The 44,414-nt window shown below is 66.1% G+C and carries 34 protein-coding genes (1 of these 34 running past the window's edge); 10 read left to right on the forward strand and 24 right to left on the reverse strand.

Going from position 1 to position 44,414, the window contains the following annotated elements:
- The 12 genes from CRT23_RS19325 to CRT23_RS19380 all read right to left on the reverse strand — a co-directional run.
- On the reverse strand, positions 1-1,583 hold the 5' portion of the coding sequence (locus tag CRT23_RS19325) for a DEAD/DEAH box helicase (RefSeq protein ID WP_103711196.1). Its footprint begins 1,396 nt before the window's first position; only the first 1,583 of its 2,979 coding nucleotides appear in the window; its start codon is at positions 1,581-1,583; its stop codon lies off the left edge, out of view.
- A complete protein-coding gene (locus tag CRT23_RS19330; RefSeq protein WP_103711198.1) occupies positions 1,580-2,977 on the reverse strand; it encodes an EH signature domain-containing protein in 1,398 nt (465 codons plus the stop codon). The genes CRT23_RS19325 and CRT23_RS19330 overlap by 4 nt, the downstream gene beginning before the upstream one ends.
- Before the next feature lie 10 nt (positions 2,978-2,987).
- The gene (locus CRT23_RS19335; RefSeq protein WP_103711200.1) at positions 2,988-3,845 is read right to left on the reverse strand and encodes an OmpA family protein; all 858 of its coding nucleotides are present in this window, start codon (positions 3,843-3,845) and stop codon (positions 2,988-2,990) included.
- Positions 3,846-3,866: 21 nt separating this feature from the next.
- Complete coding sequence (gene zorA / locus CRT23_RS19340) at positions 3,867-6,368, reverse strand: anti-phage ZorAB system protein ZorA (protein ID WP_146056427.1); 2,502 nt, start codon at positions 6,366-6,368, stop codon at positions 3,867-3,869.
- Positions 6,369-8,022: 1,654 nt separating this feature from the next.
- Positions 8,023-8,712, reverse strand: a complete 690-nt coding sequence (locus tag CRT23_RS19345) for a type 1 glutamine amidotransferase domain-containing protein (RefSeq protein WP_103711204.1) — start codon at positions 8,710-8,712, stop codon at positions 8,023-8,025.
- A 96-nt stretch (positions 8,713-8,808) separates the two neighbouring features.
- Positions 8,809-11,508 carry an excinuclease ABC subunit UvrA gene (locus CRT23_RS19350; RefSeq protein ID WP_103711205.1) on the reverse strand — a complete coding sequence of 900 codons (2,700 nt, stop codon included), beginning with the start codon at positions 11,506-11,508 and terminating at the stop codon, positions 8,809-8,811.
- Positions 11,509-12,282: 774 nt separating this feature from the next.
- A complete protein-coding gene (locus CRT23_RS19355) occupies positions 12,283-13,122 on the reverse strand; it encodes an aldo/keto reductase (RefSeq protein ID WP_103711207.1) in 840 nt (279 codons plus the stop codon).
- Positions 13,123-13,181: 59 nt separating this feature from the next.
- Positions 13,182-13,757, reverse strand: a complete 576-nt coding sequence (locus tag CRT23_RS19360) for a type 1 glutamine amidotransferase domain-containing protein (RefSeq protein WP_103711209.1) — start codon at positions 13,755-13,757, stop codon at positions 13,182-13,184.
- Between the two features lie 199 nt (positions 13,758-13,956).
- A complete protein-coding gene (locus CRT23_RS19365) occupies positions 13,957-14,259 on the reverse strand; it encodes an antibiotic biosynthesis monooxygenase (RefSeq protein ID WP_103711211.1) in 303 nt (100 codons plus the stop codon).
- 406 nt (positions 14,260-14,665) lie between these two features.
- Positions 14,666-15,763, reverse strand: a complete 1,098-nt coding sequence (locus CRT23_RS19370) for a hypothetical protein (protein ID WP_103711213.1) — start codon at positions 15,761-15,763, stop codon at positions 14,666-14,668.
- A gap of 22 nt (positions 15,764-15,785) precedes the next feature.
- A complete protein-coding gene (locus tag CRT23_RS19375; RefSeq protein ID WP_103711272.1) occupies positions 15,786-16,391 on the reverse strand; it encodes a cyclase dehydrase in 606 nt (201 codons plus the stop codon).
- Positions 16,392-16,460: 69 nt separating this feature from the next.
- Positions 16,461-17,633 (reverse strand): zinc-dependent alcohol dehydrogenase, encoded by a 1,173-nt coding sequence (locus CRT23_RS19380; RefSeq protein WP_103711215.1) that lies wholly within the window; start codon positions 17,631-17,633, stop codon positions 16,461-16,463.
- Between the two features lie 354 nt (positions 17,634-17,987).
- On the opposite strand from CRT23_RS19380, the gene CRT23_RS19385 reads away from it, so the two are divergent.
- The gene (locus CRT23_RS19385) at positions 17,988-20,198 is read left to right on the forward strand and encodes a PAS domain S-box protein (RefSeq protein ID WP_181017389.1); all 2,211 of its coding nucleotides are present in this window, start codon (positions 17,988-17,990) and stop codon (positions 20,196-20,198) included.
- A gap of 1,227 nt (positions 20,199-21,425) precedes the next feature.
- On the opposite strand, the gene CRT23_RS19390 is transcribed toward CRT23_RS19385, so the two are convergent.
- Both CRT23_RS19390 and CRT23_RS19395 read right to left on the reverse strand, forming a co-directional pair.
- Positions 21,426-22,565, reverse strand: coding sequence for a hypothetical protein (locus CRT23_RS19390; RefSeq protein WP_103711219.1), 1,140 nt, complete (start codon positions 22,563-22,565; stop codon positions 21,426-21,428).
- Between the two features lie 298 nt (positions 22,566-22,863).
- On the reverse strand, positions 22,864-23,343 hold the full coding sequence (locus tag CRT23_RS19395) for an ArdC family protein (RefSeq protein ID WP_245436381.1): 480 nt from the start codon (positions 23,341-23,343) through the stop codon (positions 22,864-22,866).
- A gap of 173 nt (positions 23,344-23,516) precedes the next feature.
- Between CRT23_RS19395 and CRT23_RS27880 the strand changes: the two genes are divergently transcribed.
- Positions 23,517-24,116, forward strand: coding sequence for a hypothetical protein (locus tag CRT23_RS27880; RefSeq protein WP_146056428.1), 600 nt, complete (start codon positions 23,517-23,519; stop codon positions 24,114-24,116).
- 361 nt (positions 24,117-24,477) lie between these two features.
- Complete coding sequence (locus tag CRT23_RS19400) at positions 24,478-25,506, forward strand: hypothetical protein (protein ID WP_103711221.1); 1,029 nt, start codon at positions 24,478-24,480, stop codon at positions 25,504-25,506.
- A 681-nt stretch (positions 25,507-26,187) separates the two neighbouring features.
- On the opposite strand, the gene CRT23_RS29230 is transcribed toward CRT23_RS19400, so the two are convergent.
- Positions 26,188-26,352: a hypothetical protein gene (locus CRT23_RS29230; RefSeq protein WP_245436383.1), complete on the reverse strand. Its 165-nt coding sequence runs from the start codon at positions 26,350-26,352 to the stop codon at positions 26,188-26,190.
- Positions 26,353-27,127: 775 nt separating this feature from the next.
- Positions 27,128-28,339, reverse strand: coding sequence for a hypothetical protein (locus CRT23_RS19410; protein ID WP_103711223.1), 1,212 nt, complete (start codon positions 28,337-28,339; stop codon positions 27,128-27,130).
- Between the two features lie 1,023 nt (positions 28,340-29,362).
- On the opposite strand from CRT23_RS19410, the gene CRT23_RS19420 reads away from it, so the two are divergent.
- Positions 29,363-30,430, forward strand: coding sequence for a hypothetical protein (locus tag CRT23_RS19420; RefSeq protein WP_146056429.1), 1,068 nt, complete (start codon positions 29,363-29,365; stop codon positions 30,428-30,430).
- A 32-nt stretch (positions 30,431-30,462) separates the two neighbouring features.
- Here the strand turns inward: CRT23_RS19420 and CRT23_RS19425 are convergent, their stop codons facing one another.
- A complete protein-coding gene (locus CRT23_RS19425) occupies positions 30,463-30,687 on the reverse strand; it encodes a hypothetical protein (protein WP_103711228.1) in 225 nt (74 codons plus the stop codon).
- A complete protein-coding gene (locus CRT23_RS19430) occupies positions 30,653-30,949 on the reverse strand; it encodes a hypothetical protein (RefSeq protein WP_103711230.1) in 297 nt (98 codons plus the stop codon). The genes CRT23_RS19425 and CRT23_RS19430 overlap by 35 nt, the downstream gene beginning before the upstream one ends.
- 251 nt (positions 30,950-31,200) lie before the next feature.
- Here CRT23_RS19430 and CRT23_RS19435 point away from each other — a divergent pair, with 251 nt between their 5' ends.
- The 6 genes from CRT23_RS19435 (at position 31,201) to CRT23_RS19460 (ending at position 38,835) form a co-directional block, all read left to right on the forward strand.
- A complete protein-coding gene (locus CRT23_RS19435) occupies positions 31,201-31,974 on the forward strand; it encodes a sigma factor-like helix-turn-helix DNA-binding protein (protein WP_103711232.1) in 774 nt (257 codons plus the stop codon).
- Complete coding sequence (locus CRT23_RS19440; RefSeq protein WP_103711234.1) at positions 31,971-32,606, forward strand: hypothetical protein; 636 nt, start codon at positions 31,971-31,973, stop codon at positions 32,604-32,606. The genes CRT23_RS19435 and CRT23_RS19440 overlap by 4 nt, the downstream gene beginning before the upstream one ends.
- Positions 32,593-36,024, forward strand: coding sequence for a UvrD-helicase domain-containing protein (locus tag CRT23_RS19445; protein WP_103711236.1), 3,432 nt, complete (start codon positions 32,593-32,595; stop codon positions 36,022-36,024). Before CRT23_RS19440 ends, CRT23_RS19445 begins: the two co-directional genes overlap by 14 nt.
- A gap of 150 nt (positions 36,025-36,174) precedes the next feature.
- Positions 36,175-37,056, forward strand: coding sequence for a multiubiquitin domain-containing protein (locus CRT23_RS19450; protein ID WP_103711238.1), 882 nt, complete (start codon positions 36,175-36,177; stop codon positions 37,054-37,056).
- A gap of 1 nt (position 37,057) precedes the next feature.
- Positions 37,058-38,458, forward strand: coding sequence for a ThiF family adenylyltransferase (locus CRT23_RS19455; RefSeq protein ID WP_103711240.1), 1,401 nt, complete (start codon positions 37,058-37,060; stop codon positions 38,456-38,458).
- 5 nt (positions 38,459-38,463) lie between these two features.
- Positions 38,464-38,835, forward strand: coding sequence for a DUF6527 family protein (locus CRT23_RS19460; RefSeq protein ID WP_103711276.1), 372 nt, complete (start codon positions 38,464-38,466; stop codon positions 38,833-38,835).
- A 775-nt stretch (positions 38,836-39,610) separates the two neighbouring features.
- On the opposite strand, the gene CRT23_RS19465 is transcribed toward CRT23_RS19460, so the two are convergent.
- The 6 genes from CRT23_RS19465 to CRT23_RS19490 all read right to left on the reverse strand — a co-directional run bounded on the left by CRT23_RS19465 (position 39,611) and on the right by CRT23_RS19490 (position 44,270).
- Positions 39,611-40,315: a hypothetical protein gene (locus tag CRT23_RS19465; protein ID WP_103711242.1), complete on the reverse strand. Its 705-nt coding sequence runs from the start codon at positions 40,313-40,315 to the stop codon at positions 39,611-39,613.
- Between the two features lie 17 nt (positions 40,316-40,332).
- A complete protein-coding gene (locus tag CRT23_RS19470; protein WP_245436385.1) occupies positions 40,333-40,785 on the reverse strand; it encodes a hypothetical protein in 453 nt (150 codons plus the stop codon).
- A 14-nt stretch (positions 40,786-40,799) separates the two neighbouring features.
- Positions 40,800-41,282 carry a hypothetical protein gene (locus CRT23_RS19475; RefSeq protein ID WP_103711244.1) on the reverse strand — a complete coding sequence of 161 codons (483 nt, stop codon included), beginning with the start codon at positions 41,280-41,282 and terminating at the stop codon, positions 40,800-40,802.
- 78 nt (positions 41,283-41,360) lie between these two features.
- A complete protein-coding gene (locus CRT23_RS19480) occupies positions 41,361-41,777 on the reverse strand; it encodes a hypothetical protein (RefSeq protein WP_146056430.1) in 417 nt (138 codons plus the stop codon).
- A gap of 169 nt (positions 41,778-41,946) precedes the next feature.
- Positions 41,947-43,023, reverse strand: a complete 1,077-nt coding sequence (locus tag CRT23_RS19485) for a hypothetical protein (protein WP_103711248.1) — start codon at positions 43,021-43,023, stop codon at positions 41,947-41,949.
- Positions 43,020-44,270: an MBL fold metallo-hydrolase gene (locus CRT23_RS19490; protein WP_103711250.1), complete on the reverse strand. Its 1,251-nt coding sequence runs from the start codon at positions 44,268-44,270 to the stop codon at positions 43,020-43,022. The genes CRT23_RS19485 and CRT23_RS19490 overlap by 4 nt, the downstream gene beginning before the upstream one ends.
- Positions 44,271-44,414: the final 144 nt, after the last annotated feature.

Consider the following 44,414-nt stretch of genomic DNA (forward strand, 5'->3'; position numbering starts at 1 on the left):
CTCAGCGCCTGAAACGTCTTTCCCAGACCCATGTCGTCAGCGAGCAAAATGCCGGGCCAGCCCGCCCGCCAGCTCGCGATGAGCCAGTTAAAGCCGGCGGTTTGATGGGGCTTGAACCGGGTCGCGCCCATCCGATCCGGCGGCGGGTCCGGGGGAATGACAGCCATCCGCGGGCGGAGCGGCTGCTCGTACTCGACGCCCTCGTAGTTCGTCTTGATCAAAAGAACTTGCTTGTCGGCAGGCGCATCGATCAAGTCCTTCTCGGGTGCGGCGCTCAGTTCTGGAGCTGCGGCATCCGATACGGCATCCGGAACACCGGGCCCGCGCAGGAAGGCTTCAGCGGCCTGGATGGGCACAGGCGCGCCTTGCAGAATGATCTCCGCCCGACCGGAAGCACGAGCGGCTTCGATAGCTCTGCCAAGGTCCCGCCGTTCCTCTTCGGACAGATCAGGTCCAGCCACTGCCTGGCCCTGCGCGTCGCGCCAGCCTCCCTCCGGCAACCAAGTGTGGGCGCGCTTGGTCAGCCAGGGCAGCTTCGGCCGTTCCCAAATGCCGAGCTCGAGCACGCGGCTCGAGTAATGTGCCGTCTCGACGAAAAGGCTGGTCTGCCCCTCGTCCGCACGGTCTCCGAGCGCCTCGGCAAGAGCCGCGCGGGGGTTGCGCACGAAGGCGCGCCGCTCATGCGGTGAGGCCCGCCGCTTCGCTTTGACCACGTCGAGCAGCGGCTTGAGGTAGGGGTCGATCAGAACGAAGCGGTTGCGCCCGACCACGTAGGCGTCCCGGGTGCTGCCCGGCTCGCCAACCGCGCGGCGCAGGAACGCGCGCTGATCCTCCGGCGGAAGCAGCGGCTCGGCGCCGCCCGAGTCAATTAACTCATCGGGCATCGCGATGGGATCAGGAGCATCGTCCGCCAGCGACGGCGCCTGCTCACGAGCCATCAGGACGGGGTCGAAGTCGATGCCCGTCGCCGTCTCGCGCACGTCAAGTGCGAATGCTCCGGCTTGGTAGAAGGTGAGGCTCTGCGTGTAGGCGTCGGCCGCCACATCGGTCCCAAGCGCCCCGCGGAGCGCCTGCTGCACCGGCATCCAGGCCTGGACCCGGTCCTCGACAGGTTGACCGTGCGTTGCGTTGTATCCGTCCGCTGCTACGACGAGCGCCAGAAGCGCCGCGGACAGACGAACTTCCGTGCTGCTGTAGCGTAGCACGAGGCCGAGGCGAGTCGGCTGAATTGCGCGCTCGCGCGCGTCGCGCCAGTCGCAGCGGATCTGTCCGTCGGTCGTCTCGACCCGACCCTCAAAGGTGAGGCTTAAGCTGACCTGGCCGAGGTCAGGGAGACAGAGACGACGCGCTTCATCGGGTGACAGAGCCGCCGCGTCCGCGTGCGAGAGCCGGACGCTACCCGTCTCGGCTTCGGCGCGCCCCTGGCTGACGAGCGCGTCGAGCGTTCGGGCAGTTCCACGCAAGGCAGGCGATTGGTGCCATTCCGATCGCGGAATGAGCCGCGCGCGCCCGAGTAGGCGACGCTCCAAAGCCTCGATCCGAACCCCGTTTGGTTCGATGTCCGACCGAAACTGTGCGCTCATGAGAGATCGACTGCGAATTCATTCTGGCTGAGGCGCTGACCTGTCAACGCTCCAATGCGCCCGGCGACTCGGTGCTGCCAGACGTAGTTGTCGGAGCCGCCGTGACCGTAGATGTCGTGCGCCGTAAGGCTGCGCTCGGACCGGTCGTAGGGCACCGGACGGCGGACGTCGTCCGTCGAGTATTGGCGGGCATTCAGATCGCGCGGACGGCTCGGATCATCGCCCGGCCAGATGTTGCAATAGCCGTGATGGCTCCAGTCCGCGACGATGCAGCGGCCAAGATCCATCAGCAGCACGGCGTGGCCGGCGAGAACCTGCTTGCCGCCGCCCTTGATGAAGCGACCGAAGGCGATGTCCTGCCCAAACGCCCGGCGCGCCTCGCGGGCGCCGTCCTCGCCGAACACCACCCAGGCGTTTAGTATCAGGTCGCGCTTGTGATACGCTCCCCAGAACGCTCGCCGATAACGCCATGAGCCCTCGGGGGCGATCGTGTCGACCACGTCGAAGAATTGGCGCAGGGCAACTTCCGTGAGCCACCTCTTCACGATGCCGGCGGCCGCCTCCATGCCGATCCAGTTTCCAGCTTTGACGCGTGGATCGCCGAAGCGTGGCGTGAGAAAGCTCAGAAGCAGGTCTTGTTCGCTCTTGCTCGGCATCCGGTCCCGGTAGGGCATCACCAGGGCGTTCACCATCTCGGCGCGGTAGGCTTGATAGAGCACCTCGCCACGTGGGTTGAGGCACCACGCTTTGACGATCTCGAGCCGCTCTGCCGCCGAGGTCACCGGTCGCTCGGCGAGCGCCGTGAGGCCGGCCTTGTAGGCGGCCTCCGCGAGACCGGAGCCGGCCGCGACCGCGCCGAGCCCGTGACGGCCGAGCAGATGCGGCACCGTGCAGCTCTGCGCGAGAGCGGCCTCAGCTAGGCGGCGCACGCCCCCCGGCTCGAACAGGCGGTGGTCGCGCTGCAGGCTCGCCCAGGGCTCTCCCGCGATGCTGGCATGGGCCGCGAGCGCCGTGCCGACGCGCTGCATCTCTTCTCGAGCCGGCGAGTAATCGATCAGGTAAGTCGAGGCGAGACGGCGGTAGACTGCCCGGCGGTCCGGCCGCGCGGCCTGCGCGAGCAACATCTGCAGGGCGACCACATGGGTGGCGAGCGGCGGCTCAGTGCGCCAGAGGCACCAGGGCGCATGGCGCCAGTCGAGCGCCGCGGGCGCCTCGCCGTGGTCGAAGGCCGCCACGATCCGTTCCGCGATCCGGTCGAGGTCGAGCGGCGGCTTCTCCGCGGCCCCCGCGCTCCGCTCGGCCAGATCGCGAGAGACCGCGGCCATCCGCGGGGTGGCGGGGAGCGGGCGAGTGGCGCCGAGGGCGAGACCCTGGAGGGCAGACCGGAAACTCACCGCGTTTCCCTCACGGTGCCTTCGGACGACTGAGCTGCGCGATCTCCGTCTTCATCCCGCCGACGAGCGCCTGGATCTCCCGTAGACCAATCTCGTTCTCGACCTCCATGACGAAGCGCAAATCGATGCGGCGGTTGCGGGAGTAGGCGAGGAGATTGCGCTCCGAATCGATGCCGCGGGTGGAGGCGTAGCCTGACACCGAGAGGATCTCACTCCCACGGCGGTTGAGGATTTTACGCAGGTCCGGCGAGGCGACAATCAGCTCGCGGAAGGTGTTGACCGCACGCTTGGTCGAGAGATCCCAGTTGTTGGCATCGATCCCGGTGCTGTCGGTATGGCCTTCGATAAAGACTGTCTCGACGAAGGAACGGGTGCGACTCGGGCAGGTGTCCGGTTCGGCGTTAAGGCAGGGGCTGTAGACCGGCAGGATGCGGGCGAGGACGCGTGCGACTTTGCCGACGTTCTCGCGGGCCCGGCCGATTAAGTCGGCGTTGTTGATCGGGAACAGGATTGCGTCTTCGGACAGGCGCAGCACGCCGTTCGCCTCGTCGATCTTGACGTCGAGGCCCTCGCGGCTGAGGGCGTCGCGCAGATCGTGTAGCAGCTGCGTGCGCATGCTCGCCGCCTCCCGGATCTCGGCCAGACGCTGACTGACGCGCTGCTCGAGAGCCTCGAGCTTGCGCCCAACCTCCTCCGCGACGCTGATCTTGTCCTCTTGCCGATCAGCCTGCTTCTGAAAGTTTAGGGCAAATGACATCAGCATGATGATGAAGATGAACAGCACCCCCACCATCATATCAGTCATAGAGATGAAATAGTTCTCTTCTTCGGCATCGGTGTGCGCACCAGCTTCGGTCTCAATCATCATGCGTGCCGGTCCTCGGATCGTTCACTCGGCCGCCGCGAGATGAATCGGTCGCGCGAGGCCCGCGAGCGCGGTACCAAGCTCCTGGTTGCTGTGCGCGAGCTCGTCGATCATGGTCGCGAGCTTATCGGTTGTCGTGCTGAGATGTCGGTCGATCTCGGTGACGAAGTCACCGATGCGATCCTGCTGCTGCTTCACCTGCTCGGCGAAGCGCGCCACTGCCCGTCCGAGCTCGTCATCCACGTGCGCGAAGCGCTGCTCGTAAGCCTCGATCGATTGGCCGGCGCGATCGAGATGTCCCTGAAGGCGCTCCGCGAGGGCTGTCGCTGCTTCCTGCCCGGTGCGCAGGGCATCGGCCGACTCCCGCACCGACCCGGCCATTGTCTCGGCCGCGCTTGCGATCCGCTCGGAGGTTTGAACGAGCGGCTGGCTCGCACCCTGGATGCTGTGGGCAACTTGGCCGAACACGTCCGCGGTCTCCCGAGAGCGGGCGCTGACGCCCTCGACGTGGCGGACCTGACCGGCAAACGCGGTCTCGACGGTGCGCAGCGTGCCCGACAGCGTTTCGACCGAGCCGCGCATTTCGGCGACGATCCCGCTGATCGTCGCGCGCATCGCCTCGGCTGCTTCACGGGCGGCTTGAACCGCGCCGGCCGCCGCCGCCGTGCTGGCACGCGCGCTGTCCTCCGCTTGAGCGGCGGCGTTCCTCTGAAGGGTCGCGACCGTCTCGCTGAAGGCGGAGAGCTGCGCGTGAAGCTGGGCCGTCATCTGGCCCATGGCCTGCTCGGCCTGCGCGGCTGCCCCCGTTACTGAGCTTGCCACTTGCGTGACCGTACCTTGCATCGTTCGAGCGGCGTCTTGCGCCGACTGGGTTGCGCTGGCTGAGGCGGCCGCGCTCGTCTCGCGCGCGATCCGCGCGCTCTCCTCTGCCTGGCTCGCGACTGTCCGCTGCAGATTGCTGACGACGTCGACCAGCGATGCCATCTGCGTGTCCATCCGCGCGGCCATTTGAGCCATGACCTGCTCGGCCTGAGCCGCGGATCCGGCTACTGACGCGCTGACTTCACCCACTGCACCGCGCATGGCCTCTGCGGCGTCCCGGGCCGCGCGGCTCGTCGCGCTCGTCGCGCTCTCGCTTGCGGCTTGGGCCGAGCGCGCGCTGCCTTCGACCTGCGCCGCCAGCGTCTTCTGAAACTCCGAGACCATACCCCCAAAGGCTCCGGTCTGCGTCTCGAGCTTCTCGAGAACGCGGCCCATCGACTCCTCGAGAATGCCCGCCGCGCCGCGGGTTGAGGCCGCGAGGTTCTCCTCGACCTGCCGATTGGCCATCTCGAAGGTAGCGCGCAGCTGCTGAGCCACATCCTCCAGGAGTGCCCGGCTGGTGTCCGCGGACGCGCCTAGATTGGCGCCGGCCTGACTGATCAGGCGGTCGAGATTGCCAGCTGCTTCGGACAGCTGGCGCGAGAAATCCTGTCCGGAACCAGCGAGATTGCGCTGAACCCCCTCGAGCGCGCTCTGCATCGCGTTAAGCGTGCCGGCGAGCTGCTTGAGTTCAGCGCCCGCACTGCCTTGCAGGTTGTCCTGGAACCGCTGCAGCATCTCATCGAGGCCGTTCTGGCTCGTGTGAGTTAGCTGTCCGACAGCGTGGTTCAAGCTTTCGGTCATGGGCTGCACGGCCGCTGCCATCGCGGCCTGGATCCCGGGCGTGACGCTGTCGCCGAGGCGCGCGAAGAAGCGCTCACTGTTGATCTCCTTCAATTGATCGCGCTGCGCCTCCAATATCGTCTTCGTCTCAGCCGCGATCGCTTGCGGTGGATAGAAGAGAAGGCGATCCTCCAGATCGCGGCACAGGGCGTCGAAGCCTGCTTCTATCCAGATCACGTAGCTCTTGAACAATAGTGCGAGGACCAGGGAAGAGCCGAGCCCTGCGATCGAGGTGCCGAACTTGAAGGTCGCCGCCGACAGAAGCTCGTTAAGCGAGCGGGTCATCTCCTCGGCCGAGCCAGCACCCGTGCTGCCTGCCGCCTTGTTGAGCGCGAACACTAACCCGATGAAGGTAAGCAGGAGTCCCAGGCCGACGAAATAGCCCGGCACCGAGCTAATCATCTTCAAACCGTAGAGGCGCTCGCGGGCCACCCCGATGTTGATGAAGCTCTGCGGCCGCATGGTGTTTCGGACCGCGCGCGGCTCCAGTACCAGGGTCTCGGCGAACTCACTCCAGGCGGACCCAATCAAGGCATTGCGCTCGAGACGATCGCGTAGCGTGTCATAACCTTCTGCCACTGAACGGGTGTCGCCTGCCCGGCGCAGCACGCGCCGCGCCGCAGCAAGGGACAGGCGGATGAGAAGAACATGCGCGACGAAGAAGGTGATCGCGAGGGCGCAGGCGATCTGCACGACGAGGGAGGCCAGTGCGAAAGCAAACGCGCGATCACTGACGCGCTCGTAACTCCCCTGGCTCATCTCGTGAAAGACGTCGGCGATGATCGCTGCATTCGCGAACGGTATGACGCGCGACAGGAGCATGCCAGAGGTCGTGGCCAGCCCAAGGAAGAGAATCGCACGGACGAGCCCGTGCCAAACGATCGGACGCGCGAAAACGGCGTACACAGAGACCTCCGACCAGCATCGAGCGGCGCCTCGTAAGGGTCCCGCGCTAACCGTTACACAGCTGAAGTGGAAGGGTGGCAATCCGGTGTTATGGCCATGCGTTATTCTCGGTCAAATTGTGGCAGATTTGCACCAGATTAGCGGCCTTCAACCGCGCCACAGGGTGATCTCGCCGGTGAGGCCGATCAGTTGGGGCATCACAGGAACTATATGGCTCTGGAAAGCGAAGCCTAGGACGCTGAGTATTTAAGTACTGATCGGCCTGTGCTGCCCTGGCTTAAGGAGCACTGCGCGTTCTGGAACTCCGGCGGGTTACTGTGGGCTCGATGCTGACGGGGCCTACAAGGGAAGCTGCTGTCTCCGGTCCCAGTTCGCCGTCCACGAGCCCCCAAATAAAGGCCGACAAGCTATTTGGATGGCAGTGGCGACGTAGGCGTGCAGGTTGAGCGTAGGCATGAAGGGCGAGGCTCCGGGGCCACCGCGGTTTCGGCGGCTCGGTCGGGATTTCCCGGAATGGCAGGCGGCGTTCACCAGGGTCTGTGGGGCTGGTGCGTGTGGCTGCGGGAAGGTGATGGCCGGGGGCAGCGAAGGGGGGCACCGCCTTGGCCCATGTCCGTTCGAAGGCCCGCGCTGTCTCTGTCTGCCTGCTCGTTCTGGATCTTGGTGGGCGTTTGAGGGAGGCCGGCTTGCCTTTAGGGCAAGGCTTTGCCGGTGAGGGCAAAGCATCGCATCATCCTGAAGGAAGTGGATCTTGGAGCCACGCCGTCGGTCGACCGGCGGATCGAAGTGCAACCTTGTGACAGGCAGGCCGGGGCTGCGCGATCGGCCTTTACGCACCGCTTCCCGTCAGCTCGGACGGCCAGCGCCGACGGACCCCTCCGCTCGATCCGCGGGGCGTTGGAGTCGTCGAGGAGGGTTGGGGCTACCCGTCTACCTCCATCCTGCGGTCTCAAAATATCTGGGACCGCTTGCAACCGATGCCCTTCGGTGGATTCTCCGGCTGGTTCCCATCACGCCTGGCTAGCGGTTGAGGCTCGGAGGCTCATAGGGAGCGTGGCTCTTACCCTAAGCCATGTAAAAGCTGCGCCCCATATCCGGTGGTCGGAGGAGCGTTTCGGAGACCCCGGCCAATGGTTATGCGCTAGAAGTTCCAGCCCTCATTGGGACTTAAAAGCGTCCGCTTTCGGTCAGTCCGATGAGCTGACTTGTATGACCGAATTGGGTGGAGAGCAGTCTGGCTGCTTTTGAGCAGCGATGCCACGAAAACGGACCTCAGCTCGCACCGAGAAAGTCGATGGCGTTGCGCCCATCTTGGGCGTTCGGTAATCAAGAGCACGGTCAGGTCCCTCGAGGATCGACGTCGGGATCTTTTCCATGCTTACCGAAGGGACTTAGATTTCAGCGTCCAGCGCCTCGACTTCAGCGTCGAGAGGTTTCGAAACTGGCAAGGCAGGTGTGCGACTCATCCGACCGTAGGTCCCTGCTTTCCCGAAGCATCCGGCAAGCGCCCCCCCCCCTGGGACTCGCAAAGGACTGCGAAAGCTCTTCACAAGTCGATCGCCCCAGTGGTTCATCGATTGTCGAGATACGCCTTCATGCGCTCGGCCGTCGGTCCGGACGAGGCCGGGTTCTGGCCGGTGATGAGCAGCCCGTCCCCGTCCCCGACCACGTACGGCTCCCAGTCGCCCGCCTTGGAGAACACGCCGCCCGCCCGCTTGAGCTCGTCTTCGACGAGGAAGGGAACGATGGCGGTCAGGCCCACGGCCTCCTCCTCGGTGTTCGTGAAGCCGGTGACGGCCTTGCCGGCGACGAGCGGCTTGCCGTCGGGCGCCTTGGCATGACGCAGGACGCCGGGGGCGTGGCAGACCAGGGCGACGGGCTTGCCAGCTCGGAGCGTCGTCTCGATCAGCCGGATCGAGGCGGGGTCCTCGGCCAGATCCCATAGGGGGCCATGCCCGCCGGGATAGAACACCGCGTCGAAACCCTCGTGGGTGACGCCGTCGAGGCGGCCTGTGTTCGACAAGGCGGCGCTGGCTGCGCCGTCCGCCTCGAAGCGTCGGGTCAGGTCGTTCTGGGCGTCCGGCTCGCTGCTCTTAGGATCGAGCGGCGGGCGGCCGCCCGCGGGCGAGACCAGCACCACCTCCGCACCGGCATCCTTGAACACGTAGTAGGGCGCGGCCAACTCCTCCAGCCAGAAGCCGGTCTTGCGCCCGGTGTCGCCGAGTCGGTCGTGCGAGGTCAGCACCATCAGGATCTTCATCGCCGGTCTCCGGGGTCGGTCTGAGGTCTATCGTTCTGGATGCCGTCATCGACTTTGGCGCTGATCAAGCGCAGATTCCGTATCGACGACGGGTCGTCAGGGACGCTGCGGGAGCGCGCCCCCGCCTTCGTAGGCATCAAGCTCTTCCCGGAGATAGGGTGCCGTGCGGCTCGCCCGCGCCTCAGCGACCACTTCGGGACGGCCGGCCGCGACGACAATGCCACCCAGGTTTCCGGCGCCGGGCCCCACGTCGATGACGTGATCGGCCCCCGCGACGACGCGCATGTCGTGCTCGACCATGACGACCGTGTTGCCCGCATCGACCAGGCCGTCGAGTTGGAGCATCAGGCGATCCACGTCGGTCGGGTGCAGCCCGGTCGTCGGCTCGTCGAGGACGTAGAGGGTGCCACCGCGCTGGCCCCGCTGCAGCTCGGTCGCGAGCTTGATGCGCTGGGCCTCGCCGCCGGAAAGTTCGGTCGCTGGCTGGCCGAGGCGCAGGTAGCCGAGGCCGAGATCGCGTAGCACGGCGAGCGGGCGCAGCACGGATGGCTCGTCCGCGAAGGCCGCGCAGGCGCGCTCGACGGTGAGCCCGAGCACGTCCGCGATCGTCAGTCCGTTCCACGTCACCTCCAGGGTCGCGGGCGCATAGCGGGACCCATGGCAGGTCGGGCAGGGGGCGTAGACGCTCGGCATGAACAGGAGTTCGACGCTGACGAACCCTTCGCCCTCGCAGGCCGGGCAGCGGCCCTTGGCGACGTTGAAGGAGAAGCGGCCGGCGTCGTAGCGGCGGCGGCGCGCCTCGGGAGTGGCGGCGAACAGCTTGCGAACGGCGTCGAACAGGCCGGTATAGGTCGCGAGGTTCGAGCGGGGCGTGCGCCCGATCGGCTTCTGGTCGACCTGGACCAAACGCCGGACCCCTTCCATGCCGCCGACGATGCGCCCTTCCGTCGGGCCCGGCGCGTCGTCGAGGGGATCCTCCGGCTCGTCGTTGGTTTCGACGGGCCGTCCGAGGCGGTCGCCGACGAGGTCCAGCAGGGCTTGGGCGACGAGGCTCGACTTGCCGGAGCCCGAGATGCCCGTGACGGCGGTAAGACATCCGAGCGGGAACGCGGCCGAGACCCCGCGCAGGTTGTTGCGGACGATCCCCTCCAGGCGCAGCCAACCCGAGGGCTCGCGCCGCGCACGCCGCGGCGGCTCGACCAACCCGAACAGGTGCAGGCGCGTGAGCGACGCCGCCACTTCGCGAAGACCTTCCGGCGGGCCGCTGTAGAGCACGGTGCCGCCGTGCTCGCCCGCCGCCGGGCCGACATCGACCAGCCAGTCGGCGCGGCGCATCGTGCCGATGTCGTGCTCGACGACGAAGAGCGAATTCCCCGCGGTGAGCAGGCCCGCCAGCGCTTCGTGCATGGCGTCGCCGTCGGCGGGGTGCAGCCCGGCCGTGGGCTCGTCGAGCACGTAGGCCACGCCGAAGAGCTGCGAACGGAGCTGGGTGGCGAGGCGCAGGCGCTGCAGCTCGCCCGACGACAGGGTCGTGGTGACCCGGTCCAGCGACAGGTAGCCGAGACCCAGTTCCGCCAGCGTCCCGATCCGCTCGATGAGATCGGCGGCGAGGCGCTGGGCGGCGAGGCGCTTCTCGATGGAGAGGTTCGGCGTCGCACGCACGTCCGGCGCCCCCGCATGGGCCGACGTGCCCGCAGCGGCGCGCCGGGCGCGATCCCGCTGGCCCGCTTCGCGGTCGAGGGTCTCCTGGGCGGCATCCTTGCCGGGGCGGTCGTCGGGTAGCCGGTCCTCGGCCGCCGGCTGCATCGCCTCGGCGAGCTGGGAGAGCGTCATGCGCGACAGCTCGCCGATGTCCAGCCCGGCGAAGGTGACCGAGAGCGCCTCGGGTTTCAGGCGCTTGCCGTGGCAGGCGGGGCAGTCCTCGCCGACGAGGTAGCGCGCGGCGCGGCGGCGCATGAGGGCGCTCTGCGAGTTGGTGAAGGTGCCGAGCACGTGGCGGCGGGCGCTCGTGAACGTGCCCATGTAGCTCGGTTCCAGGCGACGCCGGCGGGCTGCCTGCGTCTGCTCCGGGGAGAGTCCGGCATAGACCGGCTCCTGCGGCTGGTCGTCGGTGAACAGAATCCAGTCCCGAACTGCCCGTGGCAGATCCTTCCAGGGCGTGTCGACATCGACCCCCCGGCTGACCAAGATGTCGCGCAGGTTCTGCCCGCCCCAGGCCTGCGGCCAGGCCGCGACGGCCCGCTCGCGGATCGTCAGCGAAGGGTCGGGCACCATGGACGTTTCCGTGGCGTGGTAGACCCTTCCGAGCCCGCCGCAGGACGGGCAGGCGCCCTGGGGCGTGTTGGGCGAGAAGTCCTCCGCGTAGAGCATCGGCTGGCCCGGCGGGTAGGTGCCGGCCCGCGAGTACATCATCCGCACGAGGCTCGACAGGGTGGTGACGCTGCCCACCGAGGAGCGGGCGCTGGGCGTGCCGCGCTGCTGCTGCAGGGCGACGGCGGGGGGCAGCCCCTCGATGGCGTCGACGTCGGGCACCCCGACCTGATCGATCATCCGCCGGGCGTAGGGAGCGACCGACTCGAAGTAGCGTCGCTGGGCCTCGGCATAGAGGGTGCCGAAGGCGAGCGAGGACTTGCCGGACCCGGAGATGCCGGTGAACACCACGAGGGCATCGCGCGGCAGCTCCAGGTCGACGTCGCGCAGGTTGTGCTCGCGGGCGCCCCTCACCGTGACGTAGCCCGGCCGTCCCGCGCCGGATCGAGCGATCCTCACCGGTTCTCTCGGCTTCGGCTGGTCCATGGTACATCCTTTCGACGCATCAGTTCTCGCAGGGCACCGGGCGTTGCCGCGCCGACGAGGAGTTCAGGAGCGCGGGAACCACGCGCCAGTCGATTGCTCGGAATGCATGCAGGCGGTTCAAACGAAATCCGCAGTTTTCATCCTCGGGAAGCGGGTAAGTTTTACCGGATGGTGATTTTTTGGACATTCAGGATACGGCCGAAGGAGCGTTTGCACGGCTTGGGTCGGAAAAGATCCCGAACAGTCGGCAGGAAACAGCCCCGGCAGCACAACCACATTGCCAGTGAGCGACAAACGTCTGTGGTCGGCCGTCTTGGGCGACGCTTGGAGGGCCGCGTTTTGATGGCCGCTGTATGCGGCGCGAAATTGCTCGCGCCGACGATAGAGAAGGCTGCCGCCGCCGGGGTAGACGGCGGCACAAGGTCCGTGGGCGTCTCACCGCTGCTGGCCCGGACGCCGGTGCCGCGTTCGGGCTGCATGATCAATCCAGCGTCGGACGCGAGGAGCCCCGATCGCGTCAAGACCAGCAGCAGAGGGATTGCCGGCCCGTGGAAGGCCAACACCATCGGCTCGTAGCGTCCGGCCGGTGGATCTCGGAACAGCCGCCACGTCAGCCGCGTGCGCTTGGGGGTGAGGATTCCCGTTCCGATACGGGCGTGAATCCCCTCAGGAATACGTCGAGGAGGACGGTCAGCATCACGACCGCGCCGAACACTCGCTCCGAGGCGCGCATCGCGATCCATTCCCTCCGCCTGCAGCGGATTTTCATGGGCCCTACAGCATGGGAAGCCGGCGCGGCCGGGAGCCGAGCGGGAATGCCGCGTCGATCCGGGCAAGTTCGGCTTCCGTCGGCTGCAGCGCGGCGGCGGCCGCGTTGTCGGCGACGTGCTCGGGGCTGGACGCCTTGGGGATCGTGAGCAACGACGGTCGCCGCACCAGGAAGCGGAGCGCCACTTGACGCGCGGTCGCGCCGTGGCTCGACGCGATCTCCCCCAAGACGCGGTACCCCGACGTGTCCGGGCCGGGAAAGCTGCCATGGCCGAATGGGCTGTAAGCGACCGTGGCGATCCCGTGCTCCTCACACCACGGCAGTACCGCGTGCTCGATGGCACGCTCCTGGAGGTGATAGAGGACCTGATTGCAGGCGATCCGGCCCTCGCCCCCGGCTTTCCAAGCGGCATCGAGGTCGGGCACGTCGAAGTTACTCACCCCCCAGGACAGGATCTTGCCCTGCTCGCGAAGCCGCTCGAAGCCGGCGAAGGTGTCCTCCAGTGGGTGCGGACCGGGCCAGTGCAGGAGGTAACAATCCAGCCTGTCGGTGCGCAGGCGCGCGAGCGAGCGCTCACAGGCCGCCACGGTCCCCGCGCGCGTCGCGTTGCTGGGGAGGACCTTGGACACAAGGAAGACCTCCTCGCGCCGTTCGGCGATAGCCTCGCCGACTACGGTCTCGGCGTCGCCGTACATCTCGCCCGTGTCGATGTGGGTCATGCCGAGGTCGAGACCCCGCCGCAGGGTCGCGACAGCGGTGGGTCGGTGCGCGTCGTCAATGTACCAGGTTCCCTGGCCGATCACCGCAATCTCGCGTGGCACAGGACCGAACGGACGCCGCTCCATGCTCTTCGGTCCCGACGGAGAAGGCGTTTGCTGCGCAGCGTCGACGGCGGCTTTCGGTTTCATTGGGCGGCTGCCTGTCGCGACGGTCCGCGTGCGCTCGCGAACAGCTTGATCACCTCCGGGTTGAAGGCCGGGATGTCGTCGGGTTTGCGACTCGTGACCAAGCCCTGATCGACGACAACCTCCTCATCCACCCACTCCGCCTGGGCGTTCTTGAGGTCGGTCTTCAGCGACGGCCAGGAGGTCAGGCGCCGTCCGCGTGCGGCCCCCGCCTCGATGATGGTCCAGGGGCCATGGCAGATCGAGGCCACGGGCTTGCGGGCGTCGAAGAAGGCCTTCACGAATGCGACCGCCTCGGGCAGCACGCGCAGCATGTCGGGGTTGATGACGCCACCCGGCAGCAGGAGCGCGTCAAAGTCCTCGGACCGGGCGCTGTCGAGGGGCATGTCCACCGGGAAGGTGCCGCCCCAATCCGTGAAGTTCCAGGCCTTCACCCGACCGTCCTTGGGCGACACGAGCCGGGTCTCGGCGCCCGCCTCGTCGAGGGCTTTGCGCGGCTCGGTCATCTCGATCTGCTCGAAGCCGTCCGTCACCAGGATCGCGACCTTCAGGTCGTTGAGGATTCCAGAAGTCATGTTCCTCTCTCCGTTCGACAAGGATTGGGTTCGGGACGCCCCTCACCGCCCGCTCGGACGCCGCGGCCCGCTCGAGGAGAGGGCGGGCCCTTTGAGGCGACGCCGGACTTGGACGGCTGAACGCTCAAATCGTCGTTCCTGCGGCCAGCATGAGCGCGTTCCCGGCGTCGGCCTGCGATCCATGGGGCACCGGCCCGCGCTACCGGGGAAGCTTCGAGGCGAGCACGTCGAATTCCTGGATCGACGGCGGCTCGGAGAACAGTTCGGACGCCTGTGCCTCCAGCGCCTGCGCGACGCCGCCGGAAAGATGGGCCTGCCGGCCCGCCTCGTCGGGGAAGGCGTCAAAAATTCCGAAGGTCGACAGTCCGATCCGAACGGCGAACCAGACTGTCGTCGCCGGCTCCTGCTCGACAATCGAAAGGCCGCCGCGCAGAAAACTTTCCACGTCGGCCTCTCTTCCGGGCTTCGCTTCCAGTCGTACGAAAAGCGCTTTGGTCACCATGGTGGGCTTCCTTGGATGGTGAGGATTGGTCGTTCCAGCCCCGAGCATTGGATGGATCTCCCAACTTGAAGCCGCGGCTTCTATGAGAAGCGTGTCATGCATTCCGCGATTGTATGATCCGGTAGAGTCCTAAGGTGTTGTCCGCAGCCCGACGCGAATATTCCTCAAGCTCAGCCAATTGCTCTACGTCGCAGGAACAGCGATGGCCTGCCGACGTTCGAAACCGGCAACGAAGCTTGAGGGCGACCCGTCTTCAGGGATCAAGACGCTGGGCCAAAGTCAGCTCTTCCGGTGCAATTTCTCGGCGGCGGAGCAGCGGCTCTCGAGAGCGCGTTCGACGAAGCCGACAGACCAGCGACAGCGAGCGCGTGCGGGCGCCGTTTTCGATACGCTCGGACGAAGCGTTTCAGGGGTGCGGCTCCCTCCCGGGTCTGAACTCTTCAATGTGGTAGGCCATCGCAGGGGCCAGTCGTGCGATGTGTGGCTGCCACCATGCCCGCAACGCGACATAGGTCTCTGGATCCGGCCCATCCGGTGGCGGCTCGACGCCGGCTTCCGAAAGCCGCCCGACGGCCGCTGCGTAGCGGGTACGCCATGCCTCGCGCTCGGTACAGTTTGCGTCGGCGGGCGCTGGCAGATCTCCGGGCAGGAACGTCGTTTCAAGCGTGACGACAAGCAGCATGGCGACGTGCCAGACCGCATCAACAGCGGCGCTCTCCTTGAGCCATGCGGCCTGACGATCTACAATTCCGCTTCGGATCAGCGACACCGTGTCGAGCGCGATGAACGCCTGCGCCGAGACGGAATAGAAGGGCTGTCGGAACCGGAAGTAGAACAGCACCGGATAGAAATGATGCGCCTCCTTCATTTCGGCGAGGGACCCGGCGACATCGGCCAGGTGGGTGTATCCGGAACTGAACTGTCCTCCGGGCCCGAGACGTGCCAGGAGTTCGGCCGCATCCGAGGTCTCAGCCGCCAGCAGATGCAGCTTCAGGCCGAGGGCATTGCGCTGCCGAAGCGCGCTGTAGACCTGCATCACGTAGGTCAGGACCAGCGACGTCACCGACATCCCGATGAGCGAGTTCACGAGGTAGAGGACCCGGTAGGCTGCCGTGGCCGGTTTGAAGTCGCTCGCCCCCACGATCGCGATGCTGCTGCCGCCCGCGTACAGGGCGGTCACGAAGTCGGCCGGGGTTTCGCCCCCGCTCGCCCGAATGGCCGTTCCCAATGCCGGGTGGATGATGAGGCCGGCTCCGAGGGTCAGCCCCATCGACCAGAAGAGAACGTAGACGATGAGGATGACCGGGCCGCAGGCGGAGAGTACCGCACCCCGCCGCCCTGCGAAGAGATCGCCGGCACGGCGGAAGATCGCCCAGATGAGATGGGCCACCCGGTCCGCGAACAAGCCCGTTCCGATGCGTGCGTAGAGGACGGTCAGGAAGACGTCGGCGAGGACGAGCCCCATCACGAGCGCGCCCGACACCTGCTCGAGAACAGGGAGCATGTGGCCTACCATTCCGTTGCGTTCAGGCGTTGGCCAATGTCCAGGGACGCATCGCCTCCGGGCCGATGATGTCGGACGGTGGCGTGACGTCGCGAGCCGCTCCCCGCATCGCCTCGGCAGGACGCTGAAATCCGCTGCGGCGGCGGTAGTCCCTTTTGACCTTCTCGGATGGAGCGAGGGGTGCCTTCGCGAGATTCTGCGCGCAGATCACGTCGACGGCGGTGACGCTCCCCAGAGCCAGAAGTGCCAGCAGCACGTTGTGCTTGCGGGGATTGGGGTCCTCAAGCCCGGGCAGAACCGTGGCGATGTCGAGCGCGTCCCCCGCGACGCGTGCCGAGATCCAGGGGGTCGGATCGCCTGAGCCCAAGATCCCAGCTCCTTGGACGAGTTCGCGCACGCCATAGGCCCGGATGACCGGGGCCGAGCGCGGCATTCCGAGCCAGCGCGCAATGGAACCGCCATAAGCGAGTTCGGTGAGACCGAGACCGATCGAGAACCAGCCGAGACCTTGGGCGAGCGCCCGGGTTCCGGGATCTGGCCTACGGCGCAGGTTCGAGGCGAGATAGCTCTGCAAAGGCGTCTGCGCGGGGGGGCGGCTCCGGTCGCGTGGGTACGGGGACTCGGACATGCTGGCTTCCTCGGTGGACACGGGGGCGAAGCGGCAGACGCGCCGCAGCACGGCGCGCTGCGGCGCCATTCAGGGCCGCAGTACGACCTTGATGCAGTTGTCCTTCTTGTCGCGGAAGGTCTTGTACATCTCCGGCCCTTGTTCGAGCCCCGCCCGGTGGGTGATGACGAAGGAGGGGTCGATCTGCCCGTCGGCGATGCGCTTCACGAGGTCGTCGGTCCAGCGGTTCACGTGAGTCTGGCCGGTGCGGACGGTGAGGCCTTTGTTCATCAGCGCACCCATCGGCATCTTGTCGACGAGGCCGCCATAGACGCCGGGGATCGAGAGGATGCCGGCGGGACGGCAGACATAGATCATCTCCCGCAGAACGCTGGCACGGTCGCTCTCCAGCATCACCGCCTGCTTGACGCGGTCGTAGACCTGTTCGAGCGCGCGCGGTGAATGGGCCTCCATGCCGACGGCATCGATGCACTTCTCCGGCCCCTTGCCGCCGGTCAACTCGTTGAGGCGCTCGACCACGCTCTCCTGGGCATTGTCGATGGTGATTGCTCCGCCCGCCCGAGCCATCTCCAGGCGCTCAGACACGCTGTCGATGCATACCACCTGCTTTGCGCCGAGGAGGATCGCCGAGCGGATCGTCATCTGACCGACCGGGCCGGCGCCCCAGATCGCCACCGTGTCGGTCGGCTGGATGTCGGCCTGCACCGCCGCCTGCCAGCCGGTGGGAAAGATGTCGCCGAGGAACAGAACCTGCTCGTCGCTGAGCTCCTGCGGCACCTTGATATGGGTCTTGTCGGCGAAGGGCACGCGGACGTACTCGGCCTGGCCGCCCTGGTAGCCGCCGGTGAGGTGGGTGTAGCCGAAAAGGCCTGCCGTGGTGTGCCCGAAGGCCTTTTCGGCCAAGTGCTTGTTGCGGTTCGAGCGTTCGCAGACCGAGAAGAAGCCGCGCTTGCACTGGTCACACTGGCCGCAGATGATCGTGAACGGAATCACCACCCGCTCGCCCTTCCGGAGGGCGCCGTTCACGCCCTTCCCCGTTTCGACCACCTCGCCCATGAACTCGTGGCCCATGACGTCGCCCTTCTCCATGCCGGGCATGACGTGGTCGTAGAGGTGCAGGTCCGAGCCGCAGATCGCACAAGCGGTGACTTTGATAATCGCGTCCCGGTCGTCCTGGATCTCGGGATCCGGAACCGTATCGCATCGAATGTCTTGCGTGCCGTGCCAGACCAGAGCTCTCATGGTGATCTCCTCGGAAGCGTCGGTGACGATTCATCCCCGTCGCCCGAGCGGCGAGCTATCCGGATGATCCCTAGGGAGGTTCCCGAGTCGCGGCTCGTGGAGCAGCCTCACCCGGACTGGCCGGGCCTACCTGTTGCGGCTACGGGCCGTAGCCCCGGGGACAGGCACGACACCATCGACGATGTTGTGCCGGCGCTGAAATTTTCATCGCTGCCAGTCGCGTATTCGCCTATCGCGAGAAAGCAGAAGACGTGCGATACGTATGGGTACTGAAGGAAAATTTTGAACATCAGCCCGTTGTGACTTAGGAGGGCGGATGTCATGTCGAGTCGGTCACGATCAGAAGCTCGGCCGATGGCGACCCGCGACTTCGCCGTCGAACGAGCGCTTCGCGCTCAAAGCCCCCTGCTCGCATCGATCCTGGACACCCTGCCCCTCGGCGTCGGCATCTATGACCATCACGGGCATCTCGTTCATTCCAATGCGCTCATGCACCCTTACGTCGGGCTGATCGGGCAGGCGTCGCGCGATCCGACTCTGATGGATCGCTGGCGGGGGTACGAGAGCGATGACGGGCCGATCACGCCCGATCGCTACCCGGGCAACCGGGCCTTGCGCGGCGAGACGGTCCTGCCGGGAGTCGACTTCCTCCACATCGAGCAGGACGGACTGGAACGCTGGCTTCGTGTCGGCGCAGCGCCCGTCCGCGGCGAAGGCGAAGCGATCGTCGTCGTCCAGGACATCGACGATCTCAAGCGGGCCACGCAGCGAGTCGACGCCGCATCGGCGGAACTGGCGAGCCAGTCCCGCTTCCTCGAGGCAAGGCTCTCCTCGATTCCCGATTTCGTCTACGTCTTCGATCCCGAAAAACGCTTCGCCTACGCGAATGCGGCCATGCTGGCCCTTTTCGGCCTGTCCTCCGACGAGATGCTGGGTAGAACCTTCGCGGACCTCGACTACCCACCGGAGCTGGCCGATGAACTCGATGGCCACATCGACCGCGTCCTGAACGACGGCGTCACGACGCAGGGCGAAGTCTACTACCGGAGCCCGACGGGCTCCGGCGCCTACTTCGACTTCCACTGGGGGCCCATCCGCGCCGATGACGGCTCGGTCGAGTTGGTCGTTGGCGTTTCCCGAGACACGAGCGAGCGGCGCGCCATGGAGGAGAAGCTCAGGCGGAGCGAGGCTCGCCTCAGGGCCGCAACCGAACTCGTAGGTCTCGGCATCTACTCATGGGACCCGGTCACCGGCGTCCTCAACTGGGACGCGCGCGTGCGCGAGATGTGGGGCGTGCCCCCTGACGCGCCGGTCGACGTCGGCGTCTTCGAGGCGGGAATCCACCCGGAGGACCTCGCGCGGGTCCATGACGCCATCGCGGCCTGTGTCGATCCGGCCGGGGACGGGAGCTACAACATCGAATATCGGCTGATGAGACGCGACAGCGGCGAAATCCGGCATGTCGCGACGTCCGGTCGGACGACCTTCGCGGACGGACGCGCCGTCGGGTTCATCGGCGCCGTGAACGACGTCACGGAGCAACGCCGTGCCGAAAGGTTTGTCCGTGAGAGCGAGGCGCAGTTCCGCAGCTTCGCGGAGCATAGCCGAAGCCTTCTCTGGATCGGCGATCCGGAAGCCGGTCAGATCGTCTATCGAAGTGCCGCCTTCGAGCGGATCTGGGGCGTGCCGTGCGCGGAAGGGCCGACCGCGTTCAGTGAATGGATCAAAGATGTCCACCCCGCCGATCGGCAGCAGGTCGAACGGTCGCTCGGGCTTGTCCGAGCCGGTGAGGCGGTGCAGTTCGAGTACCGGATCATCCGTCCCGGGGACGGCGCGATCCGCTGGCTGCGCGAGACCAGCTTTCCGATCCGGGACGAGAACGGTACAGTCCATCGATTGGGCGGGATCACTGCCGATCTGTCGAACCAGGACGAGCATCAACTCTACATCGTCAGCACGAAAGTCGGTGAGGCGCGACGGCTCGCGAACCTGGTTCGGAGCCTCGAATATCGTGTCCGAACCTTCGACAGCGCATCTGCTTTCCTCGACATGGCCCCGGTCCTCACGCCCGGTTGCGTGCTCGTCGACGTCCGGCAGTCGAGGAATGAATGCCTTGTGATCCCGCGGGAACTGAAGGCGCGTTCCATCGCGTTGACGACCATCGCGCTCGGTTCGCCCACGGCAGATGTCGCCTCGGCGGTCGCCGCCATGAAGGCTGGCGCCATCGACTTCGTGCGCCTGAGCGATGAGGATGCACCCCAATCCGCGCTGCTGATCGCGATCTCCGAGTGTCACAGTGACGCCCGGCCGACGACATCCGATGAGAGCGCTGCGGCGCGGTTGGCGCGGTTGACGCCTCGAGAACGCCAGGTCCTCGTCGGCCTCGTCGACGGTGGAACCAACAAGACGATCGGCCAGCACCTCGGTATCAGCCCCCGCACGGTGGAACTGCACCGCGCCCAAGTCATGAACCGCCTCAACGCGGCCAGCCTGACGGACCTGCTCCAGACCGCGCTGGCCGCAGGGATCGTGCCGTCGGGCTGCGTCGGTCGCGATCAGCAATAGCCTACCTAGGATCGTTCCGATCCTGTTCGGCCTGCCTTGGCAGCCCCAGGGGGAAGAAGCTTCTGAGAGCATTTTCGCTCAGCCGATGGCGATCGCATGTGCCCCGGCAGGCAGATTCGACGATTGCAATCGCGAGCTGACGTCGTGTCTCCGCCGCGAAGCGATCGGCCGCGCAAGTGAGGTTTGCAGCGAGCATCGAGGTCCAAGCCAGATCGAACCCTTCGCACATCGCTTTGACAATATCGGGAGTGAAGACCGCAGCGTTGGGGTCCATTCGTTCGCGGTGCGAGCCCTCCCAAATCCCCGGTGTCCAACCAGCCGAAGACCGCCGATGTATACTGCCCTTCATTCGTGCCTCCCCTGATCAGTCAAGAAGGCACTCTGCCAAGGCAAACGCTACCCGGCAGCTCTCTAAGGGAAGCTACATACGGCAGAGGTGGCGGCTCCTTCTTCGGCAACCCGGCGGCGAACAGGTGTCCAGGGACAACGAGGGAGAGCGAGGCCGCCGTGTCTTTGAAAAGGCATCATCTGCCGTAGGCATGCGCTGCTCATCGGCTCAGACGTGTTCCCCCGGCTGTCGTGTCCATCGCTTATGGCGCACGATCGCCGACATGCTCCGCGTGCATCGAAAGAGTTTCAGAACCGCTCGAAGCGAAAGCGGCCTTGCCAGACAAACTCGCTTCGATGAGACGCCATTCCGAGCCGGAACGCCGGTATCAGCCAGCGGCAGCGGATCAGAGGTGTCTCGCCATATGTCCGCTTCTGCACATCGCATCGGGGAACGCGAACGACTGCGTTGGGTCGGTTGCGGAACGTCCGCTTCGAGCTCTTTTTTGCCCCTTTGGTCTCACTCAACCTGCCGACGAGTTGCCGCCATATTGCCGACTTCTAAGTGGGGCTGAGCTACAGCTCGTTGGCGCTGGTAAAGGGCGAATGTGGGCAGAAGTATTTGGTCGAGTGCTCCATAGTTTTAAACACTTGGCTGCGTCCAATTTCGCGGGAATTGTGAGATGTCGCCTTTGGGTCTTGGGCGCTTGGTCGTCCAGCTGTTGGGTAGGAGAAAAGCACCAGCCCCCGTACTCATTGGCAATGAAGGGGCGAAGTTTCAGGCGGTGATACGGTCAGGATGGTTGGTTTGGTTGCGCTGACAGCGCTTGATCTCAGCCTGGCGGACGTGATGTGCCTGGGCTGAGACCATGCTGCTGTGATGAAGATGGAAGCGGCGGTTTAGGCGGTACGGGCGCGTCGCTGTGCCGTTCGGTCAGCGAAAGCGGCGGCAGTGAACAAGTTGTTGGCCGCGGTTGGGACGTCGTTGAGGTGGAGTTCGCCGTCCACGAGCCACCAGTCGGTGTACCGGCGGTGTAGCGCGCAAGCGTGCTCGGGGAGCCCAGCCGTCGCTAGGGCTGCAATCGTCCGTTCCAGCGTCAGGGGAATAAAGGGGATGCGGCCGGTCGAGGCTGAGTGCAGGTGGCGGGCGTAGGTCGTGGCCGCGGCTTGGGCGAGATAGTTGTGGCTCGGCGCGATTAAGGCAACGATGGCCTGGTCCGCTAGGCCTTGGTCGAGGATCGAGGCGGCGAGGCAGTGCTGCCGGAAGAGCTGTTGGCAGGGATTGGAGACAAGGCCGGGGTCGGCTGCGTCGATGAATAGGTCGGTTGTCAGGGCAAGGGTCGCGTATCGTTCGTTGAGACGCGGGGATGGTTCGTAGGCGCTCTCGCTGTATTTCACCTCGATGCCGATGAAGACGCGCTCTCCTGTGGCTGAGCGGCCGCGGATGGCAAGGTCGAAGGCAGTGCCATCGGCGGTGAATCGGGCGTCGCCGCGGCCTGGACTGTGCTCGAAGAGAAGGTCTGTCACTTCGGCCATGGCCCCTGGCAGGAGGTCGGCGATGAAGCCGGTAGCAAGGTCGAGGTCGCGGGCGAGCAAGCCGAATAGGTTGAACGTCAGGGGTTGAGACGAAAGCAGGTTCGTCTTGAGCCGGTCCACATCATAGACAGCTCCTGGTTCGCGGTAGTGCAGGGCCTGCGCCACGACTGGGATGATGCGGGGATGAAGGAAGTTCGCGCCGTCCCCGCCGGCAGACATGCTGATGCGTGAGCCTAAGCGTCGGCGTCGGCTAGTGGTGTTGTCGGGGTAGTGGCCGATGGCGAGGTCATGGTCCTCGCGCCACAGTGCTTGAAGGAAGCGGGCCGCTGCCTTGAAACGGTGATCAGCGGAGACGAAGACATGGTGCTGGCGGCGCTGACGCTCGGGGATGAGCGGTACCCAAGGCAGTGTTCCGAGGTTGCTGGGATCGAGTAGTGCCAGGTCAGCAGATGAAGCAGCGAAGTCGCTGGCCGCGGGCAACGGTATGAGGGCATTGGTGGCCATAATGAAGTCCTGACATGCGGCCGCGGTTTGCGGTCGAGTCAGGGTTCCCGTCTGAGATGAAGAACTGAACGGGATTAGGTCGACGGCAAGAGCTTAGTGGAAGCGACGAAGGTCAGTATGGCCGTGCAGGCAGAGGACGCTCGTCGGCCACGTCCGCGGGATGGGAGCGTACGATCACGTCGTACTCGTCGCTGTAGCTGTGGCCGTCCGCAGCGTACAGGCAGGCCTGGTCTGCGCTGCAATACCCGCCGCGCTGGCTGGTTGGCCTTGGGGTAGTCTGCAACGTGCAGGGGGGTTGTCATTTTATAGTCGCTGAGGAAGCCCGTGCACACTCGATTGAGCTGTCACCATTCGCAGCGATGCGTTGGTAAGTCGCGCAGCGCGCGTCGGCGTAGCCGTTGGACTGCGCCGCGCACCAAAGCGCCAGGACGTTGATGCCGCGGTAGCGTCGGCCGGTGAGGGCGTTATGCGGCATTGGGTCGGCGCCGTGCCAGGGTGGCGTCCAGGACGCGGGGTCGACGGTCTCGAGGTGAGAAAGGATGGCAGCGGCGACGCGGGCGTGCAGGTCGGTGGGCCTGTCAAAAGGCCTTAGTGCCCATCTTTGACATGGGCGATTCGGTGGGTTTCCCGGCTCGATCTGTTGACCATACAGCGGATCTTGAATCAATTTGGTGCCGCCGCGATTGCCAACGGCGATATCGCCCCCTATTTCATGAAGTGCTGTTAAGCGTTCCTGGCAAGCCAGGTATGCCGACTTGAAAGAGGTTTGCCGTCTCACAGGGGCGGACTATCCCTTGTTGGGCCTGCCCTTAGACTAGGTGCCCCGGGATAGGTCGGTCGCTCGTCTCAGATCTTTAGAGACCACGCGTCGTAAGCGTGTTGGTCAACGTACGCCGATCATAGGGTTGATACCCTCGTTGACGGCGTGGTGACTAATGTCTGGAGCTGAAAATGAGTGATGTGTTCAAGAAAAATAGTGCGTCTTCCATTGGTGAGACGCATATAGAAGACATGCTAACCGCTTCCGTTGTGCCGAATACACCAGCCGAATCTTGTCAGGTTGTTGGCGAATTTGCCGTGCACTGCGCTGATACGACCGAGCCGTTGGGCGGTATTGACGGCGAGGGGAAAATCTCCGAGGCCGACGTTGGTGGAATATCGTGCCGCCGTTTCGATGAGATGATTCGCGAGGCGCAGCTCGGCAAAATCGAGGCGGTTGAGGATCGGTCTGATCGGGCAGACCTGATTGCACGGTTCGCCTTACCAGGAGCCTGCGAGAGGTCGCGTAAGCTGATCCTTTCGGTGGAGGGAGCGAGCGTCATGGGGTGTGCGGTACAGGCACTCCTGAATGGGCCAATTCGTACAGCGCCCGCGGCTCTCGCCCCCTTGGTCAGGGAAGTTCATAGTCAGCTGGAGGCCGCATATCCGGCGCACCGTCGGCGTAGGTCCCGGCCGGCTGCGGATCGGCAGTCTTTATACACAAGCTTGACGAAGCTTGCTGAGGAGCTTTGCACGCAAGCCAGCGGAAAGCTGAATTCAGAGGCGGCCTGACGGTACAGCAGTTGAGCAAGCGCGTATAGGGAGCGGCGGTTCCGTATCTCGCCTTTCTCGTCACGCAAGAGCACGCTTGGCCGCGCCTTCCCATAAGGCGCGGTCTTGTTGTTCCATTGGTCCGACATGGGTTGCTGCCCTGTTTCAGTAATGTCTCTGACGAAACAGTCTGAGGCGCAGTACCGGATGTCGCGATAGATTCGCGAGTTTCTCAATGGTTTCTAAGCCCCGTTCCGTGTTCTGCCGCAGTCGGTATCTAGACGGTGATGCGTGGTCAAAGGCGCTGTACCATGGTGGTGCTGTGCCAGGTGTCGACTTTCATCTCGGTCGTGTCACCGGGTACCATGGTGAGCTGCTGCGGATGATGTGGGATGAGCCACCAGACCGGCTCAGTAATTCTGGCTACATCCAGATGTATCAGGCGCAGCGTCCTGACACCTTCGTGAAAAAGCTGCCGTCCCGCCGCTGGGCTGAACGTTCGTCGCGGGCTAGCTCTTCTTCTCCTTCGATACCCACCTTCATCACGGAAAAGGAGTTCGCCGAGCACTATACTGCTGCTGCGTTTGCCGGTCATCACGACTTGACTTGCGAGACTTCGGTAACCCTATGGTGGGGTGCGCTCGGCGCACGAGATGGAGCCAGTGCGCAGAGGGTCTTCACGCAGTTTCGGAAGCACTTGAACGAGTGGATGTACGAGCGGCATCTGCCCACGGTGTACTTCTTCGGCCACGAGAATAGCCAGCGGATCGGGTTGCATACCCATCTCGCTCTATATCTGTGCCTGTCGACGCACACCCGTTCGCCGCAGCGCGATGAGTTCCGCCGGTGGGCGATGGAGTGGCCGGAGCGGAATGGGTATGGGTCCTGTCCGCGGGCCATCCGTGTCACCGGCCCGGCGAAGCGGACGCGCTGGCTGCACTGGCACCACTTTCACTATCAGGTGAAGGGCTACGATCCTCAAGCGATCGTGCGGCGGGCCTACAACTCGCCATTCGGAACCGATGTGTTGTTGGGCGAGCTGATCGCGTGGCCTTGGCAGGATCCGGGCGTGGTCACAATGATGCCGCGCCTCGGTTCGTGTTTGAACCTGGGCCCCGCTCGCCGCGAGATCGGCATACCGAAGCACTGTGACGAGCTTCGCAACCCGCCGCAGCCGAAGCGGCCGGTGGTGCCGCGGGTGATGAGTCTTGGGGAGCAGTTGCGGTGCCTCCGGCAGCCGGAGGCACCGCGCCCTCCGTTCATATCGCGGTACGAGGATGGGTGGCGCGATGTTCGCTGGCTGTACCCGCGGGAGTTCAACACGCGGGTGACGAAGTTGTCCTACGAGCCTGAGCCGCCGCGGCGGCCTCCGCCGTCGGACGACTTCATGCTGGAGATAGAGCTGATCTGACGCGCCGTAAGGTCCGGTGTCCTGCCTCGTTGGGCTGGACGCCGGTCTCGTCGATCCAGCCACCGTACCGTCCGCAGTACGGTGAATGAGGGGGCGCTCGCATCAGCGAGCGCCCCCTTCTCGTTTAGGTAGCCTTATCGTCGCCGGTGATGCCGAGCATCCCTGTGGCGAGCGCCTTCTTGGCTATGGGCTGGGGCGGCGAAGGCCGTTTGCGTGCCTGCAACATCTGCCTCGTCTGGGACGGGGCAGATGGGTGTCGGGGCGGGCGTAAATAACTACGAACTGGTAGTGAGTTACCCGGGGGTCGAGGATGGGTTTGTGACTATACGCGGCCTTTTTGCCGTTTCGGTCCCCATCTTTTCGGCGACGTCCACGCTCGTTCCTGAACGGCAGAGCCGGAGCGCCCGATGCGGTTGGGCCGGTGGCGTCTTTCCCAAGGTGTCCCGCCGGGCTGACGAATCGGGCAGGAGTTTGTCGGCCCCGGTCGCTGTCCCGTCGCTTGTTGCGCCAGACTGGCGGGGGCGAGCTGCACCTCGCGGGCTGCCGTTTTGGCCCCGTGTCGGCAGAATGCCCGTGGTCAGAGGTGCCAAGTTTCAGACACTTGACGGGCGGTGAAGCGGCGCGAGAAGGGCGATGGCGGAACGCGGGTGGTGCCGCCATGGACGGTGAGGTCGGTGGCCTTCATGCTGTCGCGTGTGCCTGCTCCGCCAAGCGGCGGAGGCAGAGATCGGCGAGGTCGCTGAGTGCATCCGTCAGGTCGTTGGGCCACCACGGTTCGCGCACGAAGTGGACGGACAGGGTCGCGCGGGTGGCGATCGTCGGCCCCGGCTGGATCTGCGGCGTCAACTCGATGGTCAGCGCCAGGGCGGGTGTCTCGTCCCCCTCAGGAAGGGCCGCCTCGTCGTCGGCTGCGGCCGTGACGCGGGTGCTCGCGGCATGCTGGGTCCGGAGCGGGCGGGCGCTCGCTGATGTCGCCGCACTGACTGTACAGCGTGAGTGCGCCGCATCTGTCGGGAGCAGGATTGAGGTCGATCGCGATCGGGGGTGGTCGTTGCGGCTCCGCCGCGGGTGGCCTGAACAGCCATGGATGCTGCAGGGATCGCGCGAGGTGGCGTGGGGCAGTGTCGATCAGGCGGCTCGTCGTGAACGTCGCGATGTCGCGGCGGTGATAGATTTGGTGGTGGGTGGGCATGAAGGGGCGCCCCGTTGGAGGGACGCCGCACCGGGACTGCAGCGACGGTTATGGGTAGGGGTGCTAGGAAGTGGCGCCCGTTGTGATCAGGCGTATAAGTACAGATCAGGTAAGTCGTGTCTGCAGCAGGGTTCCGGTGCGGCGCCGTCGATCGACAGGTCCCGTTTTAAACTATAGTGATTCGGTTTGATATAGAGCAGCTTCGTAGGGCCCTGATGAATCTATCGAGGTTTTGTGCCAGGTGGGGGGATTGTGGCAGGTCTGTGCTGAACACGCTGCCTGAACCGAAAGCTCGATGCTTCGGTGGTGAGCGCGGGTGGCAGTGGTCCACTGCGGAAGCCCCGGCGCGGTTCGTCTGCTGTGCCGGGGATGAAGCGGGGTGCGGTCGCCGATCCGGTCAGGGCGGGCGACCGCTGTGATGGGGCCGTGTCAGGCGGCGTGAGCGACCCGCTTGACGAAGGGTCGGGTCGCGCGCGCCTGGTTCCGCCGCGACGGCCGCGTCGGGGCGGAGGGTATGTTGGTCATGGTCCGTGCGCTCGGTACCGTGGTGGGGACGGGTGCGGGTGCGGTCGCCGCGGCAAGGTCGAGTTCGCCGTCGACGAGCCAGAAGTCGGTGTAGCGCCGGTGTAGCGCGCGGGCGTGGTCCGGGCGGCCGGCTGTCGCTATTGCCGCGAACGCGTGTTCAAGGGTCAGTGGCACGAACGGGATCGGGCCAGCCGGCGGGTCGGTGAGCTGGCGCGTGTAAGTTGCTGCCGCTGTGTGCACGAGCTGGTTGTGGGCGGGGGCGATGAAGGCCAGCGTCGCTGTGTCCGCAAGCCCGGCCGTGAGCATGGCACTCGCGAGGCAGTGCTGCCGGTAGAGTTGCTGGCAGGCAGAACCCGTGAGTGTCGGGTCGTCCGGGTCCACGAACAGGCCGAGGGTGGTGCGGGCGATCTGTGTGTGCCGCGGGTGGGAGGGCGGAGCGGGCTCGTGACCGGCTTCGCTGTACTTGATCTCGATGCAAATGAGCGCGCGGGCGCCGGTCGCGTCCTGGCCGCGCAGGACAACGTCGTAGGCGGTGCGGTCAGCAGTGAAGCGTGGGTCGCCGCGGCCCGGCGAGTGCTCGAACAGGATGTCGGTGACTGTGGTCAACGTCCCGGGGAACAGCTCGGCGACGAAGCGGGTGGCGAGCTGCAGGTCGCGGGCGAGCGGGCCGAACAGGTTGAAGGCGAGCGGCTGCGAGGACAGTAGGTTGGTCTTGAGGCGGTCGACGTCGTAGGCCGCGCCCGGCTCGCGGTAGGCGAGCGCCCGGGTAACCACCGGGACGATGTCCGGATGAAGGAAGTTGGCTCCGAGGGTGCCTGCTGCGGTCGAGATGCGCGAGCCGAGGCGGCGGGGGCGATGCGGCTCGCGGCGGTCGACGTGGGTGCCAATCGCCAGTCCGCGGTCCTCACGCCAGAGCGCTTGGAGGAAGCGGGCGGCGGCCTTGAAGCGGTGATCGGCGGCGACGAAGACACGGTGTCGGCGGCGGGCGGTCTCGGGAATGAGGGGTACGCGGTTGATCGTACCGAGGTCGCTGGGGTCGAGAAGAGCGCGGGCGGCGGCCGCGAGGGGGGCGGGATCGTCGGCGGTGACGGGTGGCAGCGGTGCGGTGATGTCCATTGGGGTGGTCCTGGGTCACGGCCGCGGGGGTGCGGCTGGACCAGGGTTCCCGGACGGGGCAGCGCGATTAACGACGGAGGACGGTGCGGCTTGGACTCCTGCCAAGCGGCCGGCGCGCATCGGTGAAGCCGGGCGGGTGCCTGGGCGTCGTCGCCGGTCGAGGTGCTAGTCCGCCAGGGGGGCGCAGTCGCCGTCGTCCACGTCGGCGGCGGTACGGCAGAATGCCGGCAGGGGGCGTAGGGAAGGTAGGCGCAGGTAGTGCACAGCCACCACCGCCGCCGCTCGGCCGGCTGCGTACGCCTCGTCCTTGGTCTGGCTGATGTTTTCGCGAAGATAGCCGGTCCGAAAGCCGGGATGCACTTGCCGCCGTGCGTCAAAGCGCCGTCGCGCCTTCCGAGATGCGCCACAAGCGGACGTTCGAGTTCGACCTCACGTGAGTCTGCTTACTGGGCGACTTCGGACACCTATGGCAAGGCGCCCGGCGCTCATGACATTTTGAGGTCGTGCTACAAGAATAGCGAACGTGGAGTGGATCGTCATGGCGATCCTGCTCTGCGCCAAGCCTGCGCCGCGGAGGCTGGAATGATGTGTTGGCTGCGTAGGCGAACGGCTATCCGTGCCGCCCAAACGAAGCGCGCCGAGGACGATGCGGCCGACGTCATCGCGCGCTTCGGCGGCCAAGCCTACTGCGTCGCCCAGAAGCGCGATCGCGAGAGGACTGGCTAATCCATCGACGTCGAACGTCCGGCCGGCCACTGGTCGATGGTGCAGCTCCGCATCGCGGCGCTGACCGGCAAGGAGATCGGCCTCGACACGGCCACGCGCTACAAGCGGAAGCGATGACCCGCTCCGAGGCGGCTGCCGGCCCGATCGGCGACGCGACCGAATAACAACTCTGTACGGCAAACGACAAGCACTCAACAGGTTGTCGGCCAAGCCCGCTTGCCACCTTGACGATGATCGGCAGCATCATCCGTTGCCGAGCGTCACCCAGGGCGCGTCCTGGCACACGTGGGGCGCACGATGGCGGGCAGGGCGGGGACACTCACGGTCGGCTTGTTCCTGACGGCGTTGGGCGGCGGGGGATGCTCAACGGTCGTCCCGGCCCTGCCGGACGATACGCAACTCGCCGTCGGCAGCGTGGTCAAGGGCGTCCAGTGCGAGATGCGGGAGGCCGTCCTCGTTGCGACGCAGGGAGGGCGACGGCCCTGGCTCTTGGATTGGGAAGCGGCCTACGCCCTTACACTGAACGTCACGGAGACGGGTTCCGTCAAAGCGATCGGCGCGAGCCCCGTCACGGCGCCGACCTTAATCGTCGGCCTCAGCGCCGGTGCCAACGCGACGGGCACACGCCGGCGGATCGCCAAGCTCAACTTCGTCGCCAAGCTGTCCGAGATCCGAGGGTACCACTGCTTGGGCTACCGCGAGGTCAGGGACCATCCGTTCGTCACGGAGCGATCGCTGGGTCGGGCGGGACTTTCGGAATGGCTGAACCGCGCGCTCGACGCCGTCGATCCCGCGGGTCCCGATGACGGGACGACACCTCGCGCGCTCAGGCCGGCGAGCGTGGGGCACACCTTCGAGTTCATCGTCGAGGTCGATGCCAGCGCCGGCGCCGGGTTCGCGCTGCTGCCGACGGGCGGCGCCACGTTCGGTCCCTCGGGGACGGCCGGTCGCACCGACGACCACAGCCTGGAGGTGACGTTCGCCCCGGCGAAGACCGTGGTGAAGACGGTGAAGGTGCCGAAGACCGTCGTCATACCGGGGCGAGCCCCGACCCCGGAGGAAACCCGGGAACTCGTCCGCCTCAACGCGGCGGCGACCGACCTGGAACTCCAGCTCAATCAGCCCGAGATGCAAATCCAGGGATTCGACAGGCTCAGTCCGGGGGAGCAGGGCCGCAGGAAGGCGGAACTCTCCGCGCAGGTCCAGCGCAACAGGGAGGCGGCCAGCAGGATCGAGGACCGGCTGAAGCCGCAGACGCGAACGATACGGGAGACGCGGACCACCGTCGAGACCTTGCCATCCAGCGCCCAGGAAGCGTTGATCCAGCTGCAGTTCGAGCGGCTCCTGTCGGTGCCGCGTTTCTGAGGGGACGCGCGGCACCGGCAACGGGCTCGGCGCTACCGCACGAAACCCTTGAAGAGGTCAGACAGGGCCACGTAGTTCTCCATCGAGGCCATGTCGCGCGGATGGATCCGGTCCTTGCCGAAGAACGGGAACAGCCTTACGTCAAAGCAGGCTCGAAGCCAGTCGATGGCCGTGCGGACCCGCGGGATCCGATCGACGTCCGGGCGGTACGTAAGCCATACATCAAGGCGAAAGCTCAGGCTGCAATCGACCGGCACGAGCCCGGTCCGCAGGGCGCCGATGTAGGTCGGCAGCTAGCCGATCCCGGCCCCCGTTGGCGACGGCCAGCATTTGGGCGCTGCTGACGTCGGTCTTGATGGCCACGAAGGGCGGCCGCTCCAGGTCGGGCAGCGTCTTGCCGTAGGTCGACAGGGTCGTGGTCTGCTCGGCGACCTGGAACACCAGCGTGTGATCGCAGAGCTCATCGGGACAGGTCGGCAGCCCCCTGCGCTCCGCATACGACCGCGCCGCGAAGGGCATGGTGTGAAGGAACCCGCCTTCACCGCTTGGCCAGCTGCGCTCACCCGACCGGCTCCGCCGGCCAGGCTACCCGTGGAGCAAAGGCCGATGCTGCACTAACTCTACCCCCGGACTACCCCGTGGGGGGAGATCAGAGGTGGGGATAGGGGGCGATGTGACCTCACCGCCCTTGGCCTACGCATATTTTGGCTTCGGACCTTGGACTTTGGAAAGCCGCGGGTATCATCCTCAGGCTGAGGCATGGATACAACATGGCGCCACCCCTGACGCGGAGGAAGAAGAACGGTGAACTGTATATGCGCACACCTTCGGTCGAGGCAGCCATCGACCGCGCATCGACCCTGGATTTCGAGACGCTGATCCGGGAGGCTCGGATCCAAGTTCCTGGCAAGGCCGGCTACATGGAGCCGGAATGCCTACTCCATCTCCTCAGATGGACCCGCATGGACAACAGCGATGCTCGGTTCCAACGGCTCTTCGAGGTGTTCTTCGAGCGTGTCGAGTGCTCCTTGAAGGGCTCCGTTCGTGACATCGGGCTTTACGACCCGCATGAGATGAGGTCCGAGATCGTCGACAAACTGGTCGACATCATCGTCGAGGACAGAAACTCCCCGGGCACCAAGCTGGATTTCTTCGAGGCAAAATTCGCCAAGGCCCTGGCGGCCCTGCGCATCGACGTCCTGAGGAAATCACAGCGAGAGGCCGACCGCACCGACCACGTCGAGGAGATGAGCGGCGACGACGGCGAGGATCTTCCATCCCTGACCAGTCAGATTCGCCTGGCTTTCGCCGAAAAGGGTTCCGAACAGGAAAAAGAACATTTCCGGAACGAACTTCTGCGCGCGATCGACCGGTTGCCAGCCCGTGAAAGGGAGGCCGTCACGCTGGCCCTCGAAGGCCATCGCATCGAGGGCGCTGACGAGGAAACCATAGCGAAGCTTTGCGGCGTCTCGGATCGGATGGTGCGTTATCGTCTGGCGAAGGCGTACGAGAAGCTGCGTCGCGAACTCGGAGAGAGACGATGACGAGCACCGGCACCGTGCCCACCGTTCAAGAGATCCTGCTTACATTCGCCACCGAGGGCGACCCGACACCCAAGCGATTGGAGGCCTTTTCCAAGGAGTATCCGGAGTACCGGCGAGAGCTGACGAGCTTGGCCGTCGACTTGGTCCTCGATCCATCACGGCAGGCCCAACCGGCCGACGCTTCCACGACAAGGATTGTTTCCTCCGCATGGGCACGGTTCCAGGCCGGAACGGCCGGTAGGACGACAGCATCGCAAGCATCGGGCGGCGTTCAGGTTCTACCCGATGTCTTCGACGCGTTCGCAGGTCCTCTTTTTCCCAAACTTGCCGCTCGAATAGGGGTCACGCCTGTGTTCCTCCTGAAGGTCAGGGACGGCCTGATCGAGGCCGCCGAGTTTCCACGGGCGCTGTCGAACCTGATCGCGGAAGAGGTCGGCCACAGTGCGGATATCGTTCGTGCCCTTCTCGAACGGCCAGCTTCCATGCCCGAAGGCACGATGGCGAAGGCGGACGGCAAGCCGGAAGTCGGAAAGAAACAGACTTTCCAGGAAGCCGTTCAGAGTTCCGGACTGAGCGAGGAACAACGGAAACGCCTTATCGCGATGGCAGAGGCGGAAATTGGATCCAATTGAGGCTGCAAGGAAACGTGCCGCACGCATACATGCGGAAACGGTGGAGGGCGGCGGCGATCCCTGGCAGCCGTTCGATATCGCCGTTCGTGCCCTCGAACGACATGGACTTTGGCATCAGCCAGTCGTCGCCGGCGACGTCTCGCTCAATGGTGGTCGCGCCCGGCTCGATCCAAAATCCAAGGGCGTGGTCTACGGGGAGACCGGCTCACTGGGTGGCGACGCGCTCCTGATCGGGCATGAACTCGGACACGTCGTGATGCACGGCGTGAACGTGCCTATCGTCACGACGCGCTCCGATCCCGCACGGTCAGCCGAGAGCGGCAACGCCGTGGAGCGCTTGGCGGACTATGGGCGTGGCGAGCGACGGGAAATCCAGGCCGACCTCTTCGCGCGGGAACTCGTGCTGCCGCGCGCGACCGCGCGACTGCACCATCGAGCCGGGATGACGGCGTCGGAGATCGCCGCCAAGCTCGGTGTCGGTACAGACGTCGTCATGCAACAGATGCTGGACGCGCTTCTCCTTCCCGTCGTGCAGGACGAGGCGCCCGACCAGGAAGCGGTCTCGCTGCTCCCGGACCTAAGCCAGGACATCGCCGTCGCCCACCGAGACAGTCCATTTCTCCTGCAGGCCGGCCCTGGGACCGGGAAGACCAGGACGCTCGTCAAGAGGATCGCGGGCCTCGTCGACGAAGGCATTGACCCGAACGGCATTCTCGTCCTGACCTTCTCGAACAAGGCCGCCGGCGAACTCATGGATCGCCTCGCCGAGACACGGCCCGAAGCCTCCGCCTCAGTCTGGACGGGCACCTTCCACTCGTTCGGGTTGGACGTGATCCGACGGTTTCATGAACGTTTCAGCCTTTCCGCGAGCCCGAAGCTCGTGGACAAGGCGACCGCAATCACGATGCTTGAGCGGGTGGTGGCGAGCCTGCCGTTGGACCACTACCGCGACCTCTGGGATCCGACCTCGAACCTCTCCGACGTCCTGTCCGCGATCTCACGCGCGAAGGATGAGCTCGTCGGCCCAACGCGGTATCGGGAGTTCGCCGATGCGATGGTCGTGGTCGCCGAGGATGATCCTGCCCGGTTGCGCGCGAAGCGGGCCGTGGAAGAGGCGATTATCTACGACGCCTACGAGCGCCTCCTCGCCGCCGAGGATGCCCTAGACTTCGGCGACCTGATCATGAAGCCGGTCATGCTCATGGCCGATCATCCCGAGATCGCCGAAGCCCTCGCCTTGAGGCATCGTCACATCCTGGTGGACGAGTATCAGGACGTGAACCTCGCAACCGTCCGCCTCATCAAGGCGCTGGCCGCGGATGACGGCGAGCGCCTGTGGGTCGTGGGGGACGTGAGGCAGTCGATCTATCGGTTCCGAGGTGCGACCTCGGCCAGCGTGGGTGCGTTCGAGGCGGACTATCCACGGGCCAGGATCGAGTCCCTCGGCGTGAACTATCGTTCGCGCGCGGAGATCGTCGACACGTTCAGCGCCTTCGCGACCGACATCGAGGTTTTCAGGTCCTTCGAGCCGCTCTCGCTCGAACCCGCTCGCGGGGCATGCGGGCGTAAGCCGACCCTGTACGAGGCCGGCACCCCTGACGACGAGATCTCGGTCGTGGCAGCCTCGATATCGTCCGCGCAGGCGTCGGGGACGCAGTTCCGCGACCAGGCCATCCTTTGCACGACGAACGACCGGCTGACGCAGTTCGCGGAAGGGCTCACGACGAGGGGCATTCCCGTCCTCTATCTCGGACCGATCTTCGAGCGGTCGGAGATCAAGGACCTCCTCTGCCTGCTGTCGCTCTTCCACGATCCTCGTGCCGCGAGCATCGTCCGCATATCGACGATGCCGGGCTTCGAGATGGACCTGGCCGACGTCGCCCTGGTCGCCAACCACCTCGCCGCGCATTCCTCGACGCCGTTGTCCTGGCTCGACGACCTCGGCTTGATAGACGGGCTCACGCCCGAGGCCATGAACTCGCTCCGACGTCTTCGCGACGCGTGCGCCGGGTTCGCAGAGCGCGCGCATCCCTGGACGGTGGCGAGCGTGCTCGTCGTCGACCGTCTGGGCATCGCCGGGCGGATCGATGCCTCCGATACACTCGCCGACCGGATGCGCGGGGTCGCCATCTGGCAGTTCCTGAACTTCCTCAAATCACTCCCGTCAGAGGGCGAGTACCCGACGCAAGCGGCCCAGCGTCGGATCCGACAGCTCATCGCCCTCGACGAGGACAAGTCGCTGCGTCACTTCCCCGACGCGGCCCTTCAGATCGACGCGGTGCGCGTCATGACCATCCACGGATGCAAGGGGTTGGAATTCCGGATGGTGCACGCGCCGGGTCTCATCAAGACCGGCGTGCCCAGGAAGGCCACCCCCCCGTCCTGCCCACCACCGGACAAGATGATTGCTGGTAGCGACGACCTCTCCGGCGCCGATGCATCCGTGGCCGGCCATGACGAGCAGGAAGCCTGCCTGTTTTTCGTCCTGTTGTCGCGCGCTCGGGACGATCTCCGTCTGTACCGGTCGACCAAGCAGAAGAACGGCAACAATCGCAACCCATCGGATTACCTGAGCAAGGTCGCAAGAACGTTGGGGGCGTCGCCTGTGGCGGCGGCTTTGCCAGGACCGTCGAGACCGACCGGCTCCGGACCGGTGCGGGTCGTCTGGGAAGTGCCATTCGAGGTCGACCCGCGACATCTCGATTCTTATGGAAAATGCGGGCTTCGCTTCTTCTACACCTACCTGTTGGGCCTCGGCGGCAGACGTGGCGAGACGCCGTACATGCTCATGCACAACGCGGTACAGGAGACGATCCGATGGCTGGATCGAAACTTCGATGCGGCGGTCGGCACGCCCGATGGTTTCGACGAGGCGTTCGAGGCCGCCTGGGCGCGTCACGGTCCGGTCGAACATGGGCATGCCGACGCGTACCGCGCGATAGCGGAGCGGATGCTGGGCTTCCTCATCGGGCTGCGCTCGGAACCCGGTCGGATGCTTCCCGCTGACATCAGGCTCGAAGCCGGTGGCGGCCACGTCGTCCTGAGGCCGCATGACGTGGTGCGTGACCCCGACGGCAACCTGATCGTCAGGCGCGTATCCACCGGCCGGGCGCTGAAATCCATCGAGACGGAGATCGAGTACGCGATCCTCCACACCGCGGCCCAGGAGGCATTTTCCGAGGACGTGACCGTCGAGGCGGTCCATCTTTCGAGCGAGACCCGGCAGCATGTTCCAATGCCCGCGGCGAAAAGGGCGCAGCGGCTCGCGGCCATCGCCGGGCATATGACTAACATCAGGTCCGGGGTCTTCCCACCCAATCCAGGGCGTGCCTGCCTTCGGTGCCCGCATATGCACGCCTGCCCCGGCCTCCCCGACGGCGACACCGTGGTGCGTCGGGCCCTGGTGAGAGGCCCGTGACGCGGATGCGGGCGGCCTGGCGCGGCCCGGACCCTGGACCCTGAAAAAAAGGTTTGGCCTGGCCGTTTCCGGTTTCGCCTTTCCCTTTCGATCAACCTTCGACGGGCCGGGAAGGATGGCTTCCCGCCCCGAAGATCGAAAGGCAACGACATGAACCCCAACGACGGCCACGGCCACTCCGACCACCGCCCTCCCAACTGTTACAAAGTCGAGATCGGCGACGAGAACCTGAACTTCCGGACCGTCGAGATCGACGATCCCGTCCCCACGGGGCGCCAGCTGATCAAGGCGGCCGGCGGCCACCCGGCCGAGGAGTTCGTCGCATCCGCCTTCATGCCCGACGGCACGCTGGAGGACCTGCGCCTCGACGAACTGTTCGACCTGCGGCACCACGGGATCGAGCGCGTGATCGTCGTGCGCACGGATCGGTCCTTCCGCATCCTCATCGACGACAAGGACATCGAGTGGCCGAAGCCGGTCGTCAGCGGTCTCGTCCTTAAGCGGCTGGCCGGCGTCGATCCCGCCAAGCACGACGTCTATCAGGAGATCCGCGGTGCCGACGACATCCTCGTCCGCAACACCGACCTGATCGACCTCACGAAGCCCGGCGTCGAGCGCTTCTTCACCGCCGTCGCGCAGACCACGGAGGGCCTCTTGGCCCTCCCCCCGCGCGACGCGAACTACCTCGAAACCCGTGGTATCGCCCATGACGTCTTCGAGGAGGGCGGAAGCCGCGGCATCATCCTCCGCGGGTTCACCCTGCCGGTGGGGAAGTTCTCGGTCCCCGCGGCCGACATCCTGATCCTCCTGCCGCCCGGCTACCCGGACTGCTCGCCGGACATGTTCTACTGCATCCCGTGGCTGACCTTCGCGACGACGGGCACCGAGCCCCGGGCGACCCAGGTTCGGCAGCAGTTTCAGGGTCTCACGTGGCAGCGCTGGTCGCGGCACAATCACGAGTGGAGGCCCGGCATCGACGGGCTCCACACCATGGTCAAGCGCGTCGAGCGCGCCCTCGAAGAGGCCGCCTGACATGCTGGATCTCATCATGCTCGAAACGCACGATTCCGAGCTTCGTGCGCTGCTCGCGACCGAGGACGGGTCCGAGGCCTCCGCATACGTCCTGCTCTCCGCCGCCGACATCGCCACCGATCCCTGGACGGGCGCCGCCCGTCGGCGGCTCGTCACGCGGGCGGTCCTCCCGGTCCCGGAGGAGGATCGGGTCTCCGCCTCGCCGGTTCACGTCACATGGTCCACGCGCGGGTTCGTCCGCCTCCTGAAACGGGCCGAGCGCGATGATCTCATCCCGGCCATCGTGCACACGCATCCCGGCAGCACGGCCTTCTTCTCCGACCAGGACGACCGGAACGAGCGGGATCTCCTGCGGATCGTCGCGAATCGGGCCGGCCAGGGCCGCGAGTTCGCGAGCATCGTGCTGGGGGGCGACGGCTCGGCTGTCTGTCGCATCTGGCAGCTGCCCGATGAGGCGCGGGAATGCGAACGGGTGTTGGTCACCGGCAGGCACCTCGCGGTGCATGCGGGCAAGACCGCGGCAGGCGTCCCCGACAGCCTCGACCGGCAGGCTCGTCTTTTCGGTCCCTCGTTCAACCCCGCCATCCGTGCCTTGCGGGTCGGGATCGTGGGCTGCGGGGGAACTGGCAGCCCGACCGCGATGCTGCTCGCCCGCCTCGGCATCGGACACGTCCTGCTCGTCGACGACGACGTCGTCGAGGTCTCGAACCTGAATCGGGTGCACGGGGCGCGTCGGTCGGATGCCGAGGCGGCCGTGCCGAAGGTCGATGTGCTGGCCCGGGAGATCGAGGCGGCTGGGCTCGGCGTCGAGGTCGCGTGCTTCCAGGGCTGGGTCGGCGATCCCCGAGCACGTGACGCGATGCGGTCCTGCGACGTCATCTTCGGATGCACCGACGACCATGACGGCAGGCTGTTCCTCAACCGCTTCGCCTACTTCTACGGCATCCCGGTCATCGACATGGGCTTGCGCGTGCTTCCCGCCACGGAGGGTCGTCCCTACGAGATGGGAGCCAGGGTCACCGTGCTCGCGCCCGGCACCACGTGTCTCCTTTGCCGCGGTCTCATCGACCCGCGCATCGCCGCGGAGGAGGCGCTGCGCAGGACCGATCCCGCGGAATACGACAGGCGGAAGGCCGAGGCCTACGTCAGCGGGGGAGGCGATCCGGCACCGGCGGTCGTGACCTTCACCACCGAGACGGCTTGCATGGCCGTCAACGAGTTCCTCCAGGCCGTGACGGGCTTCCGTGGCCCCGGCGGGATGAAGGAGGAGAGGCGACGTCGTTTCGAGACGTGCGAGGACCGGGCGAACACGGCTCGCCCCCGCCCCGAATGCGAGATGTGCGCCGGCCCGGGTGTCTGGGGCTTCGCGGACGTCCACCCGTTCCTGCATCGGTTCGGGTGATGGCCATGCGTATGATCCTGGCAAGGTTCCTCAAAACGCTCGGCATCATCCGGTACGACTTGCTCGTCCGGCGAGTGTCCACCTACCCGCGGGACGACGAGGTGAGGGACGGCGAACTAATCCACGTCGTGGACGGCGGCATCGAGAAATGGGCATGCTTTCGCTGTCCTGGTGGCTGCGGCGCGATGATCCCGTTGAGCCTCAACCCCAAGCGTCGACCAAGGTGGTCGGTGGGCGCGGATTGGTTGCGTCGCCCCTCGCTCAGCCCATCCGTCCATCAACGCAACAACTGCGCCTGCCACTTCTGGGTCCGGAAAGGTCGTGTCGACTGGTGCGCCGACGGGCATCCGCGTCGTGCTGATGCTATCGGGGAATGACCGGGTGAGATCACCCAACGCTGCTGGGAATGCGTGCCGGGGAGCTTAAGCATCCCCGGCGCTCTCGACCTCGTTTAGGACGTTCACGGCCAGTCGCTGGCGGTTCCACTCTAGGATGACCGGGGCGCAGTCCCACTCTTCACTGACGCCGTCACTCTGTCCGCAGCCAGAAAAAGCCATCGTAGAAAGTGCGTGCTCAAGTACCATTAGGTGCTGACGTTATGACCGCCCGTGACGCGTCTGCTTCAGGCCGTAGAGCAGAATCTCGAAATGGTGACGCGCTTAGTCCGCTATGGGTTACGAGTTCGCGTCAGCCTTGCTCAACTCTGCGGGGTGGTAATGCGCTTCTCTCGCGGGGGCGAGCTACAGGTCGCAGGCGAGATCGAAGGTGTCATGTGGCCAGAATTAACCCGGCGAGTGATGCCAAGTTTCAAACACTTGGCAGGTCCAGGATCGGTGTGAGAACGGCGATGGTCCGGGTCGGGTGGTCGGTGCTGAAGTCAGCTAAGGCGTAGTGCTCAGGGGCACCAAGCCGTATGGTCGCGGTGGCAGGTCACGGGACCAGGGGTAACTCATCTGCCTGCCGTCGCATGCGACAGCGCCCACCGTGGGGACGCCGTAGGCAGCTGGGGGCGGCCCTGCCGGGCCACCTTCTCTACCGCCGGCTGGGGTAATTCTCGCTCTGATGTAGGGGTCGTGATGGCCGCGCGGCAGGCGTCGACCCCGTCGCCCTACTCAGCGATGCGGAGTTGCGGCATGTCGAACGGCCGCGCCCTCAGCGGTCGCCGCCATCCGTGGCCTGTGCCCCTTGCAGGCGCCAGACCGGCACTTGGTTTGGGTCGAGCTGGGTACGCCGCTCCGTCATGAGCCGGCTGAATGAAGACGTTGTCGACAGGACCGCGTCGCCGATTGCCAGCCGCAGCCGCCGCTGACCGCTCTCCTCGTCGTCGTCCGTCTCGCGCAGCAGGCTCCGCACTCGGCAAAGGTCGACCGTGCCGCTTGCGATCAGCGCGGCGGCATCTGCTGGATGGTCGGGTGCGTCGGTGCGGCACCAGAGCCAGAGTAGGTGCTCCGCGCTCGCCAGCTGTGCGGGCACGCCGAACCACGGACGGGTGACTGCCTCGGCCAGCAGCCTCGCCTCGATCGTACCAATGCAGGGCCGCAGCGTCAGGGTGATGGGTCGCCGGCACTGGTGCAGGTCCATGTGTGCTGCGAAGCGAGACCGCGTCGCCCGTACGAACTCCGTGGCGCGCTCGCCCCCATCCGCTCCGAGATCGGCGACGATCTCGATCTCGCCGACGAAGCGGGCCTGCTCGTGCAGCGTCAGGGCGATGCGGCCGACCACGGCGTAGGCGAGCCCGGCCGCGTCGAGCCGCCCAATGACGTCGCGGAAGATCGCCGGCAGCATCCCCGGCGTCGGGTTGCCCGGGTCGGTGACGTCGACCAGCAGCGCCTTGATGTCGGCCGAGCAGCCGCCCATGCTGCGTGTCCTCCGTCTCAGGCGAGCGTGCGGTAGTGGGCGTCTGAGCGCACCGCGTGGTCTTGCCTGGTCAGGCCGAACAGCCGCACGAGTTCGCTGACCGTCTCCAACCGCTGCAGGCGCCGGTCGGCGTAGAGTGTGAACAGCGCGGGCGTGCGCATGTAGACCACGCGTCCGCGCGGGAACGCCTCGTACTCGTGACCCGCAATGGCCGGCGGCAGGCCGCGGCGGCGCAGAGTCGTGGCGCCGAGCCTGCGCCACGCTTCCCAGACCTCGTGGTGCCCGCGCGGGTGGGTGAGGCAGTCGCCGTAGGGTTCCGCCTCTGCCAGGGTCGTGTGGTCTGTGACCAGCACCATACGACCACAGTCCGGCACGGCCCAGAAGATGCCGACGCTCGGGGCGGGCTGCTTGCCGGGAGGGCTGTTGGAACATGGAGTGGTGGTGTCCGTGCCGGGAGTGCTCATGCTCATGATGATCTCCCCCTTCAGAACACGAATTTCCAGTCGATCCGCTGCATCGGTGTGGCTACCTCGCTCAGGTTCGCCGAGCACATCACCACGATGTCCTGCCGCACCGCCTTCGCGCCGGCCCGCACCGGGTTAGGCTTGACCAGGAAGCACAGGCCCTTGGCCGGCCAGTGCCGCTGCTGGTCGGGGGAGCCAACGGTCATCAGCGTCACTTGGGTTAGGCGGAGCGCGTAGCCGTAGGCGTTCTCCATATTGGGAACCTGGGCGGTCGCGAAGTTGACCACCATCTCCGGCTTCGCTTGGCCCTCCCGGTAGCCGGTGACGAAGTTCACTTCGCCCTTGCCATCATCGACGAGGCGGAAGTCGTGGTTGCAGGGGGTAGGCCGCCCGTCGATCTTGAGTTCGAGGCACCCGCCGGTCTTGGTCTCGTCGACCGGCGGGTTTGCCCAAGCCGGAGAGACGGCAAGAACGAGGGACAACGGCAGGATCGCGCGCATCATGGGGGTGGTCCGTCGAAGGGGAGAGAGGAAAGGCATGTGGTCCGGGCGCGCGGAGGCGACGGACGACACGGCTTGCGGTCAGCGGCGGGTCAGCGCGCCGTCGAAGCTACAGGCAGGCCCATGAAAATCGCCGCAGCCCTGCTCCTCCATCCGCACGCGCTTTCGGTCTGCGGCGAAGCGCAGAGTGAGCTCACAGGTTGCCTCGTCTCCCTTCAGGCTGAGCCGCAACGTGTCGGTATCAATCCGGCGGGCAGCGCTTGAGACAGTGCCCGAACACGCGTTGGTGATGCCGGTGAAGGCCTCGACCGAGTAGGTGGCCGCCGGTCCTGCCTGACCGAGCGAAGATACTTTGAGGGTGAGGCGACCTTCGCCTCGCCCCTGATAATGCCCTTCGAAGGAAGGATTCGCCTGTATGGGTGTCACCGAAATCGCGAGGAGGACGCCGAGGCACATCAAGGTCGAGATCGAGTGCACGGGCCGGTGAAGGTGCAGCACGCGACGGATCGGGGCAGCGTGATGGGATAGGCTGGACATGACGAAGGGGTCTCGCGGACGCTCCGGCGGAGCTGAGAAGAGGTATTCCCGTTGCCCCCCCCGCGAATTTACAGCCGGACGCAGATTCCTGCCGCGGCCGGCGGTCGCACCCCCTCCCGAGCCGAAATCCTTAGACTGGGTCGGACGGCCGGCGGAAGGCAGCGGTCGTCCGTCCATTGGGCCGGCCGACCGCGTAAACCTGCAAGCTGTGCCGGCCGCGCAGGTCGTCGGTGATCGCCCGCAGCGCACCGTCGCGCTGGTCCGCGTCGAAGCCGAACACGACGAGACGTGGCTCGGGGTCGATCCTCAGCCGGCATGCACCGGAGGCGACTTCGGCTATGAGGGGATCGCGGGGTGTTACGGCGTCGAGGCCGCGTGCGGCGCGCACCGCGTTGCGGAGGGCGTCGAGGCGGACGAGATCGCGGCAGAGAGCTGGGTATCCCGCCACCAGGCGCTCCGCCTGCTCGGTGAGGGCCGCTCGGTAGCGCGCGACCTGCGCGACGATCGCCGGGGTCGTCTTCGAACGAAGGCCAGGGTTCGCAGCGAGCTTGGCCTCGTGGAACACCAGCCAAGCCTCGCCTGGCACGCCGCGCTCTTCCACGCTTGCCACGTCGAGCCGATCCTGGCGGGGCTGGGCCGGGGTTGCATGCGCCTCGGCCTCCGGGGCGAGAAGCGCGGCGTTCGCTTCCGCCCCGTCCGGCTCGACAGCAGCAGCTGCGGCCGGTGTGCTGGTCAGCGCGATCTCGACGTCAACGACGTTGGGGCTGGCCTGCACCAGTGCGTGCACCCCGGTCTTCTCCAGGCCGGACAGCGCCGCCGCTGCCCGCTTCATCTCAGCCAGCGTGCCGAGTCCCTCGTAGCGCGTCCACACCGAGCTGCCCGGGTCGAGGTCGAAGCCGCCGTCCGGGCCGAGCCGGGTCAGCACCTGCCGCTGCCGCACGAGGTACTTGGCGTGCGTCTCGGCCGCCACGCCTTCGCCCGCCGGGGTGATCCGGAACAGCGAGGCGCCGCGATGGTAGACGTTGAGCGAGCGGTCGCGCACGGCCAGCAGCAGGTCCGGGTCCGCGAGCACGTCGGCCCACCAGTTCCCGTCCGGTGACTGGGCCAGCGCCTCCAACGCTGCGAGGAACGGCTTCCCGAGGCTCCGGTACGGAACCGCCGTCGTGCCGCCCTCAAACGCGGTCTCCGCCTCGCTCGTGCCTCTCATGCTGCCGTGTCCCACCACTGTCCGTCCTCTCTGATCGTGACGTTTTGCCCGAACAAAGCAGGGAAGCGCTCGGGCATGAAGGTATGGACCGGCACGAGTTGGCGCGGCGCGATTGCCGCGGCCAAGCGCTTCAGGTCCGGGATGCTGGCGTGGCCCGAGGTGTGGGCGTGGCTGAGCGGGATGCCGCGTGCAGCGAGATCGGCAGCGAGCAGCTGCCCACGCGGCTGGTCGAGGTAGCCTGCCCATTGCGACCAGATCGCCCGCGCGCCCACGAGGCACCCTGCGCGGTCGAGGTCGGGCAGCAGCGAGAGCCGGAACAGCAGCGCCGCGCGTGGAGCCATGGCCGCCAGTTGCTCGTCGTAGATGCGGTTGGCCCCGTGCCGTTCGATCAGGTCGAAGCGGCCGGTGCGCTTGATCCGCACACGCTGGTGCTGAGGCACGAACACGGCGATGCCGGGCCACTCGGACTGCGGGATGCGGGGATTTCCGGTCGCGGCCAGCACCTCGGCAGCATAGAGGTCGAGCACCAGCATGCGGCCGGTCCGCTTGCACGCCCGGTAGAGTGACACGACGCGGTCGATGTTCTGGGCGGATGCTGCCACCAGCGCCATGCCAGCGGTATCTCCGAACAGGCCGACGAAGCGGTCCTCGATTTCCGCCTCGCTCGGGAAGGTACGGTCGTCGACAAGGCGGCCGAGGCTCGAGCCCTCCAGCAGCAGCGTGTCGATCCCGCATGGTGGATCACGCACGAGGCGCTCGAACAATGCGCCCTTGCGGCCGTGGGCGCGCAGGTCACCGGAGTACAGCAGCCGCTGCCCGCCGGCCTCCACCAGGAGAGCGTAGGCGTCATAGGCCGAGTGGTCGACGAGGATCGGCGTGACCGCGAACGGACCGAAGGTGAGCGTCTGCCCTTCGGCGAAGGTGATCGTATTGGTGGGGACGTAGCTGTCCGGGACGAAGGCGGCGGCTGCCTGCAGGATGCGTTGGGTCGCCGAGCCCATCGCCACGGGTAGATCCGGCCCAGCGAGGTGGGCCAGCCCGACGTGGTCGCGGTGGCCGTGACTGAGTACGAGCGCGAGGAGATCGCCGCCGCCGGTCAGTCCGTCGATCGCGGGGTGGCGATTCGTGTCGTCGGGTTCGCCGTCCAGGGGGAGGCCGAGGTCGAGCAGCAGGCGCGCGCCGGAGTCTTCCAGCTCGACACAGGTGCCACCGATCTCGCGCGTGCCGCGGTGGATACGCACCCGCATCGTGATCCTGCTTGCCCCGTGCCGTTCCCTGCCGTGGGACTAGCTTAGCGGTACGGTATGGCTATAGCCAGTGGTTAGATAGCCCGTACTAGCACTACCTGGGCACTTTGAAGGATCGTGATGCGTTGTCTGCCTGACGATGGC

The sequence above is a fragment of the Methylobacterium sp. V23 genome, from assembly GCF_002917135.1.
GTDB lineage: Bacteria > Pseudomonadota > Alphaproteobacteria > Rhizobiales > Beijerinckiaceae > Methylobacterium.

What these genes read in the sequence shown, in the direction of transcription:
- CRT23_RS19335 (WP_103711200.1), bottom strand. Translation starts at nt 3,845, where the DNA reads ATGATGATTGAGACCGAAGCTGGTGCGCACACCGATGCCGAAGAAGAG.
- zorA (WP_146056427.1), bottom strand. Translation starts at nt 6,368, where the DNA reads ATGCTCCTGTCGCGCGTCATACCGTTCGCGAATGCAGCGATCATCGCC.
- CRT23_RS19345 (WP_103711204.1), bottom strand. Translation starts at nt 8,712, where the DNA reads ATGAAGATCCTGATGGTGCTGACCTCGCACGACCGACTCGGCGACACC.
- CRT23_RS19350 (WP_103711205.1), bottom strand. Translation starts at nt 11,508, where the DNA reads ATGGACCAGCCGAAGCCGAGAGAACCGGTGAGGATCGCTCGATCCGGC.
- CRT23_RS19355 (WP_103711207.1), bottom strand. Translation starts at nt 13,122, where the DNA reads ATGGAGCGGCGTCCGTTCGGTCCTGTGCCACGCGAGATTGCGGTGATC.
- CRT23_RS19360 (WP_103711209.1), bottom strand. Translation starts at nt 13,757, where the DNA reads ATGACTTCTGGAATCCTCAACGACCTGAAGGTCGCGATCCTGGTGACG.
- CRT23_RS19365 (WP_103711211.1), bottom strand. Translation starts at nt 14,259, where the DNA reads ATGGTGACCAAAGCGCTTTTCGTACGACTGGAAGCGAAGCCCGGAAGA.
- CRT23_RS19370 (WP_103711213.1), bottom strand. Translation starts at nt 15,763, where the DNA reads ATGCTCCCTGTTCTCGAGCAGGTGTCGGGCGCGCTCGTGATGGGGCTC.
- CRT23_RS19375 (WP_103711272.1), bottom strand. Translation starts at nt 16,391, where the DNA reads ATGTCCGAGTCCCCGTACCCACGCGACCGGAGCCGCCCCCCCGCGCAG.
- CRT23_RS19380 (WP_103711215.1), bottom strand. Translation starts at nt 17,633, where the DNA reads ATGAGAGCTCTGGTCTGGCACGGCACGCAAGACATTCGATGCGATACG.
- CRT23_RS19385 (WP_181017389.1), top strand. Translation starts at nt 17,988, where the DNA reads ATGGCGACCCGCGACTTCGCCGTCGAACGAGCGCTTCGCGCTCAAAGC.
- CRT23_RS19390 (WP_103711219.1), bottom strand. Translation starts at nt 22,565, where the DNA reads ATGGCCACCAATGCCCTCATACCGTTGCCCGCGGCCAGCGACTTCGCT.
- CRT23_RS27880 (WP_146056428.1), top strand. Translation starts at nt 23,517, where the DNA reads ATGAGTGATGTGTTCAAGAAAAATAGTGCGTCTTCCATTGGTGAGACG.
- CRT23_RS19400 (WP_103711221.1), top strand. Translation starts at nt 24,478, where the DNA reads ATGATGTGGGATGAGCCACCAGACCGGCTCAGTAATTCTGGCTACATC.
- CRT23_RS19410 (WP_103711223.1), bottom strand. Translation starts at nt 28,339, where the DNA reads ATGGACATCACCGCACCGCTGCCACCCGTCACCGCCGACGATCCCGCC.
- CRT23_RS19420 (WP_146056429.1), top strand. Translation starts at nt 29,363, where the DNA reads ATGGCGGGCAGGGCGGGGACACTCACGGTCGGCTTGTTCCTGACGGCG.
- CRT23_RS19430 (WP_103711230.1), bottom strand. Translation starts at nt 30,949, where the DNA reads ATGCCCTTCGCGGCGCGGTCGTATGCGGAGCGCAGGGGGCTGCCGACC.
- CRT23_RS19435 (WP_103711232.1), top strand. Translation starts at nt 31,201, where the DNA reads ATGGCGCCACCCCTGACGCGGAGGAAGAAGAACGGTGAACTGTATATG.
- CRT23_RS19440 (WP_103711234.1), top strand. Translation starts at nt 31,971, where the DNA reads ATGACGAGCACCGGCACCGTGCCCACCGTTCAAGAGATCCTGCTTACA.
- CRT23_RS19450 (WP_103711238.1), top strand. Translation starts at nt 36,175, where the DNA reads ATGAACCCCAACGACGGCCACGGCCACTCCGACCACCGCCCTCCCAAC.
- CRT23_RS19455 (WP_103711240.1), top strand. Translation starts at nt 37,058, where the DNA reads ATGCTGGATCTCATCATGCTCGAAACGCACGATTCCGAGCTTCGTGCG.
- CRT23_RS19460 (WP_103711276.1), top strand. Translation starts at nt 38,464, where the DNA reads ATGCGTATGATCCTGGCAAGGTTCCTCAAAACGCTCGGCATCATCCGG.
- CRT23_RS19465 (WP_103711242.1), bottom strand. Translation starts at nt 40,315, where the DNA reads ATGGGCGGCTGCTCGGCCGACATCAAGGCGCTGCTGGTCGACGTCACC.
- CRT23_RS19470 (WP_245436385.1), bottom strand. Translation starts at nt 40,785, where the DNA reads ATGAGCATGAGCACTCCCGGCACGGACACCACCACTCCATGTTCCAAC.
- CRT23_RS19475 (WP_103711244.1), bottom strand. Translation starts at nt 41,282, where the DNA reads ATGATGCGCGCGATCCTGCCGTTGTCCCTCGTTCTTGCCGTCTCTCCG.
- CRT23_RS19485 (WP_103711248.1), bottom strand. Translation starts at nt 43,023, where the DNA reads ATGAGAGGCACGAGCGAGGCGGAGACCGCGTTTGAGGGCGGCACGACG.
- CRT23_RS19490 (WP_103711250.1), bottom strand. Translation starts at nt 44,270, where the DNA reads ATGCGGGTGCGTATCCACCGCGGCACGCGCGAGATCGGTGGCACCTGT.